This is a genomic window from Burkholderia sp. PU8-34 (assembly GCF_053427725.1).
Map to the genome: position 1 here is coordinate 56,247 of NZ_JBSAXC010000016.1, position 57,135 is coordinate 113,381.

Sequence of the window (57,135 nt, forward strand, 5' to 3'; positions counted from 1 at the left end):
TTCGCCGATTCGTTCTTCAGTTCGAACACCTGCGTGACGACCTGGTCGCCGCGCGCCTGCGGCGTGTTGCCGACGTAGGTCGGCACGCCCTGCAGCTTCGCGTCGGCCTCGGGCACGACCTTCAGCACGCCGTGATCCTGCACGAGCGCGAAGCCCTGCATCCGCAGCGCGGACTGCAGCGTCTTCAGTGCCTGGTCTTCCGGCACCGGGCGCTCGGCGACGAGATTGAGCTGCCCCTTCACGCGGGGGTCGACGATGATGGTCTTGCCGGTCGCAGCGCCAATCGCCTTCGCGACCTGATCGATATCGGCGTTGACGAAATTGAGCGTGACCTGGGCGTAGGCGGCCTGCGAAACAATGATGCCGGCGACGACCAGCGTCGTGGCAATGCGCCGCATAACGAAGCGATTTCTTGTCATGGATGAATGGGTCGATGCCGGTTCAGGCCGCATCCGGCGGTATTACTGGATCCAAATCCGAAAAAAGCGACATTAGCAGCTTTTCATGTCCGAAATATCACATTGATCCGAGGACTGTCTCACATGCGACAGTATTCCGGCCGTTCGTATGCAAGCTGTAAGATTCGGAACCGGCACGCGCTCGCGCGCACGTCGTCATCATTTTCAGGATGAATAGAAACGAAAATGCGGTATAACCCGGCATTCGTCACCGCGCGTCACGCAATGGCGATTGCTATCGGTATGATACGAGCGACGAGATGCGCGTCGCGCGAATTCCTGGCACGGGTTTTCCCGCCCCCGGGCTCACTCCGCTTCCTTGCACAATGAACAGACGGTTCGTTCCGATCGCGTGGCTGATGGCCGCCGGCGCCTGCTTCGCCGGCGCAAGTGCACGTGCCGATTGTTTCGACGAAGCGGCCAGGTATCAGCAGGTCAATCCGCTGATCCTGCGCGCGATTGCGTGGCAGGAGTCGCACAACCGGCCGGACGCATTGAACAAGAATGCGAACGGCTCGACCGACTACGGCCTCATGCAGATCAATTCGATTCACCTGCCGACGCTGTCGCGCTACGGAATCGGCCGCGACACGCTGATGGAGCCGTGCAAGAACGTCTATATCGCCGCGTGGCACCTGCGCCAGAAAATGAACAAATACGGCAATACATGGCAGGCAGTCGGCGCCTATCATTCTGAAACACCCTCGCTGCGCGACAAGTACGCGAAGCAGATCGCCGGCATTCTGACGCAGTGGAAGCTGCTGCCGCCGCAGCCCTGATAGCGGAAGCCGCGGCCGCGCGTGATGCGGTGCCGGCCGGCCGGCGCGCGTTTGATGCACAATGCGGGCTCACGCCGCAGTTTTGCCCCGCGTCCGGCCCGTGCCGATCGCGCCCCGGCAGCGCAGCCGCGGCTGCTTTTTCCTCTTTTCCGTTGGTGCATATCGTTATGAATCCGGCAATGAACCAGCCGTTGCCCGTCACCGTGCTGTCCGGCTTTCTCGGCGCCGGCAAGACCACGCTGCTCAACCATATCCTCGCGAACCGCGCAGGCCTGAAGGTCGCCGTGATCGTCAACGATCTCGCGGCGGTCAACATCGACGCGTCGCTCGTGCGCGATGCGCAGGCGCTGTCGCACGTCGAGGAGCGCCTCGTCGAGATGTCGAACGGCTGCATCTGCTGCACGCTGCGCGACGACCTGCTCGTCGAGATCCGCAAGCTCGCCGCGGATGGCCGCTTCGATGCGATCCTGATCGAGTCGACCGGCATCGCCGAGCCGATGCCGATCGCCGAAACCTTCACGTTCGTCGACGACCACGGCACGTCGCTCGGCGAACTCGCGCGGCTCGACACGCTCGTCACGGTGGTCGACGCATTCAATTTCCTGCGCGACTACGGCTCGGACGACGCGCTCGCCGCGCGCGGCATCGCGGCCACCGAAGACGACGACCGCACGCTCGTCGAGCTGCTGATCGAACAGATCGAGTTCTGCGACGTGCTCGTGATCAACAAGGCCGACCTCGTCAGCGCGGACGAACTCGCACGCCTGCAGCACATCCTCGCGCGGCTGAACCCGCGTGCGCACCAGGTCGTGTCGACGTTCGGCGACGTGCCGCTTCGCGACGTGCTGAACACGGGCCGCTTCGATTTCGACGCGGCTGCGAACGCGCCGGGCTGGCTGGCATCGCTCGAGCATGCGCACGAGCACGATCACGTGCATGGCGAGGCGGACGAATTCGGGATCGGCAATTTCGTGTACCGCGCGCGCCGGCCGTTTCATCCGGCACGGCTCTGGGCGCTGCTGCACCAGGAATGGCCCGGTGTGCTGCGCAGCAAGGGGTTCTTCTGGCTCGCGACGCGCAACGACATCGCCGGCTCGCTGTCGCAGGCGGGTGGCGTCTGCCGGCATGGGCCGGCGGGGCTCTGGTGGGCCGCGCAGGACCGCGCGGAATGGCCGGACGACGACGAGCTGCTCGACGAGATCCGGGCAGAGTGGCAGGGCGACCTCGACGACCGTGCGGTCGGCGACCGCCGGCAGGAACTCGTGCTGATCGGCATCGGACTCGACACGGTTGCGTGGCGCGAGAAACTCGATGCGTGCCTGTTGAACGATGCGGAATTCGCGCTCGGCGAAGCAGGGTGGGCGGCATTCGACGACCCGTTCCCGGCCTGGGATGTCGACTCGCACGACGATGACGACGACGACGGCGATCACGGCAATGCGCAAATCCTGCATCGTTCGTAACAACCGTTAAATGTTGCAAGAGCGGCGCGATCTGTGGCGAAAAAGCCGCGCGCCGCGCGAAAAAAAACCCGCCGGAAGGCGGGTTTTTCTTTGAACAGGCGCTGGATTAACGCTTGTTGACGGCGTCCTTGAACGCCTTGCCAGCCGTGAACTTGACCGTCTTGGCTGCCGGGATCTTGATGGTTTCGCCGGTCTTCGGGTTGCGGCCCGTACGTGCTGCGCGCTTGCCCGAACCGAAGCTGCCGAAGCCGATCAGCTGAACCGCGTCGCCCTTCGACACGGCTTTCTTGATGACTTCGAGCAGCGTGTCCAGCGTTTCGCCGGTTTGAGCCTTGCTGGCGCCCGTTTGGGCAGCGACGGCGTCGATCAGTTCCTGTTTGTTCATTAAGGTTCCTTTTTCAGGTTAGGTTTGACACGAACAGCGCGAACGCGCCGATTATACGTGCGCGAACCGTGCCGTCGAGAGTCGAGCTCCGACGGCACAGCGCCGAATCCTGGCCCGCGCGGCGCACCCTCCGGCATGCCAGAGGCCACCCGCGGTACGGCGCTTGCTATGATAGCGCAGCGCAAACCCAATAACGACAAGGGTTTCAAAGATTTTCTTCGGTATTTCGCCGAATGAATCACTGGCTGCGCATTTTTTGACCCGTGCCGACCGGACAGGATACGCAGCCTCGTCAGCCCGCGCGCCTGGTCGTTGGTTTTTGCCAACGGACGCGCGGGCGGGGTTCCGGAATCCCTTGCCAGGCTTGGCTGCCACGAATTTTGTTTCGCATGCCCGACCGACTCGTTCCTGCCGCGCTCGCGTTTCGCGACGACGGCACCCTCGTCTCGCCTGCCTACGGCGACGTCTATCACAGCACCGCCGGCGCACTCGCGCAGGCGAACCACGTGTTCGTCGCGGGCAACGGTTTGCCGCGGCGCTGGCAGGGCAGGCGCACGTTCACGATCGTCGAGACCGGGTTCGGCACCGGCTGCAACTTCCTCGCGACCTGGGCCGCGTGGCGCGACGATCCCGCGCGCTGCGAGCGCCTGCATTTCGTGTCGGTCGAAAAGCACCCGTTCACGCGCGACGACCTGCGCCGCGCGCTATCGCATATCGTTGCCAACACAACTATATCGGCGGACGCCGATGCACTTGGTACGCTTGGCACCGCACTCGCCGACGCGTGGCCGATGCTCGTGCCGGGGCTGCACCGGCTCGAGTTCGATGAAGGACGCGTCGTGCTCACGCTTGCGTTCGGCGATGCGCTCGAGATGTTGCCGAAGCTCGTCGTGCGCGCCGACGCGTTCTATCCTGACGGCTTCGCGCCGTCGAAAAACGCGGACTTGTGGTCGGTCGACGTGTTTCGCGCGCTCGCGCGCATCGCCGGCGACGGCGCGACGTTCGCGACGTATTCGAGCTCGGGCGTCGTGAAGCACGCGCTCGACGAAGCCGGCTTCGCGTATCGCAAGGTCGACGGATTCTCCGGCAAGCGCGCGATGCTCGTCGGCGAATTCGCGCCGCGCTGGCGGATACGCCGGCACGAACCGCCGCGCGCGCTGCCGGTCGCGTCACCGCGCGCGATCGTGATCGGCGCGGGCCTCGCCGGCTGCGCGGTCGTCGAACGGCTGGCCGCGCGCGGCTGGGACGTCACGTTGATCGAGCGGCGCGAGCGCATCGCGACCGAAGCGTCGGGCAACCCCGCCGGCGTATTCCATCCGCTGATGACGCGCGACGACAACGTCGCAAGCCGGCTCACGCGCAGCGGGTTCGTTCACGCGCTCGCTCGCTGGCGCGCGCTCGAACGCGCCGGTCACGCGTTCGGACGCAGCACGCGCGGGATGATCCACCTCGCGGAATCGGCGGCGGACTTCGAGCGGATGCGGGCCGCGTTCGATGCGCTCGGCGTGCCGCCCGACTATGCGGTGTTGCTGGATGCCGACGCGGCACGCGCGCACCTGAAGCTGCCGGTCGCGCACGGCGGCCTGCTGTTTCCGCAAGGCGGCGCGGTGCGGCCGGCTGAATTGTCGGCTGCGCAATGTGCGGCGGCCGGCGAGCGTTTGCGGGTTCTGACCGGCACCGAAGTCGCGCGTCTCGAGCGGCACGGCGAATGCTGGCGCGCGCTCGATGCCGACGGCCGCACGCTTGCCGAGGCGCCCGCCGTCGTGCTGTCGAACGCCGGCGACGCGGTCCGGCTCGCCGGCTTGCGGCACGCCGCGCTGCAGCCGGTGCGCGGGCAACTGACGCTGCTGCCTAAAGACATTTCGGGCACTGCGGGCACCACGGCACGGCTCGACTGCCCGGTGATCGGCGACGGCTACGCGGTGCCGCTCGACGACGGCACGCTGCTGATCGGCGCGACGTTCGAACCGGACGATGTCGACCCGGCGCTGCGCCCGGCCGGCCACGCCGAAAACCTCGCGCGGGTCCGGCATCTGCTGCCGGGCCTGATCGGCGACGTGCCCGCCGTCGAGCACCTGCAAGGCCGCGTCGCGTTCCGCTGGGTCGCCGGCGACCGGCTGCCGCTGATCGGGCCGCTCGCCGACGAAACGCAAGCGATCGCCAACGCGAAGGCGCTGAGCGGCGCGAAGGCGCGCGACCTGCCGCGCACCGCGGGGCTGTACGGCGCATTCGGCTACGGTTCGCGCGGCCTCGTATGGGCAGCGCTCGGCGCCGAACTGATCGCGTCGCAACTCGAAGGCGAACCGTGGCCGCTCGAGCGCGAACTCGCCGAAGCGATCGATCCCGCCCGCTTCCTGATCCGCGCGCTGCGCGCCCGACAGGTGAGCGCAGCCGACTGACGCGCATCACCGTCGACTCACAGTTCACCGATTCTGCCGCACCAGGTTATCCACCCGCGTCTGTGGATAACCGCGCGGAATCCGTGCGCGTTCCGTGTGCAGTCACAGTGGACGTAAACTGGGCAACTCCACAGCGCTGTGAGACGACCGGAAAGTTGCTCCACTCAATCTGCTGTGCACGAACAGCCTGTGCAACGGGTTATGGTTTCGCCAACGCGTTGATCTGTCGATGTAAACGGAAGTTATCCACAGAACTGTGCGCGCCTTGTTAACTTCTACTACATATATATACAGGTAAACCTTTGAATCGAAAGGCAGGCTGGCGCACAGCGCGGCGACTGGACTGAGCAAAGGGGGCCGATCGGGTTCCAGTCCCGAAAACCTGTGGCACAATCGGTTTCCTTCGCGTTCATCCGGCCAGGCGCCGGACATGCTTCAATGGAACGGTCGGCACGATTTCGAATCTGAATCTTCGAGATTGCGCAGTCCGTTCACACACCAGGCCGACAATCCAGATCGGCGAACCTGAGCGACATCTCCGCCGGACGGCGGCGCAGGCGATTCTTCCCATGTCCTGCGGTCGACCACAACAATCACATTCGGGGCGATACCCAGCCGGCGCGCATCTCTGTCCTGACGCTTGACCCCGCGTCGCTGGCGGTTGCTTCCAAAGGAGAAGTCACCACCATGAAGTCGGCGTTCTCGTTCCTGCCAAATTGGCCGCTGTCGCCGGATCCCGTGTTCTGGGCCGGGCTCGCGCTGTTCGCCGCGGGCCTGTGCGGCGAGCTGTGCTATCGCGCGTGGCGGCTGCCGCGCATCACCGGCTACGCGGTGATCGGCCTGATCGCCGGGTCGTTCGGGTTCGGCGTGATCGACGCCAGCACCGACGAAACGTCGCGCCTGCTGATCGACGTCGCGCTCGGCCTGCTGCTGTTCGAACTCGGCAGCCGTCTCGACCTGCGCTGGATCCGCCGCAATCCGTGGCTGATCGCGTCGAGCCTCTCCGAAGCCACGCTCACCTTCGTGGTCGTGCTGTTCGTGCTGCTCGCGCTCGGCGTATCGGGGATGGTCGCGATCGTGCTGTCGGCGATCGCGGTCGCGACGTCGCCGTCGATGGTGATCCAGCTGAAGACCGAGCTGCGCGCGGAAGGGCAGGTGTCGCAGCGTCTCATCACGCTGACCGCGCTCAACAGCGTCTATGCGGTCGTGCTGACCAAGCTCGTGACGAGCTGGCTGCACCAGGAGGCGTACGGCAACGTTTTCGCGACGGTCCTGCAGCCGGTTTACCTGCTCATCGGGTCGTTCATCGTCGCGTACCTCGTCGCCCGCGCGTGCAACTACCTGTTCCGCCACATGACGGCGACGATGCGCGACGAGCATTCGTTCGTCGCGTTGTTCGGGCTCGTGATGCTCGCGATCGCGGTCGCGCAGGCGCTGAAGCTGTCGACGCTGCTCACGCTGCTGCTCGCCGGCATCATCGTGAAAAACCTCGAGGCCCGTCCGCAGCTGTGGCCGGAGCATTTCGGCACGGCCGGCTGGCTGCTGACGGTGGTCCTGTTCGTGCTGACGCTCACGTCGTTCACGTGGGGCGACATCGCGCTCGGCGGCCTGCTTGCGGTTGTGCTGATCGTCACGCGGGCCGTCGCGAAACTGGCGGGCGTAATGATGTTCGCGAAGCCGAGCGGGATCGGGACGAAGCAGGGCATCGCGCTCGGCCTCGCGCTGTCGCCGATGTCCGCGCTCGCATACCTGCTCGTCGACGACACCTACCAGCTCTACCCGAATTTCGATCCGCACTTGCGCGCGATCGTGATGTGCGCGATCGTGGTCCTGCAGCTCGTCGGGCCGTTCCTCGTTTACCGCTGCCTGTCGGCAGTCGGTGAACGCCGCGACAGCAACTGATTTACGGAAACTGCCATGGCACTCGAAACCTTCGTCAATTCCGAACCGTTCACGTTCGGCGTCGAACTGGAAATCCAGGTCGTCAACACGCACAACTACGATCTGACGAAAGCGGCATCCGACCTGATGCGGCTGATCCAGGGCGAAAAATTCCCCGGCAACATCACGCCGGAAATCACCGAAAGCATGATCGAGCTGTCGACCGGCATCTGCCATACGCACGAGCAGGCGGTCGGCGAGCTGCATGCGATTCGCGACGTGCTCGTGAAGGCGGCCGACCAGCTCAACGTCGGGTTGTGCGGCGGCGGCACGCACGCGTTCCAGCAGTGGAGCGAGCGACAGATCTACGACGCGCCGCGCTTCCAGTACATCTCCGAACTGTACGGCTATCTCGCCAAACAGTTCACCGTGTTCGGCCAGCACGTGCACATCGGCTGCCCGGACCCCGACAGCGCGCTGTTCCTGCTGCACTCGATGTCGCGCTTCATTCCGCATTTCATCGCGCTGTCCGCGTCGTCGCCGTTCGTGCAGAACGTCGACACGGGCTTCCACTCGGCGCGCCTCAATTCGGTGTTCGCGTTCCCGCTGTCCGGCCGCGCGCCGTTCGTGCTCACCTGGAACGGCTTCGAGGAGTACTTCACGAAGATGGTGAACACCGGCGTCGTCAATTCGATGAAGGATTTCTACTGGGACATCCGGCCGAAACCGGGCTACGGCACGATCGAGGTGCGTGTGATGGACACGCCGCTGTCGGTCGACCGTGCGGCGGCGATCGCGTGCTACATCCAGACGCTCGCGCGCTACCTGCTGACCGACCGGCCGCTGACGCTGTCGGAAGACGACTATCTCGTCTACACATTCAACCGCTTCGAAGCGTGCCGCTTCGGTCTCGAAGGCACCTGCGTGAATCCTCAGACGGGTGAGCGCCGCACGATCGCCGAGGACATCCTCGACACGCTCGACCGGATCGCGCCGCATGCGGCCGCGCTCGGCTCGCGCGCGGCGCTCGACGAGATCGGCGCGCTCGCGAAGGCGCGCGTGAACGACGCATCGTGGCTGCGTACGGTTTTCAAGCAGGAAAAATCGCTGAACGAGACCGTCCGCCAGCAGTGCTTACGTTGGCGTGAGTGAAAAATTGTTTTGCTGATTGCAGGCTCGACCGCGACGCAATTCGCTGAACGGGAGTTGACGCGCGTCAATGCCGAAATCGTTCCCAAGCGAGCCGACGCGCTGTGGATAACCTGATATTCCGCTGCAAAGTCAACGGCCTGTGGAATGGATAACCCGGTGGATGATAATCTTGCAGCAGCCGCTGGGCCGACTGCGGAAAATGTTAGCCACTCCTTTATGGCAGCCCGGCGGCATTACGCGCACAACCGGATTCTTGGGTTATTCAGCCGTTATCCACAGATTGGCAGGGATAACTTAGCTGTGCGATTTTCCGCTGTCGCTTAGAATGTCGGCTTTGCGGACACCGGAACGATACGTGCGCGACCGGTAGACGCGTTGGCGGCCGCCGCATGTGCCTTGCGACGGCCGTGCCGGATGCGCTCGGTTCGGCGCATCCATTTTGAGACGGAAATTCGATCTCCACACTACGGCCGTCCGGCCATCCGGGCGGCGGCAAAGCGAAAAGACTATGAGCGAAGGCGTTTACGGGAACCAGGCTGCAGGGCGCGTGACCCACAGTTTGCTGCGGTTGAGTACGGCCATGCGGAGCCAGGCATGGGATTGGGCGGAAGGCGCGGGCCTTACGCCGACGCAGGGCGAGATCCTGGTGCTGCTGCTGCAGCGCAAGGGCCCGATGCGGCTTGGCGAGATCGCGCGCGAGACGCAGCTCACCGCGGCGACGACGAGCGATGCGGTGAGCACGCTCGAGACCAAGGGCCTGGTCGAAAAGCGCCGTGCGCTGGACGACGGTCGCGCGCTCGCGGTGCGGCTCTCCGCCCGCGGCCGCACTGCGGCGAAGAAGGCGCTGCAGTGGCCGGAGTTCCTGACCAAGGCGGTCGGCACGCTCGCCGCGGACGAGCAGGGCGCGCTGTACCGCGCGCTGCTGAAGACGCTGCGCGAACTGCAGGTGGCGGGTGCAACGCCGCCGCACCGGATGTGCGTGACGTGCGCGCACTTCCAGCCGTCGAAGGCGACGAAGAAGGCGGCCGCCTCGCACTTCTGCGCGGCGCTCGACCTGGCGCTCGCGGACAGCGACCTGCGCCTCGATTGTTCGGTACACGAAGAAGCCGACGCGGCGACGCAAAAGAAGACCTGGAAGATCTTCGCAGCCTGACGTCCGTCGATCGACCGGGAGGCCGATGATGAACGCTGAAGTCGTGGCGATCCGCCACGTGCATTTCGAAGACCTCGGCAGCTTCGAGCAGGTGCTCGGCGAACGGGGGAGGCGGGTGCGCTACGTCGACGTCGGATCGTCGCGGGTCGAAGTGCTCGACGTGCTCCAGCCATCGCTCCTCGTCGTGCTCGGCGGGCCGGTCAGCGTGTACGACGATGCGCAGTATCCGACGACCGCGCCGCTCGCGGCGCTCGTCAAGCGGCGCATCGACGCGGGCCTGCCGATCCTCGGCATCTGTCTCGGTGCGCAGTTCATTGCGCGTGCGCTCGGCGCCCGTGTCTATCCGGCCGTGCAGAAGGAGCTCGGGTGGTCGCCGCTTGCGCTCACCGACGCGGGCCGCGCGTCGCCGCTGCGTCATCTCGACGGCGCGGCAACGTCGATGCTGCACTGGCACGGCGACACCTTCGACCTGCCGGGCGGCGCGATCCATCTCGCGTCGACGCCCGCCTGCCGGCACCAGGCGTTCGCGTGGGGGCAGCATGTGCTGGCGCTGCAATGCCATCCGGAAATCCGTGCCGACCGCTTCGAACCGTGGCTGATCGCGCATGCCGGCGAGATTGCCGCGACGCCGGGCGTCGACGCGCGCCAGCTGCGCGCCGACACCGCGCAGCACGGCCCCGTGCTCGAGACGGCCGCGCGGCGGATGTTCGGCGAATGGCTCGACAGCGTCGGGCTCTGACGCAAGCGCGCGTTCGCCCACCCACCGCTTAAGCCACCCCCTTCCTGCGCGCTTCGCGCGCGCGTGCTACGCTCAGCCGCTCATTCCCTCATCCTGCGGGCGGCCTCGATGACAGCGCTGTTTACCCCCTTCACGCTGCGCGGCGTGACCCTTCCGAACCGGATCGTCGTATCCCCGATGTGTCAGTATTCGGCCGAGCGTGGCGAGGCGACGGACTGGCACATGATTCACCTCGGCCATCTCGCGCTGTCCGGCGCCGGGCTGCTCTGCATCGAAGCGACCGCGGTCGAGCCGGACGGACGGATCACGCATGGCGACCTCGGCTTGTGGGACGACGTCACCGAAGCCGCGCTGAAACCGGTGCTGGCGGCGATCCGCAAGCATTCGCCGATCCGCATCGCGATGCAGCTGTCGCATGCGGGGCGCAAGGCGTCGAGCCACGTGCCGTGGGATGGCGGCCAGCTGATCCCGGTCGCGGACGGCGGATGGCTGCCGCATGCGCCGTCGGCGGTGCCGCACAAGGACGGCGAGACGCCGCCGCTCGCGCTCGACACCGCGGGGCTCAACCGGATTCGCGATGCGTTTGCGGCTGCCGCGAAGCGCGCGGCGCGGCTCGGCATCGACGCGATCGAGGTGCACGCGGCGCACGGCTATCTGCTGCACCAGTTCCTGTCGCCGCTCGCGAACCGGCGCACGGACGAATACGGCGGCTCGCGCGAGAACCGGATGCGCTTTCCGCTCGAGATCGTCGAGATCGTGCGCGCGGCGTTTCCCGCGGACCGGCCGGTCGGCGTGCGCGTGTCGGCGACCGACTGGGTCGAAGGCGGCTGGGAGCTCGAGGACACGATCGCGTTCGCGCACGAGCTCAAGTGCCGTGGCTGCGACTGGATCGACGTGTCGTCGGGCGGCGTGTCGCCGCTGCAGAAGATTCCGCTGTCGCCCGGCTATCAGGTGCCGTTCGCGCAGGCGGTGAAGCGTGCGGTCGGGATGCCGACGATCGCGGTGGGCTTGATCGACGAGCCCGCGCATGCGAACCGGCTCATCGACGCGGGCGATGCCGATCTGGTCGCGATGGCGCGCGCGATGCTGTACGACCCGCGCTGGCCGTGGCACGCGGCCGCAGCGCTTGGCGCGCAGGTGACGGCGCCGCCGCAGTACTGGCGCTCGCAGCCGCGCGAGCACAAGACGCTGTTCGGCGATATCGCGTTCGGCCAGCGCTGAATGCGGCCGAGTGCGGCCGCGTGTGGCTGAACGCGGGTGGTACGGGTTGCGCGGTTGAACGAAGCAATCCCGAACGTGTAGGATGCGGGTGATTCGCCGCATGCCCTGACGCGGCGCCGATCGGCGCCGCGTTTTCATTTCAAGTCGTCTTCAGAAGGATTCGTTCGATGAGTTCACGCAGGATCGCGGTGCGCCGCTCGGGAGTGCACGGCAGGGGCGTGTTCGCCGTGGCGCCGATCAAGACCGGCGAGCGCGTTGTGGAATACAAGGGCGAGCGAATTTCGTGGAAGGAAGCGCTGCGCCGCCATCCGCACGATCCGAACGAACCGAACCACACGTTCTACTTCGCGCTCGAGGAGGGCGGGGTGATCGACGGCAAGGTCGACGGCAACAGCGCGCGCTGGATCAACCACTCGTGCGCGCCGAACTGCGAGGCCGAGGAAGTCGACGGCCGCGTGTACATCCACGCGCTGCGCGACATCGAGCCGGCGGAGGAGCTGTTCTACGACTACGGCCTCGTGATCGACGCGAAGCTGACGAAGAAGCTGAAGCGCGAATACGCATGCCATTGCGGCGCGGAATCGTGCCGCGGCACGCTGCTTGCGACCTCCGAAACGGCTACGAAGAAGAAAAAGAAGAAGAGCGAGGCCGCGCAGAAGGACGGGAAGGCCAAGGACAAGAAAAAGAAGAAGTGAGCGTCGGCGGCGCACGCCGTGCGCCGCCTGTCCGCGCTGCCGTCGGTGCCCTCAGTGGGTTGATGCCGTGGCCGGCACGGCGCTGGCCGGCCTGGCCGCCCGCTCGACGAGCGGCACCCTCACCACGAAGCGCGAACCGCCTTCCGGCGCATCCTCGTACGACACGGTGCCGCCGTGCATCGCGATGATGTCGTGGACGATCGCGAGGCCGAGGCCCGCGCCCGTCTCGACGCCGTTGCCGCTTTGCGCATCGCCGCGGAAAAATCGCTTGAACAGGTCCGCCTGCTGGCTCGCGGGCACGCCCGGGCCGTTGTCCTCGACGACGATCTCGGCCGCCGGCGCGCCCGTGTCGAGCAACCCGCGCGCGACGTTCACCGTGATCCGCGCGCCGTCCGGCCGCGCGAGCGGCACGTACTTCAGTGCATTGTCGAGCAGGTTCGCGATCACCTCGCGCAGCAGCACGGGGTTGCCGCGCACGAACAGCGTTTCGTCGTCGCCCGGATCGTCGCTGCGCTGGAAGCCGAGGTCGACGTGCGACGCAAGCGCGCGCGGCACCCATTCGGCGCCCGTCTCGAACGCCATCGCGGCCAGGTCGACGTCGACGAAGCGCGCAGCCTGCTCGCCGGGCTCCGCCCGTGCGAGCGACAGCAGCTGGTTCGACAGCCGCACCGCGCGGTCGGCCGCCGCGCGCAATTCGCGCACCGCGGCGAAGGTCTGCTGCGGGTCGCGCGCGACAGCGGCCTGTTCCGCATGCAGCTTCACCGCGGTGAGCGGCGTGCGCAGCTGGTGCGCGGCGTCGGCGATGAACTTGCGCTGCGCGTCGAGCGCGGTCTTCAGGCGCCCGAGCAGTGCGTTCATCGCGCTCGTCAGCGGCCGGATCTCAAGCGGCACATCGGTCTCGTCGACCGGCTCGAGCGACGTGTGGGTCTGCCGGTTCAGCGAATCGGCGAGATGCGTGAGCGGGCCGAGCTGCTGGTTCACGACGCGCCACACGATCCCCCATCCCGCAAGCAGCAGCAGCAGCAGCGGCATCATGATCGCGACGAGGAATTCGGCCGCGATCCGGTAACGGTGCCGGACCGGCTGCGCGACTTCGACGACCATCGGCTTGCCGCCGTCGACTTCCTCGACGCGCACCTGCGCGACCCGCACCGCGCGGTTGTCGTATTCGGCCTCGAACACGTACGCGTGATGCATGCGGCGCACGTTGGTGCCGCGCAGCGGCAGCTTCGGATCGCCGGCGAGTTCCTGCTCGCCGTCGCTGATCCGGTAGATCAGCGCTTCGGCGGGATCGGAGAACATCGCCTGCGCGAGCGGCGGCACCGTGAACGGCGCGTCGGGGCCGGCGATCTGGATCTGTTTGGAGATGGCGGTGGCAAGATCCGCGAGCGAGCGGTCGATCACGTGCTGCGTGTATTGCCACGCGAGCCAGTACGCAATCAGGCCGCTCATCAGCGCGAGCATCGACAGCGGCGCGGCGAGGCGCCGCAACAGCGAGCGGCGCAGGCTGTTCACAGCCGGATCAGAAGACATTTCGGGCAGGAAATGGATAAGCGCCGCTCACGGGGAGCGGCGCGGTCGGGCGGCGGGGCGCACAGGCGGACACGGGGGCAGGCAGACACGGGCGGACGCCCGCCGACGGTCTGCCTCCGGTCGGTCAGACGCTGGCCGTCTGGCGGATTTCCTGCAGCAGGTAGCCGAAGCCGCGGACCGTGACGATCTCGACACGGCACTGCTCGAGCTTCTTGCGCACGCGGTGCACGTAGACTTCGATCGCGGTGTCGCCGAGATCGCCGCCGAAGTGCGTCAGGTGATCCTGCAGCTGCGCCTTGCTGACGACGCGGCCATGACGCAGCAGCAGCATTTCGAGCACCGCGAATTCGCGCGGCGACAGTTCGAGCGGCTTGTCGTCGTTGAAGATGCGGCGGTCGACACCCGACAGGCGGACGCCGCCGAGCGACACTTCCGGACGCGGCATGTCGCTGTGCGGGCCGCTGCGGCGCATCACCGCGCGGATCCGCGCTTCGAGCTCGGCCGGTTCGAACGGCTTCAGCATGTAGTCGTCGGCGCCGGAGTTCAGGCCCTGGATCCGGTCGTTCAGCTCGTCGCGCGCGGTCAGCACGATGACGGGCGTATGCCGGTTGGTCTGGCGGAACCGGGTGAGCAGCGTCATGCCGTCGATGCCCGGCAAGCCGAGGTCGAGGATCACGAGTTCGTGACGGTTCTGGGCAAGCGCCTGCTCGGCAAAAATGCCGTCGTGCACCATGTCGACGGTAAAGCCAGCCTGTTCGAGGCTGCTCTGGATACCGCGTGCAATGGGGCGGTCGTCTTCGATCAGAAGGAGTCGCATGAATTTCGCTCAAGTACAATGGGTTGGCGGTTCAGGCACGCGGACAGCACGACGCCGTTTCCACAGGGCGCCGCCGCAAAGCCTGACGTCAAGCAGGCGGCCAGCGAACGATATAAACCAACCATGTCCGATATTTCGATCCACGACCTTGAAGCCGCGATCAATTTCTGGCGCGCCCGCTCGCCGTCGAGCGGCGACGAACTGAGACTCTGCGAAGAGGCCAGCGCGCTCTCCAAGCCGTATGCGCTGCTGATTGTACAGCGCCAAACCGCCGTACAACTGGAAGGTTTGGACCCCAAGGCGCGGAAAGCGTGGGACGCTTACGTGCGCCTTAAGGAACGCTTGGAAAGCTGAAGGCTTTCGCTGAGTACATCGTAGAAAACGTTCAGCGAAATGAAAAGTTGACGCGCCGCGCGCCGAAACTGCGCGCGGGCGGAAAGACATCGTCAGGCGGCGGGTTTCGCGTGCGCGCCGGCCTGGTCGATAAAGTGGGCGAGCTCGATGTCGCGTTCGGTCAGGCCGTCCGCATCGTGGGTCGACAGCGTGACGTCGACGCGGTTGTAGACGTTGAACCATTCCGGATGGTGGTTCATCTCCTGCGCCTTGATCGCGACGCGCGTCATGAAGCCGAAGGCCTCGTTGAAATCGGCGAAGCGCAGGCTGCGCTGGATCGCGTCGCGGCCCGACACGGCCGTCCAGTGCGGCAGGCGCTCGAGGCGGGTCTTGCGTTCTTCTGATGTGAGTTTGTGGATCATCGTGCACCTCGTTCGGAAATGGCGGGCTGCGCGCGACCTGCGTCGCACGGCAGCGCCGCCGGCACCGACCATTCTTCCATAGTTGTGTGTCAGGTGTCGGCGTGGCTGCCGCGCCGTAGCGCGTTACGTCACGCGTCCGCGTCGTCCGGCCAGCCTTCGCCCGTGCCGCGATGCAGCACGCGGTCGGTGTCGAGCACCGCGCCGGCCGGGTATTCGGGCAGGCCGGCGAGCCGGTCGGCGAGCGCGCGGCCGTCGACGTGCGCAAGCGCGAACAGCTGCGCGAAATCGTCGATCACGAAGTAGGTCTTCTGGAACGTGTCGATCCGGTATTGGGTGCGCATCACGCGCTCGAGGTCGAAGCCGAGCCGGTTCGGCGCCGCGCTTTCGATGCTGTACAGGCTCTCGCCCTTGCTCGACACGATGCCGGCGCCGTAGATCGACAGCCCGTTCGTGCCGCGCGGGTCGCGGATCAGCCCGAACTCGACGGTGTACCAGTAAAGGCGCGCGAGCCGCGCGAGCGCGTGCGGATCGTCGGCGACCGCGAGCGCGATACGGCCGTATGCCTGCATGTAGTCGGAAAATACGGGGTCGATCAGCAGCGGCACGTGGCCGAACAGGTCATGGAAGCAGTCCGGTTCCTGCAGATAGTCGAGCTGGTCGGGGCGGCGCATCCACCAGGTGACCGGAAAGCGCCGGTTCGCGAGATGCTCGAAGAACACGCGGTCGGGCACGAGCCCCGGCACCGCGACGATCTCCCAGCCGGTCGCCGGCTTCAGCTGGCGGTTGACGTCCGCGAACGACGGCACGCGGTCGGCGGGCAGGTCGATCTTCGCGAGCCCGGCGACGAACGCGTCGCACGCACGGCCCTGCAGCAGCGCGGACTGGCGCGCATAGAGCTGATGCCACACCGCGTGGTCGACCCGGCCGTAGCGTTCGAGCGGCTGGTCGATGGTGAAATCGGCGCGGGTTTCGAGGCCCGCGTCGAACTGTTCCTGCAGTTTCGCGGTGACGACGGTGGACATGTTCGGCTCTGCACGTTGCGGTTGGGATGCATGCAAGTGTAGAGCGGGACTCGCGCGGATTGGGCGCAAAATCGGCGGTTATTCGCCGAACAATGCGATAATCGCGCATTAAATAACCGAATCACGCGGAGAATTCTCATGCTGGAACTCGATCACTTCGACCTGGCGCTGCTCGACGTGCTGCAGCGCTTCGGCCGGGCCACGCATCAGCAGCTCGGCGAGGAGGTGCCGCTGTCGCCGTCGCAGATCGGGCGGCGCCTGCAGCGGCTCGAGGCCGCCGGCGTGATCGAGGGCTACCGGGTGATGCTGCGGCCGGAGAGGCTCGGGCTCGGTGTCACCGCGTTCACGAGCCTGAAGCTCAAGCACCACGGCGATTCGATCATCGAGCAGTTCCAGCAGCAGATCGACGTGCTGCCGGAAGTGCTCGAATGTCACGCTGTGGTCGGCGACGCGGACTACCTGCTGCGGATCGTCGCGCCGGACCTGAACGCGCTGTCCCAGTTCGTGATGAAGAAGCTGATGCGCGTGCCGGGCGTCGACAGCGTGCGCTCGAACATCGTGCTGACGACCTTCAAGCGCAACGGGCCGCTGCCGCTCGCCCATCTGGAGCCGGGCGCGGCCTGACGGGCCACGCACGTTCCCGTGATTGACGAATTCATTTGTGGCGGCCAGCGCAAGCCCGTTATTGGCGTGAACAGGCCCTTCTAGGCCGCCGTTTCGGGCGCGTCGGCGTTCAGCAGGTCGACATACGCAACCGCGACCAGGTCGTCTTGCGATACGCCGAGCTTCGCGAACACGTCGTGCGCTTCGGCTTCGCCGCCCGCTTCGTCGTCGTCCGGCGCGAGCACGACTTCGAGCTCGATGAAGTCGCCGAGGCCGTCGACGCGGTCGAGGTGAATGCGCGTGCGGCCCACGAGGTACACGTGCCGCTCCTTCGTGACGATGCCGCGCGTCGTCAGCGCGGTCGCGAGCAGTGCATGCATCGCGTCCGGGTTCGTGACGGGGCTGCGCGTGTAATACGACGCCTTCGGGCCGTCGCGGTCGTCGCGCTGGTAGAAGATCAGCTCGGCCGGCGTGCCGTCCTCGAAGCGGCGCAGCTTCAGCCGACCCCGCGGCACGTCGTAGAAGAAATCCTGCTGGCGGTAGAAGAGCGGCGCTTCGGTGGCGAGGGCCGCCGCGCGTTCGCGCAGCCGATCGAATTCGCGGGCGCGGGCTTTGATCTCGATGTTGCGGGCCATGCTTTCTCCTTCGGGCGGCGAGGGGCTGACGAGTGCGAACGCACAATCTAGCAAAAAGCCCGCGACGGCGACGTGACGGTGCCCGCGCGCGTCAGCAGCCGAGGCTCAGGCGATCCCGGACGGCAATCGTCGCGGCCCGGCAGTCATCAACATCGCTCATATCGCCCACTGCGCGTCGATCAGGCGCAGCGCGGCCGCGATCGCCGGCTCGTCGCGCCGCGCGGCAAGTGTCACGAACGTCAGTTCGGTCGGCACCGTCACGCGCTCGACGATCGTCAGTGCGTGCGCGTGCGCTTGCGCCAGCGCGGTCGAGTCGCGCGCGAGCGTGAGCCCGATTCCCGACTTGACGAGATCGAGCATCGACTGCTCCTGGTCGACCTCGGCGACTTTCACCGGCTGCGCGCCGGCGTCCGCGAACCGGCGCGACAGCAGCCGGTGATGCGCGGACTGCGGCGGCGTCCAGATCCACGGCAGCGCGGCGAGCGCGCGCCAGTCCTGCGCGCGCTGCACGCGCTCCTTCCAGCCGGCCGGCGCGAGCACCCGGTACTGGAAATGCGTGAGCGTCACGGTATGGAACAGCGCACCGTCGCGCGGCTCGTCCTCGCGCGGCTGGCCGATGTAGTAGCCGACGTCGAGCGCCTGCGCGCGCACCTGCTCGAGCACCCAGCCCGACATCCCGTGCCGCAGCGCGGTCTCGATCTGCGGATGGGTCTCGACGAGCGCGCGCAGGAACCCGCCGAGCCGCAGGAATTCGGGGTCGAGGATCGTGCCGATCCGCAGCCGGCCGCGCACCTCGTGCCGCAGCGCGGCGGCGGCGCGCTGCACGTCGGCGGCGGCGGCGAGCGCGCGTTCCGCGTGCGGCAACAGCGTCTGGCCGTCGCGTGTCAGCGCGAGCCCGCGCGACGTGCGCGTAAACAGCACGACGCCGAGCGTCTGCTGCAGATGCTTGATCTGCAGGCTGACGGCCGGCTGCGTGACGTGCAGCTGCTCGGCGGCCCGCGTCAGGTTCCCTTCGCGGGCCACCGCGGCGAATGCGCGGAGCAGGGTGAGGTCCATCGTCGTGATTGATCCCGAGTGATATAAGCGCAGCTTATGATGCGTTTGAGCATAACTCATTGGATCGGTGGCGCGCACCGGGAGTACGCTGCATCGGTCACGTCGCCCGACTCGGCCGCCCGCGCAGCGGCTGGCGGGGGCGAGCGGGGCGGATCGGGCGGAGCGCGCTGCGGCCGCCGCCCGACGCGCTATGCTGGAAATGGCGGCCGTGCGCATGCGTGCGGCACACAACAAACGAGCTTTGCATGGGACCGGAGTAAGCGCTAAAGGGCTGATGCTGGTCGACCGCGAAGCATGGGACCCGCGTAAGCGCTAAAGCGCTAACGCTGGTCGACAGGGGGCAGGTTGTGAACATTGAACGGACGCTCGAGGGTGAATTCGATTACGTGATCGTTGGCGCGGGCACCGCGGGCTGCGTGCTCGCGAACCGTCTGACCGAAGATCCGGAGGTCCGCGTGCTGCTGCTCGAAGCCGGCGGCAAGGACGACTATCACTGGATCCATATTCCGGTCGGCTATCTGTATTGCATCGGCAATCCGCGCACCGACTGGCTCTACAAGACGCAGCCGGAAGCGGGGCTGAACGGCCGCGCGCTGTCGTACCCGCGCGGCCGCGTGCTCGGCGGCTCGTCGTCGATCAACGGGATGATCTACATGCGCGGCCAGCGCGAGGACTACGACAGCTGGGCGCAAGAGACGGGCGACGCGGGCTGGTCGTGGGACAGCGTGCTGCCGATTTTCAAGCGCAGCGAGGATCACCACGCGGGCGCGAGCGACGCGCACGGCGCAGGCGGCTACTGGCGCGTCGAGAAGCAGCGGCTGCGCTGGGAGATTCTCGAATCGTTCGCGCAGGCGGCGCAGCAAACCGGCATCCCCGCCACCGACGATTTCAACGGCGGCGACAACTCGGGCGTCGGCTATTTCGAGGTGAACCAGAAGCGCGGCGTGCGCTGGAGCGCGGCGAAGGCGTTCCTGCGTCCGGCGATGTCGCGGCCGAATCTCACCGTGATCACCGGCGCGCAGGCACAGCGCGTGATCTTCGAAGGGCGGCGCGCGGTCGGCGTCGAATATCGCGGCGGCGGCACCGAGTTCGTCGCGCGCGCACGCGCCGAGGTGCTGCTGACGTCGGGCGCGGTCAATTCGCCGCAGCTGCTGGAGCTGTCCGGCATCGGCGACGGCCGGCGGCTGCAGGCGCTCGGAATCGGCGTCGTGCAGGACCTGCGCGGCGTAGGGGAAAACCTGCAGGACCACCTGCAACTGCGCATGGCGTTTCGCGTCGACGGCGTGCGCACGCTCAACACGCTCGCCGCGCACTGGTGGGGCAAGCTGATGATCGGCGCCGAATATGCGCTGTTGCAGCGCGGGCCGATGTCGATGGCGCCGTCGCAACTCGGCGCGTTCGCGAAATCCGACCCGGACGACCCGGCGCTCACGCGTCCCGACCTCGAATATCACGTGCAGCCGCTGTCGCTCGAGCGCTTCGGCGAGCCGCTGCACAGCTTCAACGCGTTCACCGCGTCGGTCTGCCATCTGCGGCCGACGTCGCGCGGCAGCATCCACATCGCGAGCGCCGACCCCGGCGCCGCACCCGCGATCGCGCCGAACTATCTGTCGACCGACTACGATCGCCACGTCGCCGTGAACGCGCTGCGGCTCACGCGCCGGATCGCGTCCGCGCCGGCGCTCGCACGCTACCGCCCGGACGAAATCCTGCCGGGCGCGCGCTACCGGAGCGACGCGGAGCTGGTCGACGCGGCAGGCGCGGTCGGCACGACGATCTTCCACCCGGTCGGCACCTGCCGGATGGGCCGCGCGGACGACGAGCGCGCGGTGGTCGACAGCCGGCTGCGGGTGCGCGGCGTCGCCGGGCTGCGGGTCGTCGATGCGTCGGTGATGCCGTTCATCACGTCGGGGAACACCAATTCGCCAACGCTGATGATCGCGGAGCGCGCGAGCGACATGATCCGCGCGGACCGGCGCGCGGCGCGCGATGCGACGCAGGCGCGCACCGATGCGACCGTGTCCGCCGCGTGACATCCTCGGCCTGCGCGACAGCGGGCCGACAGGCGGGCGCCGGCATAATTCGCTATGCATATCAACAGGGCGGCCCGCAGATTATTTCGATTTAAAAAACATTGGCGGATAGGCGTGTTGCAATGACGCACCGGATTTTTGTTGCGCAATTTGTTGCGGGATTTGTTGCGTAAGTAAGCGCAAATGGAATGCGATCGCTGCATGCGCGCGCCCCGCGCTGCGGCGCGGCCTCGCGCGCATGCGTGACGCGAACGGCACGGATCGCGAAAAAAACATTCCGTAAAACGCTGTTCCGATCCGTTCGATATGGCGGCCAGCCCTATAAGTGCAAATCCCGATGATTGCACTGCACCAACGGCGCGACAATGTTCCGCAGTGTGCATACACGTCGGCGCGGGAGACCACTCACGACGCGTGACATAGCGCTCGGGGGCAGCCTTACTCATCCGCTGACATGTTCGCGGCCGCTTGCGCGACTCCTCCCGGTGCTTCGCCTGACTTCGGACGGAAGGGAACATGATTCTCGGCGACACGATTCTCGAAACACGCGGGCTGACGAAGGAATTCAAGGGCTTCACCGCCGTGAACGGCGTCAACCTGCGCGTGCGCCGCGGCGCGATCCACGCATTGATCGGACCGAACGGCGCGGGCAAGACGACCTGCTTCAACCTCCTGACCAAATTCCTGACGCCGACGGCCGGCCAGATCGTCTTCAACGGCATCGACATCACCGACGAACGGCCCGCGCAGGTCGCGCGGCGCGGCATCATCCGTTCGTTCCAGATCTCCGCGGTGTTTCCGCACCTGAGCGCATTGCAGAACGTGCGCATCGGCCTGCAGCGCGCGCTCGGCACCGAATTCCATTTCTGGCGCAGCGAGCGCACGCTGAAAGCGCTCGACGATCGCGCGATGGACCTGCTCACGCAGGTCGGCCTCACCGATTTCGCGCACGTGCCGACCGTCGAGCTCGCATACGGCCGCAAGCGCGCGCTCGAGATCGCGACGACGCTCGCGATGGAGCCGGAACTGATGCTGCTCGACGAGCCCACGCAAGGGATGGGCCACGAGGACGTCGATCGCGTGACGGCGTTGATCAAGAAGGTCGCGAGCGGCCGCACGATCCTGATGGTCGAGCACAACATGAACGTGATTGCCGGCATTTCCGACACGATCACCGTCCTGCAGCGCGGCGAGGTGCTCGCCGAAGGCTCGTATGCGGAGGTATCGAAGAACCCGCTCGTCGTCGAGGCATACATGGGCAGTGCCGACGCGGCGCTCGCGGGGGCGCACGCATGAAGCATAGCGAACGGGAGGAACGCGAATTGAGCGGCGTCGAAAGCGGCACGCCTGCGCTGGACATCTCGGGGCTCGAAGCCTGGTACGGGGAATCCCACATATTGCACGGCGTCGACCTGACCGTGCACCGCGGCGAGGTCGTGACGCTGCTCGGCCGCAACGGCGCGGGCCGCACGACGACGCTGCGCGCGATCATGGGCCTGACCGGCCGGCGCAGCGGGTCGATCAAGGTCGCGGGCAACGAGACGATCGGCCTGTCGACGCACCGGATCGCGCATTTCGGCGTCGGATACTGCCCGGAGGAGCGCGGGATCTTCTCGAGCCTGTCGTGCGAGGAGAACCTGATGCTGCCGCCGATGATCGGGCCGCGCGACAACGCGATGTCGCTCGACGACATCTACGGGATGTTTCCGAACCTTGCTTCGCGCCGGCAGAGCCAGGGCACGCGGCTGTCGGGCGGCGAGCAGCAGATGCTCGCGGTCGCGCGGATCCTGCGCACCGGTGCGAACCTGCTGCTGCTCGACGAGATTTCCGAGGGCCTCGCGCCCGTGATCGTGCAGACCCTCGCGAAGATGATCGTCGCGCTGAAGGCGCGCGGCTACACGATCGTGATGGTCGAACAGAACTTCCGCTTTGCCGCGCCGCTTGCCGACCGTTTCTACGTGATGGAGCACGGCCGGATCGTCGAGCATTTCGGCGCGGCCGAACTGGACAGCAAGATGCCGGTCCTGCACGACCTGCTCGGCGTGTGACGCCATCCCCTAGCCGCTAGCCGTGGCGGCCTCGAATAACCACAACGCATCAGAAGAACAGGAGACGTCAATGAAAATGAAGACCCTCGCACGCGCCTGTTTCGCGCTCGCGGCCGCCGCGTTCACCGCCGGCGCCGCGCAGGCAGCGGACACCGTGAAGATCGGTTTTGTCACCGACATGTCGGGGCTTTACGCGGACATCGACGGCCAGGGCGGCCTCGAGGCGATCCGCATGGCAGTCGCCGACTTCGGCGGCAAGGTGCTCGGCAAGCCGATCGAGGTCGTGTACGCGGATCACCAGAACAAGGCGGACATTGCGGCGTCGAAGGCGCGCGAGTGGATCGACCGCGGCGGGCTCGACCTGCTCGTCGGCGGCACGAATTCGGGGACGGCGCTGGCGATGGCCAAGCTCGCCGCGGAGAAGAAGAAGGTCTACATCAACATCGGCGCGGGCGCGGACACGCTGACGAACGAGGAGTGCACGCCGTACACGGTGCACTATGCGTACGACACGATGGCGCTCGCGAAAGGCACCGGCTCGGCGGTGGTGAAGCAGGGCGGCAAGACATGGTTCTTCCTGACCGCCGACTACGCGTTCGGCAAGGCGCTCGAGAAGAACACGTCGGACGTCGTGAAGGCGAGCGGCGGACAGGTGCTGGGTGCGGTGCGGCATCCGCTGTCCGCGTCGGATTTCTCGTCGTTCCTGCTGCAGGCGCAGTCGTCGAAGGCGCAGATCCTCGGCCTCGCGAACGCGGGCGGCGACACGATCAACGCGATCAAGGCCGCGAAGGAATTCGGCATCACGAAGACGATGAAGCTCGCCGGGCTGCTGATGTTCATCAACGACGTGCACAGCCTCGGCCTCGAGACGACGCAGGGCCTCGTGCTGACCGACAGCTGGTACTGGAACCGCGACCCGGCGTCGCGCCAGTGGGCGCAGCGCTACTTCGGCAAGATGAAGAAGATGCCGTCGAGCCTGCAGGCAGCCGACTATTCGTCGGTGACGACGTACCTGAAGGCCGTGCAGGCGGCCGGCACGACCGACTCCGACAAGGTGATGGCCGAGCTGAAGAAGACAAAGGTGAACGACTTCTACGCGAAGGGCTATATCCGCGCGGACGGCAGCATGATCCACGACATGTATCTGATGGAGGTGAAGAAGCCGTCCGAATCGAAGGAGCCGTGGGATTACTACAAGGTGCTCGCGACGATTCCGGGCGAACAGGCATTCACGACGAAGCAGGAAACGCGCTGCGCGCTGTGGAAGTAAGCGCGCTGCCGCGGCGCGCGGCTTGATGCGCGCAGCGGCAACGGCAGTGGGCAGGGCGGGGCGGCCGGACTCCGGATCGCCCGCGCCGCTGCCCGTGCGCGGGCGTGCCGCACGCTGGTTGCGCACGCAACGAACCTCACTCTGACGGCAGAATCGATGGAAATCTTTGGCATTCCGCTGCCCGCGATGCTGAGCCAGCTGTTGCTCGGGCTCGTCAACGGCTCGTTCTACGCGATCCTGAGCCTCGGGCTCGCGGTGATCTTCGGGCTGCTCAACGTGATCAACTTCGCACACGGCGCGCTGTTCATGCTCGGTGCGATGCTCGCGTGGATGGGGCTGTCGTATTTCGGGCTGCCGTACTGGGCGATGCTCGTGCTCGCACCGCTCGTCGTCGGCGTGTTCGGTGTCGTCATCGAGCGCTCGATGCTGCGCTGGCTGTACAAGCTCGACCACCTGTACGGGCTGTTGCTGACGTTCGGCCTCACGCTCGTCGTGGAAGGCGTGTTCCGCTCGATCTACGGCTCGTCCGGCCAGTCGTACGACGTGCCGTCGCAGCTCGCCGGCGCGACCAATCTCGGTTTCATGTTCCTGCCGAACTACCGTGCGTGGGTCGTCGTCGCGTCGCTCGCGGTGTGCCTCGTGACGTGGTTCGTGATCGAGAAGACGCGCCTGGGCGCGTACCTGCGCGCAGGCACCGAGAATCCGAAGCTCGTCGAGGCGTTCGGGGTGAACGTGCCGATGATGATCACGCTCACCTACGGCTTCGGCGTCGCGCTCGCCGCGTTCGCGGGCGTGCTGGCCGCGCCGGTCATCCAGGTCTCGCCGCTGATGGGCCAGCCGATGATCATCACGGTGTTCGCCGTGGTCGTGATCGGCGGGATGGGCTCGATCCTCGGCTCGATCCTGACGGGCCTGATGCTCGGCGTGATCGAGGGCCTTACGCGGGTGTTCTATCCGGAGGCGTCGGCGACGGTCGTGTTCGTGATCATGGCGATCGTGCTGCTGATCCGTCCGGCGGGCCTCTTCGGCAAGGAAAAATGATGCAGAGAAAAGTGCTCTACGGCGTGCTGCTCGCCGCACTGCTGGCCGCGCCGTTCATCGGCGTGTATCCGCTGTTCGTGATGAAGGTGCTCACGTTCTCGCTGTTCGCCGCCGCGTTCAACCTGCTGATCGGCTATACGGGGCTGCTGTCGTTCGGCCATGCGATGTTCCTCGCGACGGCCGGCTACCTGACCGGCTATTCGATGCAGACGCTCGGCGCGACGCCCGAGCTCGGCGTGCTCGCGGGCACAGCCGCGGCGACGCTGCTCGGGCTCGTCGTCGGCCTGTTCGCGATCCGCCGGCAGGGGATCTACTTCGCGATGATCACGCTCGCGTTCGCGCAGATGGTCTATTTCATCTATCTGCAGGCGCCGTTCACGCACGGCGAGGACGGCCTGCAGGGCGTGCCGCGCGGCCGGCTGTTCGGCGTGCTCGACCTGTCGTCCGACCTCACGCTGTACTACATCGTGCTCGCGGTGATCGTCGCCGCGTGCGCGTTCATCGTGCGGGTCGTCCATTCGCCGTTCGGCCAGGTGCTCGGCGCGATCAAGGAGAACGAGGCGCGCGCGATTTCGCTCGGCTATGACACCGACCGCTTCAAGCTGCTCGCGTTCATCCTGTCGGCGGGGCTTGCAGGGCTCGCCGGATCGCTTAAGGTGCTCGTGCTCGGCTTCGAGACGCTGTCCGACGCATACTGGACGATGTCGGGCCTCGTCGTGCTGATGACGCTCGTCGGCGGGATGGGCACGCTGTTCGGCCCGCTGCTGGGCGCGGCGCTGATCGTCGCGCTCGAGGACCGGCTCGGCGATATCGGCGAATGGCTCGCGTCGGTGACCGGCATCGGCTGGTTCCACTCGCTCGGCGAGTCGGCGACGATCGTCACCGGGCTGATCTTCATCGCGTGCGTGCTCGCGTTCCGGCGCGGGATCGTCGGCGAAATGATCGCGCGGTACAAGCCTCTCAGGGCCTCTCATTGATGCGAGGCACCATCGGACGATGGTTGCGGGCGCATCGACGCAGCCTCCGGCCGGCGTCGCGCGGTGTTCTGGTGCCCCATTTTCGTGCGGCAATGCACCATAGGGGTAAATGCTAAGTTGCCGCAGTGTGAAAGCTCCTTTAATCTTCGTCCTAGTTCTGATGCACCGCGAAACGATTTTTGCAGGTGGAGAACGAGGAGACAATCGAGGCACAAAGTGCCCGGACCCAAAGCGCTGTTGGACGGAATCCAACAGCGCTTTTTCATTTGTGTGCGCGTTTTCCTGCCGTTGGTGCATCGGCCGGCGACGCGTTCCTTCCTGCGGTCGCCGTCCGGCGCACTGTCTCTCCCGCTTTTTCGTTTTCCCGTTTTGCCGCTTTTCCGTCATTCGATCGCGTCGCGGCGAACCCATGCCTGCTTCGGGCTTACCCGGTTGGCGCGCGCAGAAGGCGTCCGTTACACTCGCCTTTCACCGACCAGGCGGTCGGGAATACGGTCGGCAGTTCTCCTACAAGCAGAATGCAGAAGAAGGAGTGCGGTTGAATGAGAAGCGCATGGCGACGGATCGGAGTGGGGGTGGCGGCGGGGGCCGCCGATGCAGCACGACGCGTGCGCACAGGCGCGCTGAGCGGCGTTGGGGCCGCTGCCGCATCGGGCTGCACGGCGGGTTGCTTGGCCGGCCTGGATGTCCTGGCACCGTCGCTGAAGGCGACTCACGCGCTCCCGATCATTGTCGAACCGGCGGGCGCACGTCACGCATGAGCGTCCCGTTTTCCGTCGAACGAATCTGCCCGGCACGCTTCACGCACGAGCCACCCGACGGCCCGGTGGCGCCGCGCAATGGCGTTGCTTCGGCCGCGTGCCTGTCACGATCCCCGCACATTCATCCTGGCGACACGCCGGCCGCAGAGGGTTGCGTACGTCGGTTCCGTGCACAACGATCTGCGATCGGCCTGCGCCGTGCCGCGCGTGTGACGTCGTCCGGGCCGCGAGCGGCGCGTCCCTGGCAGGCGTGCGTTTCACGGGAAAACGAGCGTAGGCGCGGCCATGCCGGATAGTTAAATTATTAACTTGTTTGGAGACCGGGCGCCGCCCGAGCGCCCCGAGGATTTTTCGAGCAGCGTTTGGAGACAACGTAAATGAAGATGAATCGATGGATGGAGGCCGTGCTCGCCGCGGGCCTCGTGTGTGCGACGGCGAGCGCGTCGGCGCAGGTGAAGATCGGCGTGACGCTGTCGGCCACCGGGCCGGCCGCGTCGCTCGGCATTCCGGAAAAGAACACGATCGCGCTGCTGCCGAAGGAAATCGCGGGCAAGAGCGTGCAGTACATCGTGCTCGACGACGCGTCCGATACGAGCCGCGCGGTGCAGAACGTGCGCAAGCTGATCGACGAGGATCACGTCGACGCGATCATCGGTTCGTCGGTCACGCCGAATTCGCTCGCGATGCTCGACCCCGTGTCGCAGGGCAAGACGCCGGCGATTTCGCTCGCGGCGAGCGCGCAGATCATTTCCCCGATGGACGCGAAGCGTGCATGGATGTTCAAGGTGCCGCAGAACGACAGGCTGATGGCCGACGCGATTGCCGGCTACATGGCGAAGCACGGCGTGAAGACGGTGGGCTTCATCGGCTTCGCAGACGCGTACGGCGACAGCTGGTACAGCACGTTCAGCGCGGCCGCCGCCGCGAACGGGATCAAGATCGTGTCGAACGAGCGCTATAACCGCACCGATGCGTCGGTGATGGGGCAGGTGCTGAAGCTGATCGGCTCGAACCCCGACGCGGTGCTGATCGGCGGCTCCGGCACGCCGGCCGCGCTGCCCGCGAAGACGCTGAAGGAGCGCGGCTACAAGGGCAAGGTGTACCAGACCCACGGCGTCGCGAACAACGACTTCCTGCGCGTGTGCGGCAAGGATTGCGAAGGCGAGATCCTGCCGGCGGGCCCCGTGCTCGTGACCGACCAGCTGCCGGATTCGAACCCGGTGAAGAAGCCGTCGCAGGCGTACCGGGTGGCCTACGAGAAAGCGTACGGTGCCGGCTCGGTGTCGACGTTCGGCGGCCATGCGTGGGACGCGGGGCAACTGCTGCAGCGCGCGATTCCCGATGCGCTGAAGAAGGGGCAGCCGGGCACCGAGGCGTTCCGCGAAGCGCTGCGCGCGTCGCTCGAGAACGTGAAGGATCTGCCTGTATCGCACGGTGTGATCAACATGACGCCGACCGATCACAACGGCTTCGATACCCGCGCGCGCGTGATGGTGCAGATCGTCGACAGCAAGTGGAAGCTGCAGGCCGAGTGAGTTCCACGTGAATGGGGCAGGCGCGCGCGTCGTGAAGGACGCTGCGCGCCGTCCGCCGGTGACCGTGCGTGGCGGTCATCACGCATCCCGCGAACGGTGATTCAATCGATCGTGCGCGCGCGCACCGCGTCGTGCCCCCGGCCCGCGTTCAGCCGGCCGGTGATCGCCGTTCGTCCCGCAGCCTTCTCGATACACGAAACGTATGGATCTCTCGATTGCGGCGATCCTCGCGCAAGACGGCATCACGACCGGCGCCATTTATGCATTGCTGTCGCTGGCGCTCGTGCTGGTGTTTTCCGTCACGCGGGTGATCTTCATTCCCCAGGGCGAGTTCGTCGCCTACGGTGCGCTGACGCTGGCTGCGTTGCAGGCGCAGAAATTTCCCGCCACCTGCTGGCTGCTGTTCGTGATGGGCATCGCGTGCTTCGTGCTCGAAGTCGGCGGCCTGATCCGGCATCGTGAGCGTCGCCACCCGCTCGGCCGCACGTTGACGACGCTCGGGAGCCGCTACGTGCTGCTGCCGCTCGCGGTGTTCGCGGTCACGCGCAGCGTCGCCTCGCAGCCGCTGCCGATGCTCGCGCAGATCGCGCTGACGCTCGCGATTGTCGTGCCGATGGGGCCGTTCATGTATCGGCTCGCGTATCAGCCGATCGCCGAGGCGACGACGCTGCTGCTGCTGATCGTGTCGGTCGCCGTGCATTTTGCGATGGTGGGCCTCGGGCTCGTGATGTTCGGCGCCGAAGGGTCGCGCACCAATGCGTTCTCGGATGCGTCGCTGTCGATCGGCAGCCTGACGGTGTCGCTGCAAAGCATCCTGGTGGTCGTCACCGCGCTCGTGATGATCGCGGCGCTGTACCTGTACTTCGGCCGCACGATCGCCGGCAAGGCGCTGCGCGCGACGTCGGTGAACCGGCTCGGCGCGCGGCTCGTCGGCATCGGCACGACGGAAGCGGGGCGGCTCGCGTTCACGCTCGCGGCTGCGCTCGGCGTGCTGTCCGGCATCCTCGTCGGCCCGCTGACGACGATCTACTACGACTCGGGCTTCCTGATCGGCCTGAAGGGCTTCGTCGGCGCGATCATCGGCGGGCTCGTCAGCTATCCGCTCGCGGCGGCCGGCTCGCTGCTCGTCGGCGTGCTCGAGTCGTATTCGTCGTTCTGGGCGAGCGCATACAAGGAAGTGATCGTGTTCACGCTGATCATTCCAGTGCTGCTGTGGCGCAGCTTCGCGACGCCGCACGTGGAAGAGGACGAGGAGTGACCCGATGAAGACGATGCTGCGCAACAAGACGTTCTGGCTGTTTCTCGTGGTGCTGTTCGCGCTGCCGGTGCTGCCCGGCGCGCTGCGGGTGCCGGAATACTGGATCACGCTGCTGAACTACATCGGCCTCGATGCGATCGTCGCGATCGGGCTCGTGCTGCTGACGGGCGTCGGCGGGATGACGAGCTTCGGACAGGCGGCGTTCGTCGGGATCGGCGCGTATGCGACCGCATACCTGACGACGGCCATTGGCGTGTCACCGTGGCTCGCGCTGATCGCCGGCGTCGTGCTGACGGGGCTCGTCGCGCTCGTGCTGGGCGCGGTGACGATGCGGCTGTCGGGGCACTTCCTGCCGCTCGGCACGATCGCGTGGGGGCTCGCGCTGTTCTACCTGTTCGGCAACCTCGAGCTGCTCGGCAAGTACGACGGGATCAACGGCGTTCCGGCGCTGAACCTGTTCGGCATCGTGCTCGACAGCGGGCGCAACCTGTATTTCCTGATCTGGGCCGTCGTGCTGGCGGCGATCGTGTCCGTACAGAACCTGCTGAACAGCCGGCCGGGCCGCGCGATCCGCGCGTTGCGCGGCGGCGGCGTGATGGCCGAGGCAATGGGCGTGAACACCGCGTGGATGCGGGTCGTGATCTTCGTCTACGCGGCGGTGCTGGCGGCGATTTCGGGTTTCCTGTACGCGCACCTGCAGCGCGCGGTGAACCCGACGCCGTTCGGCCTGAACCACGGGATCGAATTCCTGTTCATGGCGGTGGTCGGCGGCGTCGCGCACGTGTGGGGCGCGGTGCTCGGTGCGGCGATCCTCACCGTGCTGCAGGACTATCTGCAGACGCTGCTGCCGAAGCTGCTCGGCGCCGAAGGCAACTTCGAGATCATCGTGTTCGGCGTCGTGATGGTGCTGCTGCTGCAGTACGCACGGCAGGGCGTCTGGCCGTTCGTCGCGAGACTGTTTCCGCGTGGCCCGCGCGCGCACGCGCCGCACGGCGCCGACCCTTTGCCGCAGCGCACGAGGCCGGCCAGCGGCGAGACGCTGCTCGTCGTCGACAACGCGCGCAAGCAGTTCGGCGGGCTCGTGGCCGTCAACGACGTGAGCTTCGAGGTCAACGCAGGGCAGATCATCGGCCTGATCGGGCCGAACGGCGCCGGCAAATCGACCACGTTCAACCTCGTGACGGGCGTGTTGAAGCCGACGCGCGGCACGATCACGTTCCGCGGCGAGCGGATCGACGGCCTGACGTCGCGCGAGATCGTGCGGCGCGGGATCGGCCGCACGTTCCAGCACGTGAAGCTGCTGCCGGGGATGACGGTGCTGGAAAACGTCGCGCTCGGTGCGCATCTGCGCGGCAGGACCGGCGTCTGGCGCAGCATTGCGCGGCTCAACGCACACGAGGAGGCGCAGTTGCTGGCCGAGGCGGCGCGCCAGATCCGTCGCGTCGGCCTCGAGAACCACATGTATGACGAAGCGGGGAGCCTCGCGCTCGGCCAGCAGCGGATTCTCGAAATCGCCCGTGCGCTGTGCTGCGATCCGACACTGCTACTGCTCGACGAGCCGGCCGCCGGGCTGCGCTACAAGGAGAAGCAGCAACTGGCGGACCTGCTGCGACGGCTGAAGGCGGAAGGCATGAGCGTGCTGCTCGTCGAGCACGACATGGATTTCGTGATGAATCTCACCGATCGGCTGGTGGTGATGGAGTTCGGCACGCGGATCGCGGAAGGACTGCCGCAGGACGTGCAGCAGGACCCGGCGGTACTCGAAGCCTATCTGGGCGGGGTGGAATGATGACGGACACAACGACGCCGATTCTCGACGTGCACGGGCTCGCAGTCCGGTACGGCAAGGTGGAGGCGCTGCACGGCGCGGCGATCAAGGTAGGCGCTGGCCAGATCGTCAGCGTGATCGGGCCCAACGGGGCCGGCAAATCGACGCTGCTGAACGCGATCATGGGCGCGTTGCCAGTGACCGGGCATGCGTCGGGCGCGATCGTGTATCGCGGCACCGACGTCGGCGCGCTGCCGATCGAGCAGCGTGTCGCGCGCGGCATGTGCCTCGTGCCGGAAAAGCGCGAGCTGTTCGGCACGATGTCGGTGGAGGACAACCTCGTGCTCGGTGCTTACCGGCGCAAGCAGGCGGGCGTGGCGAACTTTCTCGACCAGCTCGATCACGTGTTTGCACTGTTTCCGCGGCTGAGGGAACGGCGCAATCAGGCGGCCGGCACGCTGTCCGGCGGCGAGCGGCAGATGCTGGCGGTAGGGCGGGCGCTGATGGGCAAGCCCGACCTGCTGATGCTCGACGAGCCGAGCCTGGGCCTTGCACCGCTGATCGTGAAGGAGATTTTTCATATCATCAGCGCGCTGCGTGGCACAGGCGTTGCGACGCTGTTGATCGAGCAGAATGCGCGTGCGGCGCTTCAGATCTCGGATTACGGCTATGTGCTCGAGACGGGCGAGTTTGCGCTGGAGGGGCCGGCGGCCGAACTGGCACAGAATCCGCGTGTGATTGAGACCTACCTCGGTTTGACGAAGAAGTCGGCCTGATTGTTAGGGCGGCTGGAGGGGAAGCGGACGGCGTGTTTCACGTGAAACACGCCGTTTTTGTTTGGGGTTGGGAATGGCACCGGCTGAGCCGGCACAGGCTCCGCGCGCGACTGAGACTTGCCGGCTTTCCGCCAAGGGGACTTCCTTCGGGCGCGTGCAAGGAGTGAGGCGCACCGTTTGACCGAGCCAAACAAGCGACGATCGACGCCGCAATGCGGTCGGCAGCGCACGTTCCCTTGGTCTTAAAAATTCATTCGTGGTGGCCGGCCTACGAGGCTGGCCACCAGAAGGGCCGATCACCGCGTCATGCTCCATGCGCTCGGCCCTTCTGCTGACCAGCGCAAGCCCGTTATTAGCGTGAACAGGCCATGGAGGCGGATGCGATGTTTCACATGAAACACTCCGGTTTTGTCTGAGGTGTGCCGATGCGGGTGCGGGCGTCTCGATGACTCGACATGGGGATAAGTGCCGGACGAACAGTCGGAAAATCTGTGAGCTGACTGGCCAGGTGACCCCCACAAGTGCCGCTGTAGAGGCTTCGTCTTGATTCAGGGCGGTAAGTTGCGATGATCCACAGGCTTGTTCCCGGACGTGCGCTTGCACAGTGTCGGCGGTGTTCCGGGCACCGGCAGACCCGCCACAGGAGCCGATCGAGCGACACAGATTGGCCGATCGGTCGACGGAAAACCGGTGAAATGAACGGACCCTACCATTCGGACGGTCTTCGGATGAAAAGCGAACCCGCTATAATTCGGCCCATACATTTCTCAGATAGGTTCGTGCGCCGTCCTGCGTACGGAATCCACCATGCTTTTTCCCACAGAATTTGACGTCATCGTCGTCGGCGGCGGTCACGCCGGCACGGAGGCCGCATTGGCGTCTGCCCGCATGGGCGTTAAGACGCTGCTGCTGACTCACAACATCGAAACCCTCGGGCAGATGAGCTGCAATCCGTCGATCGGCGGCATTGGCAAGGGCCATCTGGTCAAGGAAGTCGATGCGCTGGGCGGCGCAATGGCTGCTGCGACGGATGAGGGCGGTATCCAGTTCCGGATCCTCAATTCGTCGAAGGGCCCGGCTGTGCGCGCGACGCGCGCACAGGCTGACCGCATCCTGTACAAGGCGGCGATCCGTCGCCAACTCGAGAATCAGCCGAATCTGTGGCTATTCCAGCAAGCGGTCGACGATCTGATGGTCGAAGGTGACCGCGTGGTGGGCGCCGTCACACAGATCGGCATCCGTTTTCGTGCGCGCGCTGTGGTGCTGACCGCCGGGACCTTCCTCGACGGCAAGATCCACGTCGGCCTGAACAACTACACCGGCGGTCGCGCAGGGGATCCGGCGGCTGTGACGCTGTCCGCGCGTCTGAAGGAGCTGAAGCTGCCGCAAGGGCGGCTGAAGACCGGGACGCCGCCGCGTATCGACGGCCGCTCGATCGACTTCTCGAAGCTGGAAGAGCAGCCGGGCGATCTCGATCCGATTCCTGTGTTCTCGTTCCTGGGCCGAGCAGAGCAGCACCCGCAGCAGCTGCCGTGCTGGGTCACGCATACGAACGAGCGCACGCACGACATCATCCGCGGCGGCCTCGACCGCTCGCCTATGTATACAGGCGTGATCGAAGGTGTCGGGCCGCGTTACTGCCCGTCGATCGAGGACAAGATCCACCGTTTCGCGTCCAAGGAATCGCACCAGATCTTCCTCGAGCCGGAAGGGCTGACGACCAACGAGTTCTATCCGAACGGGATCTCGACGAGCCTGCCGTTCGACGTGCAGCTCGAGCTCGTGCATTCGATGCGAGGCCTCGAACAGGCGCATATCCTGCGCCCGGGCTACGCAATCGAGTACGACTACTTCGATCCGCGGGCGCTGAAGGCGTCGCTGGAGACCAAGGCAATCAACGGCCTGTTTTTTGCGGGCCAGATCAATGGGACGACGGGTTACGAAGAAGCGGCGGCGCAGGGCTTGCTGGCTGGCGTGAATGCGGGCCTGTACGTGCAGGAGAAGGACGCGTGGTGCCCGCGTCGCGACCAGGCCTATATGGGCGTACTGGTCGACGATCTGGTGACGCGCGGCGTCGCCGAGCCGTACCGGATGTTCACGAGCCGCGCCGAGTATCGGCTGAGCCTGCGTGAAGACAATGCGGACATGCGCCTGACCGAAATCGGCCGCGAGCTGGGCCTGGTGGACGACGTGCGCTGGGACGCATTCTGCCGGAAGCGCGACGCTGTTTCACGTGAAACCGAGCGCCTGAAGTCGACGTGGGTCACACCGAAGACGCTGCCGGCCGACGAGGCGGTGGCACTGCTCGGCAAGGCGATCGATCACGAATACAGTCTGGCCGAACTGCTGCGTCGCCCCGGCGTCAGCTATGACGGCGTGTGCGGCCTGAAGGACGGCGAGTGCGGTCCGGCGGAGCCGCTGGCCGACGATCCGGTCTTGCTTGCGCAGATCAAGGAGCAGGTCGAGATCGGCATCAAGTATCAGGGTTACATCGAGCGCCAGGCGAGCGAAATCGAGCGCAACGACGCGAACGAGAACACGCGCTTGCCGGAGGGCATCGACTACCGCGAAGTGCGCGGGCTGTCGTTCGAAGTGAGCCAGAAGCTGAATCAGTTCCGGCCGGAAACGATCGGGCAGGCGTCGCGTATTTCGGGTGTGACACCAGCGGCGATCTCGCTGCTGATGGTGCATCTGAAGCGCCGCGGCCTCGGCCGCCGCAACGGTGCCGCAGACGCGGCCGTGGAGCAGGGGGACAGCAATGTCCCGACGCAACAATGACGGCGCGTCGCGCGCCGGCGGTTAATCGGGACGTACTGGAGCGGATGCTCGTCGACGGCGCCAACGCGCTTGACGTCGCGCTGACGGATACCCAGCGAAACCAGCTGCTCGACTATGTCGCGCTGCTCGCGAAATGGAACGCGGTCTACAACCTGACCGCAATTCGCGATCCGCAGCAGATGCTGATCCAGCACATCCTCGATTCGCTGTCGATCGTTCCTCATCTGCGTGGCCGTGCGTCGGCGCGCGTGCTCGACGTCGGTTCGGGTGGCGGTCTGCCGGGCATCGTACTGGCGATCGTCCAGCCGGACTGGCAGGTCACGCTGAACGACATCGTCCACAAGAAATCCGCTTTCCAGACGCAGACCCGGGCCGAGCTGAAGCTCGCGAACCTGTCCGTCGTCACCGGGCGCGTGGAAACGCTGCAGCCTGGCGTCGAAGTGCAGGAAAAATTCGATGTGATCGTGTCGCGCGCATTCGCGGATCTCTCCGACTTCGTTAAACTTGCTCGACATCTGGTTGCGCCGGGCGGCGCGATCTGGGCGATGAAGGGTGTACACCCGGACGACGAGATTGCACGGTTGCCGGACGGCAGCCACGTGAAGCAAACCATTCGGCTGGCGGTGCCGATGCTCGATGCCGAACGGCATCTGATCGAAGTCACCGTCGACGACGCGATTTGATGGCGCGCGAAGTGGCGCGCCGATTGTTTGAAGGTACGAGGAACACATCAACGATGGCAAAGATCTTCTGCGTTGCGAACCAGAAGGGGGGCGTCGGCAAGACGACGACAACGGTCAATCTCGCCGCAAGCCTGGCAGCGCATGAGCAACGCGTCCTGCTGATTGACCTCGACCCGCAGGGCAACGCGACGATGGGCAGCGGGATCGACAAGGCTGGCGTCGAGTCGACCGTGTACGAGGTGCTGGTCGACGGCTTGTCGGTCGCGGACGCGCGCGTGCGCCCCGAATCGGTGACGTACGACGTGCTGCCTGCGAACCGTGAGCTGTCCGGCGCGGAAATCGAACTGATCGGCATCGAGAACCGCGAGCGCCAGTTGAAGGCGGCGCTCGAACGCGTTGCCGACGATTACGACTTCGTGCTGATCGACTGCCCGCCGACGCTGTCGCTGCTGACGCTGAACGGCCTGTGCGCGGCGCATGGCGTCGTGATTCCGATGCAGTGCGAATACTTCGCGCTGGAGGGCCTGTCGGATCTCGTCAACACGATCAAGCAAGTGCACGCGAACATGAACCGAGACCTGAAGATCATCGGGTTGCTGCGGGTGATGTTCGATCCGCGCATCACGCTGCAGCAGCAGGTTTCCGATCAACTGAAGGCGCACTTCGGCGACAAGGTGTTCGACGCGGTGATTCCGCGTAATGTCCGCCTGGCCGAAGCGCCGAGCTACGGTCTGCCCGGCGTCGTGTTCGACCGCAGTTCGCGCGGTGCGCAAGCCTATCTCCAGTTCGGCGCCGAGATGATCGAGCGCGTGCGCACATTCGATGCGTGATCCGGACACGAGCGAAGCGAGGAAGAAACACATGAACGCGGTGCCAAAGAAGAAAGGGTTGGGGCGTGGCCTCGAAGCGCTGCTAGGTGGCAGCGCCGACATCACTGAAGCGGTGAAGATCGAGGGCGCACCGAACACGCTCGCGCTGACGAAGCTGCAGGCTGGCAAATATCAGCCGCGGACGCGGATGGACGAGGGCAGCCTGCAGGAACTGGCGGCAAGCATTCGCGCACAGGGCGTGATGCAGCCGATTCTCGTGCGGCCCATTTCATCGGATAAATACGAGATCATCGCTGGTGAGCGGCGCTTCCGCGCGGCGCGACTCGCCGGTCTCGACGAAGTGCCGGTGCTGGTGAAGGATGTCTCGGATCAGGCCGCCGCTGCGATGGCGCTGATCGAGAACATTCAGCGCGAAGACCTGAATCCGCTCGAAGAGGCGCATGGCATCCAGCGTCTGCTTGACGAATTCCATTTCACGCACGAACAGGCGGCCGAATCGGTCGGCCGCTCGCGCAGCGCGGTGTCGAACCTGCTGCGCCTGCTGAATCTCGCTGCGCCGGTGCAGACGATGCTGCTCGCCGGCGATCTCGACATGGGCCACGCGCGCGCGCTGCTCGCGGTCGATGCGGCGACGCAGATCACGCTCGCCCACCAGGTCGTCAACAAGCGGATGTCGGTGCGCGAGACCGAAAAGCTCGTCACGCAGACGACGAAGGAAGCGCCGGCCGTCAAGGCGCGCGCGAAGGATGATGGCGGCCGCGACACGCGCCGTCTCGAAGAAGAACTGTCCGACCTGCTGGCGTCGACGGTGAAGATCAAGCTCGGCCGCCGCGGGCGAGGGCAGGTGATGATCGATTTCGGCAACCTCGATGCGCTCGAGGGCATCCTTGCACGCCTGCGCGGCAACGTGACGGCAGAAGAGTAACGAGGTGGTGGCGATGGGTAATGCGGGCGCACCGGCAATGCGCCGGTGGTTGGGCTGGTTCGCGCAGGAACCTGTGCTGTCCGTGCTGGCCATCGGTCTCATTCTTCTGGAATGGTTGCGTCCGCAACCATTTGCAGTGCTTGCGAATCGCGTCGACTGGCAGACGGTCGCGACGCTCGCCGGCCTGCTGATGCTGACGAAGGCGCTCGAGCTTTCCGGGTGCCTGATGTGGCTTGCGCACCGCATCGTGCATCACGTGCATTCCGAGCGCGCGCTTGCGATGCTGCTCGTCGTGTTCGCCGCTGCGCTCGCGATGTGGCTCACCAATGACGTTGCGCTGTTCGTCGTCGTCCCGTTGATGGTGTCGTTGCGTGCGCTGACGCCGCTGCCGTTCCGGCGGCTCGTGATCGTCGTCGCGCTGGCCGTCAATGCGGGGTCGGTCGCGACGCCGCTCGGCAATCCGCAGAACCTGTTTCTGTGGCAGTTGAGCGGTGTGTCGTTCGGCCGCTTCGTGCTCACGCTCGGCCCGCTGGCGATTGCGCTGATGGCGCTGCTGCTCGCGGTGACCGCCTGCGCGTTTCGCGCCAAACCGCTCGACCTGTCCGGCGACGCCGTTGCGCTGCCTATGCAGCGCATGCAGGCGCTCGTCGCAGCCGCGCTGTTCGCCGGGTTCGTGCTGCTCGCCGATGCCCATCGTGCGCTGCCGGGCCTGATCGCCGTTGCGGTCGTGCTGCTCGTCGTGCGACGCAATGCAGTGCTGAAGATCGACTGGCTGCTGCTGCTGATTTTCGTGCTGATGTTCGTCGTGCTGCGCAGTGCGGCTGCGCTGCCGGTGGTGCATGACGCGATTGCGCAGGCGCGCCTCGACTCGCCGCTGCGGGTGTTCGCTGCAGGCGCGGCGTTGTCGCAAGGCATCAGCAACGTGCCGGCCGCGATCCTGCTGTCGGAATTTACGCAAGACTGGCGCGCGCTGGCATTCGGGGTGTCGGTCGGCGGCTTCGGCGTGGCGATCGGGTCGCTCGCGAACCTGATCGCTGTGCGGCTCGCAAAGGAGCCGCGGATGTGGCTGCCGTTTCACCTGGTGTCGATCCCGTTCGCGATCGTCAGCGCCGTGCTCGGGGCGTGGTTGCTCGTTCACGGTTGAATTGCGCGTCACAGCGATTTTTCGCGATGGCGGGTCCGTCGCGGTGTTCTCTTGGCGTACCGGGGATGACGGCGCGCAGTGACTAGCCTGGGGCGACATGCTTGCAGGCGGCACGTCCACAGGCGGTGCATCCACAGGCGGTGCTTCCACAGGCAGTGCATCCGTAGGCGCTGCATCCACAGGCAGTGCATCCGAATCACAGCATTCGCGGGCGATCTACTCACAGTGCTGCATCTGTGGCGCCATCTCCACAGCGGCCCGACGGTGGTGAAGATTCCACAGCCGGCGGAGCAGGGCGCCGGCCGACCCGGCGTAACGCGCGCAAGTCATCCACAGGGCGGATTGCGGCGAAACGCGCACCCCCATTCGCCGCGCCTGCCGTCATCATGCCGACACGAAACCGAGTTTCTTCGCGTGCGAAATACCGGTGCTGGACACTGACCTTACAACTGTCATCGTACGTCGTCGATTCACGCGTTTTTCACATCATGAGGCGACGTTTTACGCAGGTTTTTGTCGCGTCTAAAGCCTTGAATCACCTGCAACTATCGCTTACAATCGCCCGGATTTGTTAGCTAGGCGCCCCTGAAAGCTTTCAGAAAGCTTGGGGCCGGTTTCAGGATTTTGCGGAAGACTGCGATGGCGGGTCAGGCGCCGAACGATAGGCACGACGATCAGCGCGCGCAACGCCCCGCTTCAGCGGCCGGCGAGCGGCGCGAATCTTCCGGCGACGAGTGGGATGCCGAGCAGCAAGAAGACAACATCGTTCCGCTCACGCGGGCAGAAGCCGAGAGGTTGTTCGGCCCGAACGTGAGTCGGCCCTCGCGCGTCACCCCCCACAAGGTGGTGATCGTGCAAGTGGCCTTGTCCCTGGTTGCAACGCTGGCGTGGTGGCTGTTTTCAAAGTCGCCGGGCGCCGCTGCGCAATCCGCGTTTCTGGGCGGAGCGATCGGCTGGGTGCCAAGTGCGTTGTTCGTGGCACGACTGAAGGCGGGTGGCTCGGCCACCGTGATGAGCTGGGTGGCGGGTGAAGCCCTCAAGCTCGGCGTGACGATCGGGTTGTTTGCCGCGGTGGCGTTCGGCTACCCCGGCGTGCACTGGGTGCCGCTCCTCGTCACGTACCTCGTCGTGTTGAAGACGTACTGGGTCGCGCTGGCCTGGCGGTAAGCAAGAACAAGCAGCGCGCGGTTTCGACACTGAACTGCGCCGGCCTGTTCCCGCAATAGCATGTTGCGGAATCGGGCAAAACGATTTTCGACAATTTGGGTGGCATTAACGATATGGCAGCTAGCGAAGGCACGCGCGGTCCGGATCCGTCCGAGTACATTGCGCACCACTTGCAGAATTTCTCCACCTCGCATCAGACGTCGATTTTCGACATCCACGTCTGGAACCTCGACACGCTGTTCTGGTCGATCGTGTGCGGCATCGTGACGATCGTCGTGCTGCGCCTGGCCGCCCGCAAGGCGACGTCCGGCGTGCCGGGCCGTTTCCAGTGCGCGATCGAGATGCTCGTCGAAATGGTCGAAGACCAGTCGAAGGCGATCGTCCACGGCAACCGCGCATTCATCGCTCCGCTCGCACTGACCGTGTTCGTGTGGGTCGCGCTGATGAACTCCCTCGACTTCCTCCCCGTCGACCTGCCGGGCCGCGTGATCGGCCTGCTCGGTCTGTCGGACGTGATTTCCCACCATCGCATCGTCCCGACGGCCGACCTGAACGGCACGCTCGGCATCGCGCTCGGCGTGTTCGTCCTGATGATCTACTACAGCGTCAAGATCAAGGGCGCGGGCGGCTTTGCGCATGAGCTGCTGTCGGCGCCGTTCGGCGGCCACCCGCTGCTGTGGATCCCGAACCTTGCGCTCAACATCGTCGAATACGTCGCCAAGACCGTGTCGCTCGGCATGCGGCTGTTCGGCAATATGTACGCGGGTGAGCTGTTGTTCCTGTTGATCGCCCTGCTCGGCAGCATGTGGAGCTTCGGCGGCGACGCAACGTTCCTCGGCTTCATCGGTCACGTGATCGCAGGCAGCGTCTGGGCAATCTTCCACATCCTGATTGTTCTGTTGCAGGCATTCATTTTCATGATGCTGACGCTGGTGTATCTCGGCCAGGCGCACGACAAGCACTAAGCGCGTCGAGCAAAAAAGAGTCTTCGTTTTATTTTTTTAAATCTCAGTTCCAAGTCTTTTCTCAAAGGAGTGATCATGCAAGCTTTCATCGCCAACATCCAGGGTCTGACCGCCATCGGTATCGGCATCATCATCGGCCTGGGTGCGATCGGCGCCTGTATCGGTATCGCGCTGATGGGTGGCAAGTACATCGAAGCATGCGCACGTCAGCCGGAACTCATCAACCCGCTGCAAACGAAGATGTTCCTGCTGGCTGGCCTGATCGACGCTGCATTCCTGATCGGTGTTGGTGTCGCAATGCTGTTCGCGTTCGCGAACCCGCTCCTGTCGAAGCTCGCAGGCTAAGGTTCCTCGGAAATTTGCGCCCGGCGTAACGCCGGCGCAGGGCGGAACGGAGACTTGGGGCGCTGATCGAATGCAACTCGATGAGCGCCTTACCGTTTCATTTTTCCGGAATAGCAGATAAGGAAACACCGTGAATCTCAACGCAACTCTGTTTGCGCAAATGGTCGTGTTCCTGGTCCTCGCGTGGTTCACGATGAAATTCGTGTGGCCGCCGTTGATCAACGCCCTCGACGAACGTTCGAAGAAGATCGCCGACGGCCTCGCCGCCGCGGAAAAGGGCAAGGCAGAACTCGACGCAGCGCACAAGCGCGTGGACCAGGAACTCGCGCAGGCCCGCAACGACGGCCAGCAGCGCATCGCCGACGCTGAAAAGCGTGCCCAGGCGGTCGCCGAGGAAATCAAGTCCAACGCCCAGGCTGAAGCCGCCCGCATCATCGCCCAGGCGAAGGCGGAAGCAGAACAGCAAATCGTGAAGGCGCGCGAAGCGCTGCGTGGCGAAGTCGCTACGCTGGCCGTAAAGGGCGCCGAGCAGATCCTGAAGCGCGAAGTCGATCAAACGGCCCACGCCCAACTGCTGAATCAACTGAAAGCCGAGCTCTGATCATGGCCGAACTTGCAACCATCGCCCGCCCTTACGCAGAAGCGCTGTTCCGCGTGGCAGAGGGGGGTGACATCGCCGCCTGGTCCACGCTCGTGCAAGAGCTGGCCCAGGTTGCGCAACTGCCCGATGTGCTCTCCGTAGCGACGAATCCGAAGGTGACCCGCGCGCAAGTGGCCGAGCTGCTGCTTGCCGCGGCGAAGTCGCCACTCGCGGCCGCCGCCGAGGCGAAGAACTTCGTGCAGATGCTGGTCGACAATCATCGCATCGCGCTGCTGCCGGAAATCGCCGAGCAGTTCGAAGCGCTCAAGAACGAGCGTGAAGGCTCTGCCGACGCAACGATCGTCAGCGCGTTCCCGCTGAACGGCACCGACCTCGAAGGTCTTGTCGTGAGCCTCGAGCGCAAGTTCAAGCGCAAGCTGAAGCCGACGGTCGAAGTCGATTCGTCGCTGATCGGCGGCGTGCGCGTGACGGTCGGCGACGAAGTGCTCGACACCTCGGTTCGCGCGCGCCTCGCATCGATGCAGGCTGCGTTGACCGCCTGAGCGCCACGCCGGCACGCAACAGAATTGACTATCAGGAGCGAATAATGCAACTCAATCCCTCTGAGATCAGCGAGCTGATCAAGAGCCGGATCCAGGGCCTTGAAGCGAGCGCAGACGTTCGCAACCAGGGCACCGTGATCTCCGTGACCGACGGTATCGTGCGCATCCACGGCCTGTCGGACGTGATGCAGGGCGAAATGCTCGAGTTTCCGGGCAACACGTTCGGCCTCGCGCTGAACCTCGAGCGTGACTCGGTCGGCGCGGTGATTCTCGGCGAATACGAACACATCTCGGAAGGCGACATCGTCAAGACGACGGGCCGCATTCTCGAAGTCCCGGTTGGTCCGGAACTCGTCGGCCGCGTGGTCGACGCGCTCGGCAACCCGATCGACGGCAAGGGCCCGGTCAACGCGAAGCTGACCGACGCGATCGAAAAGATCGCCCCGGGCGTGATCTGGCGTAAGTCGGTGTCGCAGCCGGTGCAGACGGGCCTGAAGTCGATCGACGCGATGGTGCCGATCGGCCGTGGCCAGCGTGAGCTGATCATCGGCGACCGTCAGTGCGGCAAGACCGCGGTGGCGCTCGACACGATCATCAACCAGAAGGGCAAGGACCTGATCTGTATCTACGTCGCGATCGGCCAGAAGGCTTCGTCGATCATGAACGTGGTTCGCAAGCTGGAAGAAACCGGCGCGATGGAATACACGATCGTCGTCGCTGCTTCGGCATCGGATTCCGCCGCGATGCAGTACCTCGCACCGTACGCGGGCTGCACGATGGGCGAATACTTCCGCGACCGCGGCCAGGACGCGCTGATCATCTATGACGACTTGACCAAGCAAGCCTGGGCATACCGTCAGATCTCGCTGCTGCTGCGCCGTCCGCCGGGCCGTGAAGCATACCCGGGCGACGTGTTCTATCTGCACTCGCGTCTGCTCGAGCGCGCTGCACGCGTGTCGGAAGAGTACGTCGAGAAGTTCACGAACGGCGAAGTGAAGGGCAAGAGCGGCTCGCTGACGGCACTGCCGGTCATCGAAACGCAAGCGGGCGACGTGACCGCGTTCGTTCCGACGAACGTGATCTCGATCACCGACGGCCAGATCTTCCTGGAAACCGACCTGTTCAACGCGGGCATCCGTCCGGCAATCAACGCCGGCGTGTCGGTGTCGCGAGTCGGTGGCGCCGCGCAGACGAAGGTCGTGAAGAAGCTGTCGGGCGGTATCCGTACCGACCTCGCGCAGTACCGTGAACTCGCTGCGTTCGCACAGTTCGCATCGGACCTCGACGAAGCGACCCGCAAGCAGCTCGAGCGCGGCCGCCGCGTGACGGAACTGCTGAAGCAGCCGCAGTACCAGCCGCTGCAGGTGTGGGAACTGGCCGTGTCGCTGTACGCCGCGAACAACGGTTACTTCGACGACCTCGACGTCAAGCAGGTGCTGCCGTTCGAGAAGGGCCTGCGCGAATTCCTGAAGACCAGCCACGCTGAGCTCATCAAGCGCATCGAAGACACCAAGGACCTCTCGAAGGACGACGAAGGCGCGCTGCGCGCGGCGATCGAGTCCTTCAAGAAGTCGGGTGCCTATTGATCCGCGAGTGACACACTGAGGCCGCGCGGGTAGCGTCACGCGCCCGCGCGGCTTCGGTCAAGGAGCAAGCTATGGCTGGAATGAAGGAAATTCGCGGCAAGATCAAGAGCGTGCAGAACACGCGCAAGATCACGAAGGCGATGGAGATGGTGGCTGCATCGAAGATGCGCCGCGCGCAGGAACGCATGCGCGCTGCTCGTCCGTATGCGGACAAGGTCCGTGCCATTGCCGCGCACATGAGCCGCGCGAACCCGGAGTACCGCCACCCGTTCATGGTGGCAAACGAAGGCGCGAAGACGGCCGGCATCATCCTCGTCACGACCGACAAGGGTCTGTGCGGCGGCCTGAACACGAACGTGCTGCGCGCGACGGTGCAGAAGTTCAAGGAGCTGGAAGAGAAGGGCCAGAAGGTCGAAGCCACCGCGATCGGCGGCAAGGGCCTCGGGTTCCTGAACCGTTTCGGCGCGAAGGTGATGTCGCAGGTCGTGCACCTCGGCGACACCCCGCACCTCGACAAGCTGATCGGCGCGGTGAAGACGCAGCTCGATCTGTACTCGGAAGGCAAGCTGTCGGCGGTTTATCTCGCGTACACGCGCTTCGTCAACACGATGAAGCAGGAAGCGGTGATCGAACAGCTGCTGCCGCTCGCGTCGGAGCACTTCGAGGCGAATGACGGTACGCCGGCCACGTCGTGGGACTACATCTACGAGCCGGACGCGCAGGCAGTCGTCGACGAACTGCTCGTGCGTTACGTCGAGGCGCTGGTGTACCAGGCCGTCGCGGAAAACATGGCGTCCGAGCAATCGGCGCGGATGGTCGCGATGAAGGCTGCGTCCGACAACGCGAAGACCGTGATCAGCGAGCTGCAGCTTGTGTACAACAAGAGCCGTCAGGCAGCGATCACGAAGGAACTGTCGGAGATCGTCGGCGGCGCTGCTGCTGTTTAAGCGCGCGCCCCGAACGACAACTGCGCCTTTGCGCGAGTAAAGAATCAGGTATTTAAAGGAAAAGCGATGAGTACTGCTGCTTTGGTAGAAGGCAAGATCGTACAGTGCATCGGCGCCGTTATCGACGTGGAATTCCCGCGCGAAAGCATGCCGAAGATCTACGACGCGCTCATTCTGGAAGGCTCGGAACTGACGCTCGAAGTCCAGCAGCAGCTGGGCGACGGCGTGGTCCGCACCATCTGTCTGGGTGCATCCGACGGCCTGCGCCGCGGCCTGACCGTGAAGAACACGAGCAAGCCGATTTCGGTGCCGGTCGGCAAGCCGACCCTCGGCCGGATCATGGACGTGCTCGGCCGTCCGATCGACGAGGCTGGCCCGATCGAGAGCGAACACACGCGTTCGATCCACCAGAAGGCACCTGCGTTCGACGAACTGTCGCCGTCGACCGAACTGCTCGAAACGGGTATCAAGGTCATCGACCTGATCTGCCCGTTCGCAAAGGGCGGCAAGGTTGGCCTGTTCGGCGGTGCTGGCGTGGGCAAGACCGTCAACATGATGGAGCTCATCAACAACATCGCGAAGGAGCACGGTGGTTACTCCGTGTTCGCGGGCGTGGGCGAGCGTACCCGTGAAGGGAACGACTTCTACCACGAAATGAAGGACTCGAACGTTCTCGACAAGGTCGCGCTGGTATACGGCCAGATGAACGAGCCGCCGGGCAACCGTCTGCGCGTCGCGCTGACCGGCCTGACGATGGCCGAGCACTTCCGTGACGAAGGCCTCGACGTGCTGTTCTTCGTCGACAACATCTACCGTTTCACGCTGGCCGGTACCGAAGTGTCGGCACTGCTCGGCCGTATGCCGTCGGCAGTGGGCTATCAGCCGACGCTGGCTGAAGAAATGGGCAAGCTGCAGGAACGCATCACGTCGACCAAGAAGGGCTCGATTACGTCGGTCCAGGCCGTGTACGTCCCTGCGGACGACTTGACCGACCCGTCGCCGGCGACCACCTTCGGCCACCTGGACGCAACCGTCGTTCTGTCGCGTGACATCGCTTCGCTGGGTATCTACCCGGCGGTCGACCCGCTCGACTCGACGTCGCGCCAGATCGACCCGAACGTGATCGGTGAAGAGCACTACTCGATCACCCGTCGCGTTCAGCAGACGCTGCAGCGCTACAAGGAACTGCGCGACATCATCGCGATTCTGGGCATGGACGAACTGTCGCCGGAAGACAAGCTGTCGGTCGCACGCGCGCGTAAGATCCAGCGTTTCCTGTCGCAGCCGTTCCACGTCGCTGAAGTGTTCACGGGCTCGCCGGGCAAGTACGTGCCGCTGAAGGAAACGATCCGTGGCTTCAAGATGATCGTCGACGGCGAGTGCGACCACCTGCCGGAACAGGCGTTCTACATGGTCGGCACGATCGACGAAGCCTTCGAGAAGGCCAAGAAGATCCAGTAAGGGCTTGAGTGAGTAGCACGCTGGCGTGGTCCGGCCGGGATTGACAGTCCGACTGACAATCCCGGCAGCCACGCCGACCGCAACACGCTCAACCCGCCGTGCATGGGACGAGGGCAGGCGCCGCGAGGCGTTCGCACTCGTCGACAGGAGTCGATATGGCAACCATCAAAGTAGACGTCGTCAGCGCGGAAGAGCAGATCTTCTCGGGCCAGGCGAAGTTCGTCGCGCTGCCGGGCGAAGCGGGTGAGCTGGGCATCCTGCCGGGCCACACGCCGCTGATCACGCGGATTCGTCCGGGTGCGGTGCGCATCGAGGTCGAGAACGGCAACGACGAATTCGTGTTCGTCGCGGGCGGCATTCTCGAAGTGCAGCCGGGCGCCGTGACGGTGCTCGCCGACACCGCGATCCGCGGCAAGGATCTCGACTCGGCGAAGGCCGAGGAAGCGCGCAAGCGCGCCGAGGAAACGCTGCAGAACGCGAAGTCGGACATCGACCTCGCGAAGGCGCAATCCGAGCTCGCGACCGCGATGGCGCAGCTCGAAGCGATCCAGCGTCTGGCGAAGATTCGCAGCCGGCACTGAGCCGCGCAGCACGCGAAAGAAAGCAGCCTCCGGGCTGCTTTTTTTTCGCCTGCGGATTGCGCCGCGCGGGGGCGGCGCCGTCCGGTCGTGCTATTTCATCCGGTCGCCGTGAATTGATGTCAGAGTGTCGTCAGCGGAGCACGGCATCATCCGCATGATCAGATCATAAGACTCATGGAGACACTCATGGCAGCAGATCCACGTGTTGAGGCGCTGATCGCGCCCGAAAACGGACTGTCGTATGTGCGCGGCGCGACCGACGTTCCGCTGTCCGAAGCGACGATCGGCCAGTTCCTGCGGGACACCGCCGCACGCTTTCCCGACCGCCCGGCCGTGGTGTTTCGCGAGCAGCGCGTGCGCTGGACCTGGCGCGAATTCGTGGCCGAAGTCGACGTGCTGGCCGCCGGCCTCGCGGCGCTCGGGATCGTCGCCGGCGATCGCGTCGGGATCTGGTCGCCGAACCGTAGCGAATGGCTGCTGACCCAGTTCGCGACCGCCCGGATCGGTGCGGTCCTCGTCAACATCAATCCCGCGTACCGGCTTGCCGAACTCGACTATGCGCTGAACAAGGTCGGCTGCAAGGCCGTGATCGCCGCCGAGCGCTTCAAGTCGTCCGGCTACGTCGAGATGCTGCAGACGATTGCGCCGGAACTCGCGACTGCGGTGCCGGGCGACCTGCATGCCGTGCGCGTGCCGAGCCTGCGCATCGTCGTGTCGATGGGCGAGGTTGCGCCCGCCGGCATGTTCCGCTTCGCCGACGTGATGGAGCGCGGCCGCGGCACGGTCGATACGGCCGCGCTCGACGCGCGCGGCGCGACGCTTTCGTCGCGCGATCCGATCAACATCCAGTTCACGAGCGGCACGACCGGCAACCCGAAGGGCGCGACGCTCACGCATCGCAACGTCGTCAACAATGCGCGCTTCATCGCGATGGCGATGCGCTTCAGCGAGCAGGACGCGCTGTGCATTCCGGTGCCGCTGTATCACTGCTTCGGGATGGTGCTCGCGGTGCTCGCATGCGTATCGAAGGGCGCGGCGATGGTGTTCCCCGGCGAGGCGTTCGATCCGGTGGCGACGCTTGCGGCGGTCGCCGAAGAACGCTGCACCGCGCTGCACGGCGTGCCGACGATGTTCATCGCGGAGCTCGATCATCCGGACTTCGCGAAGTACGACCTGTCGACGCTGCGCACGGGCATCATGGCCGGCTCGCCGTGCCCGATCGAGACGATGAAGCGCGTCGTGTCGCAGATGCACCTGTCGGAGATCACGATCGCATACGGGATGACCGAAACGAGCCCCGTGTCGTTCCAGAGCTCGACCGACGATCCGCTCGAGAAGCGCACGACGACGGTCGGCCGCGTCCAGCCGCATCTGGAAGTGAAGATCATCGATCCGAGCGGCGGCACCGTGCCGGTGGGGGCGACGGGCGAGCTTTGCACGAAGGGCTACTCGGTGATGCTCGGCTACTGGGACGACGAGGAGAAGACGCGCGACGTGCTGATCGACAGCTGGATGCACACGGGCGACCTCGCGACGCTCGACGCGGACGGCTACTGCAACATCGTCGGCCGGCTGAAGGACATGCTGATCCGTGGCGGCGAGAACGTCTATCCGCGCGAAATCGAGGAATTCCTGTTTCGTCATCCGAAGATTCAGAGCGCGCAGGTGTTCGGCGTGCCGGACCCGAAATACGGCGAGGAAGTGTGCGCGTGGATCGTGTTGCGCGCGGGCGAACAGATGACCGAGGACGACGTGCGTGCGTTCTGCCAGGGGCAGATCGCGCACTACAAGATTCCGCGCTATATCCGCTTCGTCGACGAGCTGCCAATGACGGTCACCGGCAAGGTGCAGAAGTTCGTGATGCGTCAGCAGATGATCGACGAGCTGAAGCTCGACGTGCAGCGGACTGCGTGAAGCGGGAATGTGAAGCGGCGGGGATTGTGACGCGGGAAACGTGGCGGCCAGCGGGCCGTCACGCTTTCGATGGACGAAAAAAAGCGGGCTTATTAGCCCGCTAAAAACCACACGCTACGGGGTTAGCGCGAGGAGACCAAAGATGGAACGCGTCCGGTACGACAACCGGAAACGACTCCAACAAGGATGCCCCTGGGTAGGGCTTCGGTACATGACCGACGGGCTCGCAGCGCTTCGCGTCCGCTCACACTTGGCACACGAGACCGCATCCGTGTTGAAACCGTTGAAGGCCATTGTGGGCGAATTGATCGGCCATCGCGGTAACAAAGTGTTTCAGGTTGTAACGCCCGCCAGATAAGGCTCCCCGGGATTTTTTGCTGTTTTTCGGGATCCTGATCAGGTCATTTTTGCCAACATTTCCGAAAGTGTTTTCATCCCGTGCGCGTGATGCGTTTTTCATGCGTGATAGGCTCGGCTGATTCCACAATTGCACGCAAAAAAATGCACTGCACAGAGGATTCGATGTCAGACGATTCAATCATCAGAAAGATTTTGAAACGTGATCGGGTGATTGCGGTAGTCGGCCTTTCGGATAAACCCTATCGCCCGAGCCATGGCGTCGCCGAATACATGCAGCAGGCCGGTTACCGGATCGTGCCGGTCAATCCGGTGCTCGACGGGCAGCGCGTGCTCGGCGAACGCTGCCATGCATCGCTGCCCGCGGCGGCTGCCGCGCTCGCACGCGACGGCATCGCGATCCAGATGGTCGACGTGTTCCGCAAATCGTCGGAGGTGGCGGCCGTCGCCGACGACGCGATCGCGATCGGCGCGCAGTCGCTGTGGCTGCAGCTCGGCGTGATCGACGAGGCCGCCGCCGCGCGCGCACGCGCGGCGGGGCTCGATGTGGTGATGGATCACTGCGTGATGGTCGAACACCGGCGGCTCGGCATCGACTGAGCGCTGTCAGCCGAGCGGCGGCACGCAACGCGCGCCGACGCGTTGCCCGCATCGCATCACTTCAGCCATTTGTCCGAGATCGCCTGGAATTCGCCGTTCGACAGCGACAGGTGCAACCACTGGTCGACGTACTGCTGGAACACGACGTCGCCGCGCGGCACCATGTACGCCTTCTCGCCGAACTGGAACGGCTTGTCCGGATGCACCGAGCACAGGCCGGGGTTCAGCTTTTGCTGCAGCAGCGTCTCGGACGCGTCGGTCACCATCACGTCCGCCTTGCCCGCGAGGATCTGCTTGAAGATCGTCACGTTGTCCGGGTAGACGGTGACGTTCGCATGCGTGAAATGCTGCTTCGCAAAACGCTCGTTGGTGCCGCCGGGGTTCACGATCACGCGCGTGTCGGGGCGGTCGATCTGCGCGACCGTCTGGTATCTGTCGGCGTCGGCGCAGCGTGCGATCGGCGTCTTGCCGTCGGTCATGTACGGCTGCGTGAAGAACGCATGCTTCTGGCGCTCGAGCGTCGTCGACACGCCACCGACCGCGATGTCGCACTTCGCGACGAAATCGGCGGTCAGGCTCGGCCAGCTCGTCTTCACGTAGTCGGCCTTCACGCCGAGCGATTTCGCGAGCGCATCCGCCATGTCGATGTCGATGCCCTCGAACCGGCCGTCCGCGCGGTAGTACGAATACGGCTTGTAGTCGCCCGTCGTGCAGATGCGCAGCGTGCCGCGTGCAAGCACGTCGTCGAGCCGCGAGCCGGCGGCGCCCGGCGTGCTGCCCGTCTCCGCCGCATGCGCGGCCGCGGCGCACGTCAGCGTCATTGGCAGCATCACGGCGGCGGCGGCCGCGATCGTTGCGAGCTTCTTCATCGGTCTCCTCCCTGGTTCGTTTCGATATGAGCGTCCGATCATAACGGAGCCATCGCGCGCGTCATATGGCCGCCATCGGTCCCGCGCACGCAGCGTGTCGGCGCCGCTCCGGTAAAATGCGCTTTTGCCTTGCGCATCGTCGAACTCAACGTGGCCCATACCCTGCTCAACGACACCTTCCTGCGTGCGCTTCTGCGCGAGCCGACCGATTACACGCCGATCTGGCTGATGCGCCAGGCGGGCCGCTACCTGCCCGAGTACAACGCGACGCGCGCGCGCGCGGGCAGCTTCCTCGGCCTCGCGAAGAACCCCGACTACGCGACCGAAGTGACGCTGCAGCCGCTCGAGCGCTTCCCGCTCGACGCCGCGATCCTGTTCTCGGACATCCTGACGATTCCTGACGCGATGGGGCTCGGCCTCGACTTCCAGGTCGGCGAAGGGCCGAAGTTCGCGCATCCGGTGCGCACCGAGGCGGACGTCGCGAAGCTCGCGGTGCCGGATATCGACGCGACGCTCGGCTACGTGACCGACGCGGTGCGCGAGATCCGCCGTGCGCTCACCGACGGCCAGGGCCGCCAGCGGGTGCCGCTGATCGGTTTCTCGGGCAGCCCGTGGACGCTCGCGTGCTACATGGTCGAAGGCGGCGGCTCGGACGACTTCCGCACCGTCAAGTCGATGGCGTATTCGCGTCCCGACCTGATGCACCGGATCCTCGACATCAATGCGCAGGCGGTCGCCGCCTACCTGAATGCGCAGATCGACGCGGGCGCGCAGGCCGTGATGATCTTCGACACGTGGGGCGGCGCGCTGGCGGACGGCGCGTACCAGCGCTATTCGCTCGACTACATCCGGCGCGTGGTGTCGCAGCTCAAGCGCGAGCATGACGGCGAGCGCGTACCGGTGATCACGTTCACGAAGGGCGGCGGGCTGTGGCTCGAGGAAATCGCGTCGACGGGCGTCGACGCGGTCGGGCTCGACTGGACGGTCAACGTCGGCGCCGCGCGCGAGCGCGTGGCGGGCCGCGTCGCGCTGCAGGGCAACCTCGATCCGACGATCCTGTTTGCGCCGCCGGCCGCGATCCGCGAGCAGGCGCGCGCGGTGCTCGACAGCTACGGCAACCACCCGGGCCACGTGTTCAACCTCGGGCACGGCATCTCGCAGTTCACGCCGCCCGAGCACGTCGCCGAACTGGTCGACGAAGTGCACAACCACAGCCGCGCCATTCGTAGCGGAGCCGCGCACTGATGGCAAGCGCAGTCATGCTGCGGTGCGGCGTCGCACCGTTTCGCAGGCTGCGCTAAACAGGGCGCAACCCCGCCCGGGTTGGCGATCCGCAGCTTGTCAAGACTTGACTTATACACATTTTCCACGTTGCAGCGCGGTAGAGCCCCGTATCGGTCAATTTGCCCCGCTATGATTCGGGAATTTGAATAGCAGCCTTATGGAATAAGGCTTCGCGGTTACCGATTGCAGATCCGAAAAGGCAGCGGAAGGCACGGCCCCGTGTGCTTTCCGCGCAGTCGATGTCGAGTTCTCAACAAAGTTATCCACAGGCTGGTCAGGGTATACGGCGATTCTTAATGCGAATCCAAAACTTAGCGCCGAATCTGAAGTTCTACTTTAAGTTCGTCGTCACGCTACGGAAGCAAATGTATGCGTGCTGCGCGGGCCGCATTGCCGCCGGAGCACGGTAATGGACGGCACCTACCTGCGGGTGGCGCTCGATCACCCGCTCGCGACCCTGTTCGACTACCGCTGCGATGCGCAACCGGCGCCCGCGCCCGGCACGCTCGTGCAGGTGCCGTTCGGCAAGCGGCACGCCGTCGGGCTCGTCTGCGAAGTGACGACTCACACAGATGTGTCGCCGTCACGGCTGCGCGCGGTCGACGCGATCTGCGCCGACCTGCCGCCGCTGTCCGCCGACTGGCTGGCGCTCGTGTCGTTCGCGGCCGACTACTATCAGCGCGGCCGCGGCGAGGTCGCGCTGCCGGCGCTGCCGCAGGCGCTGCGTGATGCAGGGCGCTGGGGCCGGCTGCTCGCGCCGGAGGTCCGCTACCGCGTGACCGATGGCGGCCGCGCGGCGCTGCCCGATGCGTTGCCCGCGCGCGCTGCTGCGTTGCGGCGGCTTGCGCAGGCGCTCGTCGACACCGAATCGCTGGGCCTGCCCGACGCCCGCGCGCTGCATCCGAAGGCCGTGGCGACGCTCGACGACTGGGCGGCCCAGGGCTGGGTCGATGTCGACGAAATCGGCTGGGCGGACAACCCTGTGCCCAAGTCTGTGGATAACCTGTCGACAAGCGGTGGACGAACTGTGCCGCCGCCGCTGACCGACCAGCAGGCCGAGGCGCTCGACGCGATCCGTGCCGCGCAGGGCTTCGCGCCGTTCCTGCTGCACGGCGTGACGGGCAGCGGCAAGACCGAGGTCTATCTGCATGCGCTGGCGTCGCTGCTGGACGCGCGGCCCGATGCGCAGGCGCTCGTGCTCGTCCCCGAAATCAACCTGACGCCGCAGTTCGAGGCCGCGTTTCGCGCGCGCTTCGCCGGCACGCTCGCGGCGGACGCGATCGTCACGCTGCACAGCGGCCTCGCAGAAGGCGAGCGCGCGCGCAACTGGCTCGCGGCGCACACGGGCCGGGCGCGAATTGTGCTCGGCACGCGCCTCGCGGTGCTCGCGTCGCTGCCGACGCTTGCGCTGATCGTCGTCGACGAGGAGCACGAACCCGCGTACAAGCAGCAGGAAGGCCTGCGCTATTCGGCGCGCGACCTCGCGGTGTGGCGCGCGAAGCAGCTCGGCATCCCGGTCGTGCTCGGCTCCGCGACGCCGTCGCTCGAAACCTGGTGGCAGGCCGAGCAGGGGCGCTACACGCGGCTCACGCTGTCGCGCCGCGCGGTCGCCGATGCCGTGTTGCCGAGCGTGCGGCTGGTCGATCTCGAGGAAGAGCGGCGGCGCGGGCGCGCGTCGCAGGGCGGGCTGTCGGGCCCGCTCGTCGCGGCGCTGAAGACGCGGCTCGAGCGTAGCGAGCAGAGCCTCGTGTTCCTGAACCGGCGCGGCTACGCACCGCAGCTCGCGTGCGATGCGTGCGGCTGGGTTGCCGGCTGCCCGCGCTGCAGCGCGTACGTCGTGTTGCACAAGCCCGAGCACGCGCTGCGCTGCCACCACTGCGGCTGGGAGGCGCGCATTCCGCGCTCGTGTCCCGAGTGCGGCAACGTCGACATCGCGCCGCTCGGCCGCGGCACGCAACGCATCGAGGAGGCGCTCGCCGAGGCCGTGCCCGGCGCGCGAATCCTGCGGATCGACGCCGACAGCACGCGCCGCAAGGGCAGCGCGCAGGCGCTGTTCTCCGATGTGCACGCGGGCGAGGTCGACATCCTGGTCGGCACGCAAATGATTGCGAAGGGTCACGATTTCCAGCGCGTGTCGCTCGTCGGCGTGCTCAATGCCGATACCGCGCTGTTTTCGCACGACTTCCGCGCGAGCGAGCGGCTGTTCGCGCAGCTGATGCAGGTGAGCGGCCGCGCGGGCCGCGCCGGGCTGCCCGGCGAAGTGCTCGTGCAGACGCGTTATCCGCGCCATGCGCTGTATCACGCGCTCGCGCGCCAGGATTACGTCGGCTTCGCGAATTCGACGCTCGGCGAGCGGCGCGACGCGCATCTGCCGCCGTTCGTCTACCAGGCGCTGCTGCGCGCGGAAGGGCGCACGCTCGACGCGGCGATCGCGTTCCTGCAGCAGGCCGCCGCCGCGCTGCCGGGGCTGCCCGGCGCGGATCGCGTGACGGTGTATGACGCGGTGCCGATGACGATCGTGAAGGTCGCGAACGTTCATCGTGCGCAGCTGCTTCTCGAAAGCGCATCGCGGGCGGCGCTGCAGCATGCGCTGCGCGCGTGGCAATACGAGCTGCGCGCGCTGAAGGGCGTGCTGCGGTGGAGCGTCGAGGTCGATCCGCTGGATATCTGACGCATTGGCACGCGCGTCGCGGCGCGCATGCGACCGCCCGTCGCCTGTCGCCCACCGCCCACCGCCCACCGCCCACCGCCCACCGCCCACCGCCCACCGCCCACCGCCCACCGCCCACCGCCCACCGCCCACCGCCCACCGCCCACCGCCCACCGCCCACCGCCCACCGACCACCGACCACCGACCACCGACCACCGACCACCGACCACCGACCACCGACCACCGACCACCGACCACCGCCGCCACCGCCTTTCAAGGCCATCGCAACCTGCTTTTCACCGGCCCGGTACACGAACGGGGTTGCCCAAACGTGTCCGCACACGCAGGATCAGGGAAAATCCCGATCCCCCTACCGCGGGCAACTCCTAGGTTGCAACTCGATAAGCCGCTGATTATATTGAATATTCTGTGGGTGCAACCGATTCGGAAATTTGGTTGCACCTTTTTATTGCGTGCCGTAGGATTTCGCGCATCCTCTCACGTCAATTGGCCGGTCCTCCGCCGGCGCACGAACCCATCATGGCAAGCACCACCCTTGGCGTCAAAGTCGACGATCTGCTCCGCTCGCGCCTGAAAGACGCCGCAGCGCGACTCGAACGGACTCCCCACTGGCTGATCAAGCAGGCGATCTTCGCGTACCTCGAACGGATCGAGCACGGCCAGCTGCCGCCGGAACTGTCCGGCCACAGCGGCGTCACCGAGCTCGCCGACGGCCAGGGCGGCGACGGCGACGACGACAACTCCCCGCATCCGTTCCTCGAATTCGCACAGAACGTGCAGCCGCAATCGGTGCTGCGCGCGGCGATCACCGCCGCGTACCGCCGCCCCGAGCCGGAATGCGTGCCGTTCCTGCTCGGCCAGGCGCGGCTGCCCGCGAACCTGCAGGCGGACGTGCAGGCGCTCGCGACGCAGCTCGTCGAGTCGCTGCGCGAGAAGAGCTCGGGTGGCGGTGTCGAAGGGCTGATCCACGAGTTCTCGCTGTCGAGCCAGGAAGGCGTCGCGCTGATGTGTCTCGCCGAAGCGCTGCTGCGCATTCCGGACCGCGCGACCCGCGATGCGCTGATCCGCGACAAGATCAGCAAGGGCGACTGGCGCTCGCACGTCGGCCACGCGCCGTCGCTGTTCGTCAACGCGGCGACCTGGGGGCTGATGATCACCGGCAAGCTCGTGACGACCAACAGCGAAGCGGGGCTGTCGTCGGCGCTCACGCGCCTGATCGGCAAGGGCGGCGAGCCGCTGATCCGCAAGGGCGTCGACATGGCGATGCGCCTGATGGGCGAGCAGTTCGTCACCGGCGAGACGATTTCCGAAGCGCTCGCGAACAGCCGCAAGTACGAAGCGCGCGGCTTCCGCTACTCGTACGACATGCTCGGCGAAGCGGCGACGACCGAAGAGGACGCGCAGCGCTACTACGCATCGTACGAGCAGGCGATCCACGCGATCGGCAAGGCGGCCGGCGGCCGCGGCATCTACGAAGGCCCGGGCATCTCGATCAAGCTGTCGGCGCTGCACGCGCGCTACTCGCGCTCGCAGCAGGAACGCACGATGACCGAGCTGCTGCCGCGCGTGCGCTCGCTCGCGCTGCTCGCGCGCCGCTATGACATCGGCCTGAACATCGACGCCGAGGAAGCCGACCGTCTCGAACTGTCGCTCGACCTGCTCGAGGCGCTGTGCTTCGATCCGGAGCTGGCCGGCTGGAACGGCATCGGCTTCGTCGTGCAGGGTTACCAGAAACGCTGCCCGTTCGTGATCGACTACCTGATCGATCTCGCACGCCGCAGCCGTCACCGGCTGATGATCCGCCTCGTGAAGGGCGCGTACTGGGACAGCGAGATCAAGCGCGCGCAGGTCGACGGCCTCGAAGGCTATCCGGTCTATACGCGCAAGATCTACACGGACGTGTCGTACCTCGCGTGCGCGAAGAAGCTGCTCGCGGCGCCGGACGCCGTCTATCCGCAGTTCGCGACGCACAACGCGTACACGCTCGCCGCGATCTATCACCTCGCGGGCCAGAACTACTACCCGGGCCAGTACGAATTCCAGTGCCTGCACGGGATGGGCGAGCCGCTCTATGAAGAAGTGACGGGCCGCGACAAGCTGAACCGTCCGTGCCGCGTGTACGCGCCGGTCGGCACGCACGAGACGCTGCTTGCATACCTCGTGCGCCGCCTGCTCGAAAACGGCGCGAACACGTCGTTCGTGAACCGTATCGCAGATAAGACCGTGTCGGTGAAGGAGCTGGTTGCCGATCCGGTCGACGAAGCATCGAAGGTCATGCCGCTCGGCGCGCCGCACGCGAAGATCCCGCTGCCGCGCCACCTGTACGGCGACGAGCGTGCCAACTCGATGGGCCTCGACCTGTCGAACGAGCATCGCCTCGCGTCGCTGTCGTCCGCGCTGCTCGCAAGCGCGCATCATCCGTGGCGCGCCGCGCCGCTGCTCGCCGACGGCACGCTCGCCGACGCGCCGGCCCGCGACGTGCGCAACCCGGCCGACCAGCGCGACCTCGTCGGCACGGTCAGCGAAGCGACATCCGAGCACGTGAGCGCGGCGCTCGCGCACGCGGTGGCCGCCGCGCCGATCTGGCAGGCGACGCCGGTCGATGCGCGCGCCGACTGCCTCGCGCGTGCCGCCGATCTCCTCGAAGCGCAGATGCACACGCTGATGGGCCT

Annotated in this window: 50 protein-coding genes (2 of these 50 running past the window's edge); 40 read left to right on the top strand and 10 right to left on the bottom strand. The window is 65.8% G+C overall.

Annotated features, from left to right (window positions below; all coding sequences use genetic code 11):
* On the bottom strand, positions 1-419 hold the beginning of the coding sequence (gspD, locus tag ACV22Z_RS28655; RefSeq protein ID WP_448079624.1) for a type II secretion system secretin GspD. It extends 1,918 nt beyond the left edge of the window; the window shows 419 of its 2,337 coding nt (coding positions 1-419); the start codon lies at positions 417-419; the stop codon falls past the left edge of the window.
* Positions 420-784: 365 nt separating this feature from the next.
* Here gspD and ACV22Z_RS28660 point away from each other — a divergent pair, with 365 nt between their 5' ends.
* Positions 785-1,237, top strand: a complete 453-nt coding sequence (locus ACV22Z_RS28660; protein ID WP_448079625.1) for a lytic transglycosylase domain-containing protein — start codon at positions 785-787, stop codon at positions 1,235-1,237.
* Positions 1,238-1,404: 167 nt separating this feature from the next.
* Entirely contained in the window at positions 1,405-2,700 is a 1,296-nt protein-coding gene (locus ACV22Z_RS28665; RefSeq protein ID WP_448079626.1) for a GTP-binding protein, read from the top strand.
* A 106-nt stretch (positions 2,701-2,806) separates the two neighbouring features.
* On the opposite strand, the gene ACV22Z_RS28670 is transcribed toward ACV22Z_RS28665, so the two are convergent.
* Positions 2,807-3,085, bottom strand: coding sequence for an HU family DNA-binding protein (locus ACV22Z_RS28670; RefSeq protein WP_006401505.1), 279 nt, complete (start codon positions 3,083-3,085; stop codon positions 2,807-2,809).
* A gap of 389 nt (positions 3,086-3,474) precedes the next feature.
* On the opposite strand from ACV22Z_RS28670, the gene mnmC reads away from it, so the two are divergent.
* From mnmC to ACV22Z_RS28705, 7 genes are all read left to right on the top strand, one after another.
* Entirely contained in the window at positions 3,475-5,484 is a 2,010-nt protein-coding gene (gene mnmC / locus ACV22Z_RS28675) for a bifunctional tRNA (5-methylaminomethyl-2-thiouridine)(34)-methyltransferase MnmD/FAD-dependent 5-carboxymethylaminomethyl-2-thiouridine(34) oxidoreductase MnmC (RefSeq protein WP_448079627.1), read from the top strand.
* A 687-nt stretch (positions 5,485-6,171) separates the two neighbouring features.
* The gene (locus tag ACV22Z_RS28680) at positions 6,172-7,386 is read left to right on the top strand and encodes a cation:proton antiporter (RefSeq protein ID WP_448079628.1); all 1,215 of its coding nucleotides are present in this window, start codon (positions 6,172-6,174) and stop codon (positions 7,384-7,386) included.
* Positions 7,387-7,401: 15 nt separating this feature from the next.
* Complete coding sequence (locus ACV22Z_RS28685; RefSeq protein ID WP_448079629.1) at positions 7,402-8,517, top strand: YbdK family carboxylate-amine ligase; 1,116 nt, start codon at positions 7,402-7,404, stop codon at positions 8,515-8,517.
* A gap of 508 nt (positions 8,518-9,025) precedes the next feature.
* The gene (locus tag ACV22Z_RS28690) at positions 9,026-9,670 is read left to right on the top strand and encodes a MarR family winged helix-turn-helix transcriptional regulator (RefSeq protein WP_448079630.1); all 645 of its coding nucleotides are present in this window, start codon (positions 9,026-9,028) and stop codon (positions 9,668-9,670) included.
* 28 nt (positions 9,671-9,698) lie between these two features.
* Positions 9,699-10,409, top strand: a complete 711-nt coding sequence (locus tag ACV22Z_RS28695; protein WP_448079631.1) for a glutamine amidotransferase — start codon at positions 9,699-9,701, stop codon at positions 10,407-10,409.
* A gap of 108 nt (positions 10,410-10,517) precedes the next feature.
* Complete coding sequence (locus ACV22Z_RS28700; protein ID WP_448079632.1) at positions 10,518-11,630, top strand: NADH:flavin oxidoreductase/NADH oxidase; 1,113 nt, start codon at positions 10,518-10,520, stop codon at positions 11,628-11,630.
* 167 nt (positions 11,631-11,797) lie between these two features.
* Positions 11,798-12,325, top strand: coding sequence for an SET domain-containing protein (locus tag ACV22Z_RS28705; RefSeq protein ID WP_448079633.1), 528 nt, complete (start codon positions 11,798-11,800; stop codon positions 12,323-12,325).
* Between the two features lie 51 nt (positions 12,326-12,376).
* Here ACV22Z_RS28705 and ACV22Z_RS28710 read toward each other — a convergent pair whose 3' ends face one another.
* Positions 12,377-13,858, bottom strand: coding sequence for a sensor histidine kinase (locus tag ACV22Z_RS28710; RefSeq protein WP_448079634.1), 1,482 nt, complete (start codon positions 13,856-13,858; stop codon positions 12,377-12,379).
* Positions 13,859-13,982: 124 nt separating this feature from the next.
* On the bottom strand, positions 13,983-14,675 hold the full coding sequence (locus ACV22Z_RS28715; protein WP_006401494.1) for a response regulator: 693 nt from the start codon (positions 14,673-14,675) through the stop codon (positions 13,983-13,985).
* A gap of 123 nt (positions 14,676-14,798) precedes the next feature.
* Between ACV22Z_RS28715 and ACV22Z_RS28720 the strand changes: the two genes are divergently transcribed.
* A complete protein-coding gene (locus ACV22Z_RS28720) occupies positions 14,799-15,029 on the top strand; it encodes a DUF3717 domain-containing protein (RefSeq protein WP_448079635.1) in 231 nt (76 codons plus the stop codon).
* 92 nt (positions 15,030-15,121) lie between these two features.
* Here ACV22Z_RS28720 and ACV22Z_RS28725 read toward each other — a convergent pair whose 3' ends face one another.
* Positions 15,122-15,478: a 4a-hydroxytetrahydrobiopterin dehydratase gene (locus ACV22Z_RS28725; RefSeq protein ID WP_448079636.1), complete on the bottom strand. Its 357-nt coding sequence runs from the start codon at positions 15,476-15,478 to the stop codon at positions 15,122-15,124.
* An 80-nt stretch (positions 15,479-15,558) separates the two neighbouring features.
* Entirely contained in the window at positions 15,559-16,452 is an 894-nt protein-coding gene (phhA, locus tag ACV22Z_RS28730) for a phenylalanine 4-monooxygenase (protein ID WP_448079637.1), read from the bottom strand.
* Positions 16,453-16,590: 138 nt separating this feature from the next.
* Between phhA and ACV22Z_RS28735 the strand changes: the two genes are divergently transcribed.
* A complete protein-coding gene (locus tag ACV22Z_RS28735; protein ID WP_448079638.1) occupies positions 16,591-17,076 on the top strand; it encodes an Lrp/AsnC family transcriptional regulator in 486 nt (161 codons plus the stop codon).
* 80 nt (positions 17,077-17,156) lie between these two features.
* Here the strand turns inward: ACV22Z_RS28735 and ACV22Z_RS28740 are convergent, their stop codons facing one another.
* Positions 17,157-17,690 carry a class IV adenylate cyclase gene (locus ACV22Z_RS28740; RefSeq protein ID WP_448079639.1) on the bottom strand — a complete coding sequence of 178 codons (534 nt, stop codon included), beginning with the start codon at positions 17,688-17,690 and terminating at the stop codon, positions 17,157-17,159.
* Between the two features lie 156 nt (positions 17,691-17,846).
* Positions 17,847-18,746, bottom strand: a complete 900-nt coding sequence (locus ACV22Z_RS28745; RefSeq protein WP_448079640.1) for a LysR family transcriptional regulator — start codon at positions 18,744-18,746, stop codon at positions 17,847-17,849.
* 347 nt (positions 18,747-19,093) lie between these two features.
* On the opposite strand from ACV22Z_RS28745, the gene ACV22Z_RS28750 reads away from it, so the two are divergent.
* From ACV22Z_RS28750 to ACV22Z_RS28870, 25 genes are all read left to right on the top strand, one after another.
* A complete protein-coding gene (locus tag ACV22Z_RS28750) occupies positions 19,094-20,779 on the top strand; it encodes a GMC family oxidoreductase (RefSeq protein ID WP_448079641.1) in 1,686 nt (561 codons plus the stop codon).
* A gap of 516 nt (positions 20,780-21,295) precedes the next feature.
* Positions 21,296-22,075, top strand: a complete 780-nt coding sequence (locus tag ACV22Z_RS28755; protein WP_448079642.1) for an ABC transporter ATP-binding protein — start codon at positions 21,296-21,298, stop codon at positions 22,073-22,075.
* Positions 22,072-22,827 (top strand): ABC transporter ATP-binding protein, encoded by a 756-nt coding sequence (locus tag ACV22Z_RS28760; RefSeq protein WP_448079643.1) that lies wholly within the window; start codon positions 22,072-22,074, stop codon positions 22,825-22,827. Before ACV22Z_RS28755 ends, ACV22Z_RS28760 begins: the two co-directional genes overlap by 4 nt.
* Positions 22,828-22,897: 70 nt before the next feature.
* A complete protein-coding gene (locus ACV22Z_RS28765) occupies positions 22,898-24,097 on the top strand; it encodes an ABC transporter substrate-binding protein (protein WP_448079644.1) in 1,200 nt (399 codons plus the stop codon).
* Positions 24,098-24,253: 156 nt separating this feature from the next.
* On the top strand, positions 24,254-25,138 hold the full coding sequence (locus ACV22Z_RS28770) for a branched-chain amino acid ABC transporter permease (protein ID WP_448079645.1): 885 nt from the start codon (positions 24,254-24,256) through the stop codon (positions 25,136-25,138).
* Positions 25,138-26,115, top strand: a complete 978-nt coding sequence (locus tag ACV22Z_RS28775; protein ID WP_448079646.1) for a branched-chain amino acid ABC transporter permease — start codon at positions 25,138-25,140, stop codon at positions 26,113-26,115. The genes ACV22Z_RS28770 and ACV22Z_RS28775 overlap by 1 nt, the downstream gene beginning before the upstream one ends.
* Positions 26,116-27,253: 1,138 nt before the next feature.
* The gene (locus ACV22Z_RS28780; RefSeq protein WP_448079647.1) at positions 27,254-28,411 is read left to right on the top strand and encodes an ABC transporter substrate-binding protein; all 1,158 of its coding nucleotides are present in this window, start codon (positions 27,254-27,256) and stop codon (positions 28,409-28,411) included.
* 202 nt (positions 28,412-28,613) lie between these two features.
* A complete protein-coding gene (locus ACV22Z_RS28785; protein ID WP_448079648.1) occupies positions 28,614-29,669 on the top strand; it encodes a branched-chain amino acid ABC transporter permease in 1,056 nt (351 codons plus the stop codon).
* A gap of 4 nt (positions 29,670-29,673) precedes the next feature.
* Positions 29,674-31,458, top strand: coding sequence for a branched-chain amino acid ABC transporter ATP-binding protein/permease (locus ACV22Z_RS28790; protein ID WP_448079649.1), 1,785 nt, complete (start codon positions 29,674-29,676; stop codon positions 31,456-31,458).
* Complete coding sequence (locus ACV22Z_RS28795; protein WP_448079701.1) at positions 31,458-32,213, top strand: ABC transporter ATP-binding protein; 756 nt, start codon at positions 31,458-31,460, stop codon at positions 32,211-32,213. Before ACV22Z_RS28790 ends, ACV22Z_RS28795 begins: the two co-directional genes overlap by 1 nt.
* 807 nt (positions 32,214-33,020) lie before the next feature.
* Positions 33,021-34,991, top strand: a complete 1,971-nt coding sequence (gene mnmG, locus ACV22Z_RS28800; RefSeq protein ID WP_448079650.1) for a tRNA uridine-5-carboxymethylaminomethyl(34) synthesis enzyme MnmG — start codon at positions 33,021-33,023, stop codon at positions 34,989-34,991.
* A complete protein-coding gene (gene rsmG, locus ACV22Z_RS28805) occupies positions 34,988-35,674 on the top strand; it encodes a 16S rRNA (guanine(527)-N(7))-methyltransferase RsmG (RefSeq protein WP_448079651.1) in 687 nt (228 codons plus the stop codon). Before mnmG ends, rsmG begins: the two co-directional genes overlap by 4 nt.
* 53 nt (positions 35,675-35,727) lie before the next feature.
* Positions 35,728-36,504: a ParA family protein gene (locus tag ACV22Z_RS28810; protein WP_448079652.1), complete on the top strand. Its 777-nt coding sequence runs from the start codon at positions 35,728-35,730 to the stop codon at positions 36,502-36,504.
* 31 nt (positions 36,505-36,535) lie between these two features.
* A complete protein-coding gene (locus ACV22Z_RS28815) occupies positions 36,536-37,429 on the top strand; it encodes a ParB/RepB/Spo0J family partition protein (RefSeq protein WP_448079653.1) in 894 nt (297 codons plus the stop codon).
* Positions 37,430-37,442: 13 nt separating this feature from the next.
* Positions 37,443-38,573, top strand: a complete 1,131-nt coding sequence (locus tag ACV22Z_RS28820) for an SLC13 family permease (RefSeq protein WP_448079654.1) — start codon at positions 37,443-37,445, stop codon at positions 38,571-38,573.
* Positions 38,574-39,212: 639 nt separating this feature from the next.
* Entirely contained in the window at positions 39,213-39,740 is a 528-nt protein-coding gene (locus tag ACV22Z_RS28825; RefSeq protein WP_448079655.1) for an ATP synthase subunit I, read from the top strand.
* 113 nt (positions 39,741-39,853) lie between these two features.
* Positions 39,854-40,705, top strand: coding sequence for a F0F1 ATP synthase subunit A (gene atpB / locus ACV22Z_RS28830; protein WP_448079656.1), 852 nt, complete (start codon positions 39,854-39,856; stop codon positions 40,703-40,705).
* Positions 40,706-40,780: 75 nt separating this feature from the next.
* Positions 40,781-41,050 carry a F0F1 ATP synthase subunit C gene (gene atpE / locus ACV22Z_RS28835; RefSeq protein ID WP_004195828.1) on the top strand — a complete coding sequence of 90 codons (270 nt, stop codon included), beginning with the start codon at positions 40,781-40,783 and terminating at the stop codon, positions 41,048-41,050.
* A gap of 130 nt (positions 41,051-41,180) precedes the next feature.
* Positions 41,181-41,651: a F0F1 ATP synthase subunit B gene (locus ACV22Z_RS28840; RefSeq protein ID WP_011350523.1), complete on the top strand. Its 471-nt coding sequence runs from the start codon at positions 41,181-41,183 to the stop codon at positions 41,649-41,651.
* 2 nt (positions 41,652-41,653) lie between these two features.
* Complete coding sequence (locus ACV22Z_RS28845; RefSeq protein ID WP_448079657.1) at positions 41,654-42,193, top strand: F0F1 ATP synthase subunit delta; 540 nt, start codon at positions 41,654-41,656, stop codon at positions 42,191-42,193.
* Between the two features lie 44 nt (positions 42,194-42,237).
* On the top strand, positions 42,238-43,779 hold the full coding sequence (gene atpA, locus ACV22Z_RS28850) for a F0F1 ATP synthase subunit alpha (protein ID WP_448079658.1): 1,542 nt from the start codon (positions 42,238-42,240) through the stop codon (positions 43,777-43,779).
* A 71-nt stretch (positions 43,780-43,850) separates the two neighbouring features.
* Positions 43,851-44,726: a F0F1 ATP synthase subunit gamma gene (gene atpG / locus ACV22Z_RS28855; protein ID WP_448079659.1), complete on the top strand. Its 876-nt coding sequence runs from the start codon at positions 43,851-43,853 to the stop codon at positions 44,724-44,726.
* A 66-nt stretch (positions 44,727-44,792) separates the two neighbouring features.
* A complete protein-coding gene (atpD, locus tag ACV22Z_RS28860; protein WP_448079660.1) occupies positions 44,793-46,187 on the top strand; it encodes a F0F1 ATP synthase subunit beta in 1,395 nt (464 codons plus the stop codon).
* 155 nt (positions 46,188-46,342) lie between these two features.
* Positions 46,343-46,768 (top strand): F0F1 ATP synthase subunit epsilon, encoded by a 426-nt coding sequence (locus ACV22Z_RS28865; protein WP_448079661.1) that lies wholly within the window; start codon positions 46,343-46,345, stop codon positions 46,766-46,768.
* A 186-nt stretch (positions 46,769-46,954) separates the two neighbouring features.
* Positions 46,955-48,682: an AMP-binding protein gene (locus ACV22Z_RS28870; RefSeq protein ID WP_448079662.1), complete on the top strand. Its 1,728-nt coding sequence runs from the start codon at positions 46,955-46,957 to the stop codon at positions 48,680-48,682.
* 244 nt (positions 48,683-48,926) lie between these two features.
* Here ACV22Z_RS28870 and ACV22Z_RS28875 read toward each other — a convergent pair whose 3' ends face one another.
* A complete protein-coding gene (locus ACV22Z_RS28875; protein ID WP_448079663.1) occupies positions 48,927-49,142 on the bottom strand; it encodes a hypothetical protein in 216 nt (71 codons plus the stop codon).
* 107 nt (positions 49,143-49,249) lie between these two features.
* Between ACV22Z_RS28875 and ACV22Z_RS28880 the strand changes: the two genes are divergently transcribed.
* Entirely contained in the window at positions 49,250-49,639 is a 390-nt protein-coding gene (locus ACV22Z_RS28880; protein ID WP_448079664.1) for a CoA-binding protein, read from the top strand.
* A gap of 56 nt (positions 49,640-49,695) precedes the next feature.
* Here the strand turns inward: ACV22Z_RS28880 and ACV22Z_RS28885 are convergent, their stop codons facing one another.
* A complete protein-coding gene (locus tag ACV22Z_RS28885) occupies positions 49,696-50,508 on the bottom strand; it encodes a transporter substrate-binding domain-containing protein (RefSeq protein ID WP_448079665.1) in 813 nt (270 codons plus the stop codon).
* A gap of 150 nt (positions 50,509-50,658) precedes the next feature.
* On the opposite strand from ACV22Z_RS28885, the gene hemE reads away from it, so the two are divergent.
* From hemE to putA, 3 genes are all read left to right on the top strand, one after another.
* The gene (hemE, locus tag ACV22Z_RS28890; RefSeq protein WP_448079666.1) at positions 50,659-51,753 is read left to right on the top strand and encodes a uroporphyrinogen decarboxylase; all 1,095 of its coding nucleotides are present in this window, start codon (positions 50,659-50,661) and stop codon (positions 51,751-51,753) included.
* Between the two features lie 448 nt (positions 51,754-52,201).
* Complete coding sequence (locus ACV22Z_RS28895) at positions 52,202-54,463, top strand: primosomal protein N' (RefSeq protein WP_448079667.1); 2,262 nt, start codon at positions 52,202-52,204, stop codon at positions 54,461-54,463.
* A 519-nt stretch (positions 54,464-54,982) separates the two neighbouring features.
* Positions 54,983-57,135, top strand: the 5' portion of a protein-coding gene (putA, locus tag ACV22Z_RS28900) for a trifunctional transcriptional regulator/proline dehydrogenase/L-glutamate gamma-semialdehyde dehydrogenase (protein WP_448079668.1). 1,780 nt of this gene lie beyond the right edge of the window; the window shows 2,153 of its 3,933 coding nt (coding positions 1-2,153); it begins with the start codon at positions 54,983-54,985; its stop codon lies off the right edge, out of view.

Excerpts from the sequence above, each read along its gene's own strand:
- ACV22Z_RS28670 (WP_006401505.1), bottom strand. The coding sequence starts at position 3,085 with ATGAACAAACAGGAACTGATCGACGCCGTCGCTGCCCAAACGGGCGCC.
- atpE (WP_004195828.1), top strand. The coding sequence starts at position 40,781 with ATGCAAGCTTTCATCGCCAACATCCAGGGTCTGACCGCCATCGGTATC.
- ACV22Z_RS28795 (WP_448079701.1), top strand. The coding sequence starts at position 31,458 with ATGACGGACACAACGACGCCGATTCTCGACGTGCACGGGCTCGCAGTC.
- ACV22Z_RS28885 (WP_448079665.1), bottom strand. The coding sequence starts at position 50,508 with ATGAAGAAGCTCGCAACGATCGCGGCCGCCGCCGCCGTGATGCTGCCA.
- ACV22Z_RS28770 (WP_448079645.1), top strand. The coding sequence starts at position 24,254 with ATGGAAATCTTTGGCATTCCGCTGCCCGCGATGCTGAGCCAGCTGTTG.
- ACV22Z_RS28740 (WP_448079639.1), bottom strand. The coding sequence starts at position 17,690 with ATGGCCCGCAACATCGAGATCAAAGCCCGCGCCCGCGAATTCGATCGG.
- ACV22Z_RS28710 (WP_448079634.1), bottom strand. The coding sequence starts at position 13,858 with ATGTCTTCTGATCCGGCTGTGAACAGCCTGCGCCGCTCGCTGTTGCGG.
- ACV22Z_RS28780 (WP_448079647.1), top strand. The coding sequence starts at position 27,254 with ATGAAGATGAATCGATGGATGGAGGCCGTGCTCGCCGCGGGCCTCGTG.
- atpB (WP_448079656.1), top strand. The coding sequence starts at position 39,854 with ATGGCAGCTAGCGAAGGCACGCGCGGTCCGGATCCGTCCGAGTACATT.
- ACV22Z_RS28760 (WP_448079643.1), top strand. The coding sequence starts at position 22,072 with ATGAAGCATAGCGAACGGGAGGAACGCGAATTGAGCGGCGTCGAAAGC.
- atpA (WP_448079658.1), top strand. The coding sequence starts at position 42,238 with ATGCAACTCAATCCCTCTGAGATCAGCGAGCTGATCAAGAGCCGGATC.
- ACV22Z_RS28810 (WP_448079652.1), top strand. The coding sequence starts at position 35,728 with ATGGCAAAGATCTTCTGCGTTGCGAACCAGAAGGGGGGCGTCGGCAAG.
- ACV22Z_RS28790 (WP_448079649.1), top strand. The coding sequence starts at position 29,674 with ATGAAGACGATGCTGCGCAACAAGACGTTCTGGCTGTTTCTCGTGGTG.
- ACV22Z_RS28895 (WP_448079667.1), top strand. The coding sequence starts at position 52,202 with ATGGACGGCACCTACCTGCGGGTGGCGCTCGATCACCCGCTCGCGACC.
- ACV22Z_RS28700 (WP_448079632.1), top strand. The coding sequence starts at position 10,518 with ATGACAGCGCTGTTTACCCCCTTCACGCTGCGCGGCGTGACCCTTCCG.
- ACV22Z_RS28755 (WP_448079642.1), top strand. The coding sequence starts at position 21,296 with ATGATTCTCGGCGACACGATTCTCGAAACACGCGGGCTGACGAAGGAA.
- mnmC (WP_448079627.1), top strand. The coding sequence starts at position 3,475 with ATGCCCGACCGACTCGTTCCTGCCGCGCTCGCGTTTCGCGACGACGGC.
- ACV22Z_RS28775 (WP_448079646.1), top strand. The coding sequence starts at position 25,138 with ATGCAGAGAAAAGTGCTCTACGGCGTGCTGCTCGCCGCACTGCTGGCC.
- ACV22Z_RS28745 (WP_448079640.1), bottom strand. The coding sequence starts at position 18,746 with ATGGACCTCACCCTGCTCCGCGCATTCGCCGCGGTGGCCCGCGAAGGG.
- ACV22Z_RS28720 (WP_448079635.1), top strand. The coding sequence starts at position 14,799 with ATGTCCGATATTTCGATCCACGACCTTGAAGCCGCGATCAATTTCTGG.
- ACV22Z_RS28705 (WP_448079633.1), top strand. The coding sequence starts at position 11,798 with ATGAGTTCACGCAGGATCGCGGTGCGCCGCTCGGGAGTGCACGGCAGG.
- ACV22Z_RS28865 (WP_448079661.1), top strand. The coding sequence starts at position 46,343 with ATGGCAACCATCAAAGTAGACGTCGTCAGCGCGGAAGAGCAGATCTTC.
- ACV22Z_RS28785 (WP_448079648.1), top strand. The coding sequence starts at position 28,614 with ATGGATCTCTCGATTGCGGCGATCCTCGCGCAAGACGGCATCACGACC.
- rsmG (WP_448079651.1), top strand. The coding sequence starts at position 34,988 with ATGACGGCGCGTCGCGCGCCGGCGGTTAATCGGGACGTACTGGAGCGG.
- ACV22Z_RS28660 (WP_448079625.1), top strand. The coding sequence starts at position 785 with ATGAACAGACGGTTCGTTCCGATCGCGTGGCTGATGGCCGCCGGCGCC.
- atpG (WP_448079659.1), top strand. The coding sequence starts at position 43,851 with ATGGCTGGAATGAAGGAAATTCGCGGCAAGATCAAGAGCGTGCAGAAC.
- ACV22Z_RS28815 (WP_448079653.1), top strand. The coding sequence starts at position 36,536 with ATGAACGCGGTGCCAAAGAAGAAAGGGTTGGGGCGTGGCCTCGAAGCG.
- ACV22Z_RS28845 (WP_448079657.1), top strand. The coding sequence starts at position 41,654 with ATGGCCGAACTTGCAACCATCGCCCGCCCTTACGCAGAAGCGCTGTTC.
- ACV22Z_RS28690 (WP_448079630.1), top strand. The coding sequence starts at position 9,026 with ATGAGCGAAGGCGTTTACGGGAACCAGGCTGCAGGGCGCGTGACCCAC.
- ACV22Z_RS28765 (WP_448079644.1), top strand. The coding sequence starts at position 22,898 with ATGAAAATGAAGACCCTCGCACGCGCCTGTTTCGCGCTCGCGGCCGCC.
- ACV22Z_RS28820 (WP_448079654.1), top strand. The coding sequence starts at position 37,443 with ATGGGTAATGCGGGCGCACCGGCAATGCGCCGGTGGTTGGGCTGGTTC.
- ACV22Z_RS28875 (WP_448079663.1), bottom strand. The coding sequence starts at position 49,142 with ATGAAAAACGCATCACGCGCACGGGATGAAAACACTTTCGGAAATGTT.
- ACV22Z_RS28695 (WP_448079631.1), top strand. The coding sequence starts at position 9,699 with ATGAACGCTGAAGTCGTGGCGATCCGCCACGTGCATTTCGAAGACCTC.
- ACV22Z_RS28870 (WP_448079662.1), top strand. The coding sequence starts at position 46,955 with ATGGCAGCAGATCCACGTGTTGAGGCGCTGATCGCGCCCGAAAACGGA.
- atpD (WP_448079660.1), top strand. The coding sequence starts at position 44,793 with ATGAGTACTGCTGCTTTGGTAGAAGGCAAGATCGTACAGTGCATCGGC.
- phhA (WP_448079637.1), bottom strand. The coding sequence starts at position 16,452 with ATGTCCACCGTCGTCACCGCGAAACTGCAGGAACAGTTCGACGCGGGC.
- ACV22Z_RS28665 (WP_448079626.1), top strand. The coding sequence starts at position 1,405 with ATGAATCCGGCAATGAACCAGCCGTTGCCCGTCACCGTGCTGTCCGGC.
- ACV22Z_RS28715 (WP_006401494.1), bottom strand. The coding sequence starts at position 14,675 with ATGCGACTCCTTCTGATCGAAGACGACCGCCCCATTGCACGCGGTATC.
- ACV22Z_RS28680 (WP_448079628.1), top strand. The coding sequence starts at position 6,172 with ATGAAGTCGGCGTTCTCGTTCCTGCCAAATTGGCCGCTGTCGCCGGAT.
- ACV22Z_RS28735 (WP_448079638.1), top strand. The coding sequence starts at position 16,591 with ATGCTGGAACTCGATCACTTCGACCTGGCGCTGCTCGACGTGCTGCAG.
- ACV22Z_RS28825 (WP_448079655.1), top strand. The coding sequence starts at position 39,213 with ATGGCGGGTCAGGCGCCGAACGATAGGCACGACGATCAGCGCGCGCAA.
- mnmG (WP_448079650.1), top strand. The coding sequence starts at position 33,021 with ATGCTTTTTCCCACAGAATTTGACGTCATCGTCGTCGGCGGCGGTCAC.
- ACV22Z_RS28685 (WP_448079629.1), top strand. The coding sequence starts at position 7,402 with ATGGCACTCGAAACCTTCGTCAATTCCGAACCGTTCACGTTCGGCGTC.